Origin of the sequence: Enterococcus sp. DIV1767, assembly GCF_050542585.1 — a bacterium.
Taxonomy (GTDB): Bacteria; Bacillota; Bacilli; order Lactobacillales; family Enterococcaceae; genus Enterococcus_D; species Enterococcus_D innesii.
On record NZ_CP172936.1, the window covers coordinates 3,052,652 to 3,109,752 of the forward strand.

General features: G+C 44.9%; 59 protein-coding genes and 1 other RNA gene (2 of these 60 running past the window's edge). 12 read left to right on the plus strand and 48 right to left on the minus strand.

The window, feature by feature from the left end; genetic code table 11:
* Nucleotides 1-310, minus strand: the 5' portion of a protein-coding gene (locus IGI78_RS14370) for a C39 family peptidase (protein ID WP_005233534.1). 230 nt of this gene lie to the left of the window's left edge; the window shows 310 of its 540 coding nt (coding positions 1-310); its start codon is at nt 308-310; the stop codon falls past the left edge of the window.
* Nucleotides 311-450: 140 nt separating this feature from the next.
* Between IGI78_RS14370 and IGI78_RS14375 the strand changes: the two genes are divergently transcribed.
* Complete coding sequence (locus IGI78_RS14375; protein WP_077452311.1) at nt 451-2,343, plus strand: M13 family metallopeptidase; 1,893 nt, start codon at nt 451-453, stop codon at nt 2,341-2,343.
* Nucleotides 2,344-2,393: 50 nt separating this feature from the next.
* Here IGI78_RS14375 and IGI78_RS14380 read toward each other — a convergent pair whose 3' ends face one another.
* From IGI78_RS14380 to IGI78_RS14390, 3 genes are read right to left on the minus strand one after another with little or no spacing between them, the layout of a single operon-like run.
* Nucleotides 2,394-2,693 carry a hypothetical protein gene (locus IGI78_RS14380; protein ID WP_005227832.1) on the minus strand — a complete coding sequence of 100 codons (300 nt, stop codon included), beginning with the start codon at nt 2,691-2,693 and terminating at the stop codon, nt 2,394-2,396.
* Complete coding sequence (locus IGI78_RS14385; protein ID WP_074934050.1) at nt 2,694-3,257, minus strand: cysteine hydrolase family protein; 564 nt, start codon at nt 3,255-3,257, stop codon at nt 2,694-2,696. It abuts the gene before it with no gap.
* Nucleotides 3,258-3,300: 43 nt separating this feature from the next.
* Complete coding sequence (locus IGI78_RS14390; RefSeq protein ID WP_081117805.1) at nt 3,301-3,996, minus strand: 5'-methylthioadenosine/adenosylhomocysteine nucleosidase; 696 nt, start codon at nt 3,994-3,996, stop codon at nt 3,301-3,303.
* A gap of 151 nt (nt 3,997-4,147) precedes the next feature.
* Here IGI78_RS14390 and IGI78_RS14395 point away from each other — a divergent pair, with 151 nt between their 5' ends.
* Nucleotides 4,148-4,750: a class I SAM-dependent methyltransferase gene (locus IGI78_RS14395; RefSeq protein ID WP_195266233.1), complete on the plus strand. Its 603-nt coding sequence runs from the start codon at nt 4,148-4,150 to the stop codon at nt 4,748-4,750.
* A gap of 57 nt (nt 4,751-4,807) precedes the next feature.
* On the opposite strand, the gene macP is transcribed toward IGI78_RS14395, so the two are convergent.
* The gene (gene macP / locus IGI78_RS14400; RefSeq protein ID WP_005227820.1) at nt 4,808-5,104 is read right to left on the minus strand and encodes a cell wall synthase accessory phosphoprotein MacP; all 297 of its coding nucleotides are present in this window, start codon (nt 5,102-5,104) and stop codon (nt 4,808-4,810) included.
* Nucleotides 5,097-5,675, minus strand: coding sequence for an NUDIX hydrolase (locus IGI78_RS14405; RefSeq protein ID WP_430618107.1), 579 nt, complete (start codon nt 5,673-5,675; stop codon nt 5,097-5,099). The genes macP and IGI78_RS14405 overlap by 8 nt, the downstream gene beginning before the upstream one ends.
* A 218-nt stretch (nt 5,676-5,893) precedes the next feature.
* On the opposite strand from IGI78_RS14405, the gene IGI78_RS14410 reads away from it, so the two are divergent.
* Nucleotides 5,894-6,535: a 5-bromo-4-chloroindolyl phosphate hydrolysis family protein gene (locus tag IGI78_RS14410; protein WP_195266235.1), complete on the plus strand. Its 642-nt coding sequence runs from the start codon at nt 5,894-5,896 to the stop codon at nt 6,533-6,535.
* A 97-nt stretch (nt 6,536-6,632) separates the two neighbouring features.
* Nucleotides 6,633-7,826, plus strand: a complete 1,194-nt coding sequence (locus IGI78_RS14415) for a toxic anion resistance protein (protein ID WP_077452316.1) — start codon at nt 6,633-6,635, stop codon at nt 7,824-7,826.
* 84 nt (nt 7,827-7,910) lie between these two features.
* Here the strand turns inward: IGI78_RS14415 and IGI78_RS14420 are convergent, their stop codons facing one another.
* The 25 genes from IGI78_RS14420 to IGI78_RS14540 form a co-directional block, all read right to left on the minus strand.
* Entirely contained in the window at nt 7,911-9,242 is a 1,332-nt protein-coding gene (locus IGI78_RS14420) for a sensor histidine kinase (protein WP_096741820.1), read from the minus strand.
* Complete coding sequence (locus tag IGI78_RS14425; protein WP_077452321.1) at nt 9,236-9,922, minus strand: response regulator transcription factor; 687 nt, start codon at nt 9,920-9,922, stop codon at nt 9,236-9,238. Before IGI78_RS14425 ends, IGI78_RS14420 begins: the two co-directional genes overlap by 7 nt.
* Before the next feature lie 74 nt (nt 9,923-9,996).
* On the minus strand, nt 9,997-10,155 hold the full coding sequence (locus IGI78_RS14430) for a hypothetical protein (protein ID WP_170920075.1): 159 nt from the start codon (nt 10,153-10,155) through the stop codon (nt 9,997-9,999).
* A 41-nt stretch (nt 10,156-10,196) separates the two neighbouring features.
* Nucleotides 10,197-11,507, minus strand: coding sequence for a PASTA domain-containing protein (locus tag IGI78_RS14435; RefSeq protein ID WP_096741822.1), 1,311 nt, complete (start codon nt 11,505-11,507; stop codon nt 10,197-10,199).
* Nucleotides 11,500-12,174: an ABC transporter ATP-binding protein gene (locus IGI78_RS14440; RefSeq protein WP_008379303.1), complete on the minus strand. Its 675-nt coding sequence runs from the start codon at nt 12,172-12,174 to the stop codon at nt 11,500-11,502. The genes IGI78_RS14435 and IGI78_RS14440 overlap by 8 nt, the downstream gene beginning before the upstream one ends.
* A gap of 12 nt (nt 12,175-12,186) precedes the next feature.
* Complete coding sequence (locus tag IGI78_RS14445) at nt 12,187-13,635, minus strand: ABC transporter permease (RefSeq protein ID WP_195266253.1); 1,449 nt, start codon at nt 13,633-13,635, stop codon at nt 12,187-12,189.
* 273 nt (nt 13,636-13,908) lie between these two features.
* Entirely contained in the window at nt 13,909-15,294 is a 1,386-nt protein-coding gene (locus tag IGI78_RS14450; RefSeq protein ID WP_086291612.1) for an APC family permease, read from the minus strand.
* 23 nt (nt 15,295-15,317) lie between these two features.
* Nucleotides 15,318-16,184 carry a GRP family sugar transporter gene (locus tag IGI78_RS14455; protein ID WP_077452324.1) on the minus strand — a complete coding sequence of 289 codons (867 nt, stop codon included), beginning with the start codon at nt 16,182-16,184 and terminating at the stop codon, nt 15,318-15,320.
* Nucleotides 16,185-16,299: 115 nt separating this feature from the next.
* Nucleotides 16,300-17,337, minus strand: coding sequence for a two-component system sensor histidine kinase SapS (gene sapS / locus IGI78_RS14460; protein WP_144771204.1), 1,038 nt, complete (start codon nt 17,335-17,337; stop codon nt 16,300-16,302).
* Nucleotides 17,334-18,008: a two-component system response regulator SapR gene (sapR, locus tag IGI78_RS14465; RefSeq protein ID WP_005227794.1), complete on the minus strand. Its 675-nt coding sequence runs from the start codon at nt 18,006-18,008 to the stop codon at nt 17,334-17,336. Before sapR ends, sapS begins: the two co-directional genes overlap by 4 nt.
* Before the next feature lie 158 nt (nt 18,009-18,166).
* Nucleotides 18,167-18,370: a hypothetical protein gene (locus tag IGI78_RS14470; RefSeq protein WP_005227790.1), complete on the minus strand. Its 204-nt coding sequence runs from the start codon at nt 18,368-18,370 to the stop codon at nt 18,167-18,169.
* 19 nt (nt 18,371-18,389) lie between these two features.
* A complete protein-coding gene (locus tag IGI78_RS14475; protein WP_195266237.1) occupies nt 18,390-19,895 on the minus strand; it encodes a phosphomannomutase/phosphoglucomutase in 1,506 nt (501 codons plus the stop codon).
* A gap of 103 nt (nt 19,896-19,998) precedes the next feature.
* Nucleotides 19,999-20,493: a methylated-DNA--[protein]-cysteine S-methyltransferase gene (locus IGI78_RS14480; protein ID WP_096741826.1), complete on the minus strand. Its 495-nt coding sequence runs from the start codon at nt 20,491-20,493 to the stop codon at nt 19,999-20,001.
* 201 nt (nt 20,494-20,694) lie between these two features.
* Nucleotides 20,695-22,617: an ABC transporter ATP-binding protein gene (locus IGI78_RS14485; protein WP_229045650.1), complete on the minus strand. Its 1,923-nt coding sequence runs from the start codon at nt 22,615-22,617 to the stop codon at nt 20,695-20,697.
* Nucleotides 22,556-24,295: an ABC transporter ATP-binding protein gene (locus IGI78_RS14490; RefSeq protein WP_077452328.1), complete on the minus strand. Its 1,740-nt coding sequence runs from the start codon at nt 24,293-24,295 to the stop codon at nt 22,556-22,558. The genes IGI78_RS14485 and IGI78_RS14490 overlap by 62 nt, the downstream gene beginning before the upstream one ends.
* Nucleotides 24,296-24,481: 186 nt before the next feature.
* Complete coding sequence (locus tag IGI78_RS14495) at nt 24,482-26,032, minus strand: PASTA domain-containing protein (protein ID WP_077452329.1); 1,551 nt, start codon at nt 26,030-26,032, stop codon at nt 24,482-24,484.
* On the minus strand, nt 26,025-26,699 hold the full coding sequence (locus IGI78_RS14500; RefSeq protein WP_010749041.1) for an ABC transporter ATP-binding protein: 675 nt from the start codon (nt 26,697-26,699) through the stop codon (nt 26,025-26,027). The genes IGI78_RS14495 and IGI78_RS14500 overlap by 8 nt, the downstream gene beginning before the upstream one ends.
* Before the next feature lie 12 nt (nt 26,700-26,711).
* Nucleotides 26,712-28,262 (minus strand): FtsX-like permease family protein, encoded by a 1,551-nt coding sequence (locus IGI78_RS14505; protein ID WP_194195249.1) that lies wholly within the window; start codon nt 28,260-28,262, stop codon nt 26,712-26,714.
* 312 nt (nt 28,263-28,574) lie between these two features.
* Complete coding sequence (gene dtd / locus IGI78_RS14510; protein ID WP_077452331.1) at nt 28,575-29,021, minus strand: D-aminoacyl-tRNA deacylase; 447 nt, start codon at nt 29,019-29,021, stop codon at nt 28,575-28,577.
* Between the two features lie 6 nt (nt 29,022-29,027).
* Nucleotides 29,028-31,238, minus strand: a complete 2,211-nt coding sequence (locus tag IGI78_RS14515) for a RelA/SpoT family protein (RefSeq protein WP_077452332.1) — start codon at nt 31,236-31,238, stop codon at nt 29,028-29,030.
* A 187-nt stretch (nt 31,239-31,425) separates the two neighbouring features.
* On the minus strand, nt 31,426-32,091 hold the full coding sequence (locus tag IGI78_RS14520; RefSeq protein WP_081117817.1) for a deoxyribose-phosphate aldolase: 666 nt from the start codon (nt 32,089-32,091) through the stop codon (nt 31,426-31,428).
* Nucleotides 32,092-32,095: 4 nt separating this feature from the next.
* Nucleotides 32,096-32,851 carry a 16S rRNA (uracil(1498)-N(3))-methyltransferase gene (locus IGI78_RS14525; protein WP_081117818.1) on the minus strand — a complete coding sequence of 252 codons (756 nt, stop codon included), beginning with the start codon at nt 32,849-32,851 and terminating at the stop codon, nt 32,096-32,098.
* Between the two features lies 1 nt (nt 32,852).
* Entirely contained in the window at nt 32,853-33,800 is a 948-nt protein-coding gene (prmA, locus tag IGI78_RS14530) for a 50S ribosomal protein L11 methyltransferase (protein ID WP_142965622.1), read from the minus strand.
* Between the two features lie 11 nt (nt 33,801-33,811).
* Nucleotides 33,812-34,300 carry a DUF3013 family protein gene (locus tag IGI78_RS14535; protein WP_086291600.1) on the minus strand — a complete coding sequence of 163 codons (489 nt, stop codon included), beginning with the start codon at nt 34,298-34,300 and terminating at the stop codon, nt 33,812-33,814.
* A 16-nt stretch (nt 34,301-34,316) separates the two neighbouring features.
* Nucleotides 34,317-34,937, minus strand: a complete 621-nt coding sequence (locus IGI78_RS14540; protein WP_195266241.1) for a DNA-3-methyladenine glycosylase — start codon at nt 34,935-34,937, stop codon at nt 34,317-34,319.
* Nucleotides 34,938-35,153: 216 nt separating this feature from the next.
* On the opposite strand from IGI78_RS14540, the gene IGI78_RS14545 reads away from it, so the two are divergent.
* From IGI78_RS14545 to IGI78_RS14560, 4 genes are all read left to right on the plus strand, one after another.
* Nucleotides 35,154-36,431: a replication-associated recombination protein A gene (locus IGI78_RS14545; RefSeq protein WP_077452338.1), complete on the plus strand. Its 1,278-nt coding sequence runs from the start codon at nt 35,154-35,156 to the stop codon at nt 36,429-36,431.
* A gap of 85 nt (nt 36,432-36,516) precedes the next feature.
* Nucleotides 36,517-36,711, plus strand: a non-coding RNA gene (gene ssrS, locus IGI78_RS14550) — 6S RNA.
* Between the two features lie 168 nt (nt 36,712-36,879).
* Complete coding sequence (locus tag IGI78_RS14555) at nt 36,880-37,170, plus strand: hypothetical protein (protein ID WP_005233435.1); 291 nt, start codon at nt 36,880-36,882, stop codon at nt 37,168-37,170.
* A 64-nt stretch (nt 37,171-37,234) separates the two neighbouring features.
* The gene (locus IGI78_RS14560) at nt 37,235-37,714 is read left to right on the plus strand and encodes a universal stress protein (protein ID WP_010749033.1); all 480 of its coding nucleotides are present in this window, start codon (nt 37,235-37,237) and stop codon (nt 37,712-37,714) included.
* 285 nt (nt 37,715-37,999) lie between these two features.
* On the opposite strand, the gene IGI78_RS14565 is transcribed toward IGI78_RS14560, so the two are convergent.
* Nucleotides 38,000-39,580 (minus strand): ABC transporter, encoded by a 1,581-nt coding sequence (locus tag IGI78_RS14565; protein WP_159160635.1) that lies wholly within the window; start codon nt 39,578-39,580, stop codon nt 38,000-38,002.
* A complete protein-coding gene (locus IGI78_RS14570) occupies nt 39,581-40,336 on the minus strand; it encodes an ABC transporter ATP-binding protein (RefSeq protein ID WP_005227750.1) in 756 nt (251 codons plus the stop codon).
* A gap of 270 nt (nt 40,337-40,606) precedes the next feature.
* On the opposite strand from IGI78_RS14570, the gene IGI78_RS14575 reads away from it, so the two are divergent.
* The 3 genes from IGI78_RS14575 (at nt 40,607) to IGI78_RS14585 (ending at nt 44,504) form a co-directional block, all read left to right on the plus strand.
* Complete coding sequence (locus IGI78_RS14575; protein ID WP_194195256.1) at nt 40,607-42,607, plus strand: KUP/HAK/KT family potassium transporter; 2,001 nt, start codon at nt 40,607-40,609, stop codon at nt 42,605-42,607.
* An 80-nt stretch (nt 42,608-42,687) separates the two neighbouring features.
* Entirely contained in the window at nt 42,688-42,816 is a 129-nt protein-coding gene (locus IGI78_RS14580; protein ID WP_005233423.1) for a hypothetical protein, read from the plus strand.
* Between the two features lie 104 nt (nt 42,817-42,920).
* Entirely contained in the window at nt 42,921-44,504 is a 1,584-nt protein-coding gene (locus tag IGI78_RS14585; protein ID WP_195266243.1) for an ABC-F family ATP-binding cassette domain-containing protein, read from the plus strand.
* Between the two features lie 94 nt (nt 44,505-44,598).
* Here IGI78_RS14585 and IGI78_RS14590 read toward each other — a convergent pair whose 3' ends face one another.
* From IGI78_RS14590 to IGI78_RS14660, 15 genes are all read right to left on the minus strand, one after another.
* On the minus strand, nt 44,599-46,059 hold the full coding sequence (locus IGI78_RS14590) for a peptide MFS transporter (RefSeq protein WP_005227746.1): 1,461 nt from the start codon (nt 46,057-46,059) through the stop codon (nt 44,599-44,601).
* 357 nt (nt 46,060-46,416) lie between these two features.
* The gene (locus IGI78_RS14595; RefSeq protein WP_096741835.1) at nt 46,417-47,601 is read right to left on the minus strand and encodes an acetate/propionate family kinase; all 1,185 of its coding nucleotides are present in this window, start codon (nt 47,599-47,601) and stop codon (nt 46,417-46,419) included.
* A 24-nt stretch (nt 47,602-47,625) separates the two neighbouring features.
* Nucleotides 47,626-48,630 carry a class I SAM-dependent methyltransferase gene (locus tag IGI78_RS14600; RefSeq protein WP_081117827.1) on the minus strand — a complete coding sequence of 335 codons (1,005 nt, stop codon included), beginning with the start codon at nt 48,628-48,630 and terminating at the stop codon, nt 47,626-47,628.
* Nucleotides 48,631-48,806: 176 nt separating this feature from the next.
* Complete coding sequence (gene comGG / locus IGI78_RS14605; RefSeq protein ID WP_229045643.1) at nt 48,807-49,118, minus strand: competence type IV pilus minor pilin ComGG; 312 nt, start codon at nt 49,116-49,118, stop codon at nt 48,807-48,809.
* A gap of 13 nt (nt 49,119-49,131) precedes the next feature.
* On the minus strand, nt 49,132-49,557 hold the full coding sequence (comGF, locus tag IGI78_RS14610) for a competence type IV pilus minor pilin ComGF (RefSeq protein ID WP_195266246.1): 426 nt from the start codon (nt 49,555-49,557) through the stop codon (nt 49,132-49,134).
* Complete coding sequence (locus IGI78_RS14615) at nt 49,547-49,861, minus strand: hypothetical protein (protein ID WP_077452347.1); 315 nt, start codon at nt 49,859-49,861, stop codon at nt 49,547-49,549. Before IGI78_RS14615 ends, comGF begins: the two co-directional genes overlap by 11 nt.
* On the minus strand, nt 49,842-50,333 hold the full coding sequence (gene comGD / locus IGI78_RS14620) for a competence type IV pilus minor pilin ComGD (RefSeq protein ID WP_353934542.1): 492 nt from the start codon (nt 50,331-50,333) through the stop codon (nt 49,842-49,844). The genes IGI78_RS14615 and comGD overlap by 20 nt, the downstream gene beginning before the upstream one ends.
* Nucleotides 50,290-50,595 carry a competence type IV pilus major pilin ComGC gene (gene comGC, locus IGI78_RS14625; RefSeq protein WP_077452349.1) on the minus strand — a complete coding sequence of 102 codons (306 nt, stop codon included), beginning with the start codon at nt 50,593-50,595 and terminating at the stop codon, nt 50,290-50,292. Before comGC ends, comGD begins: the two co-directional genes overlap by 44 nt.
* Nucleotides 50,592-51,620 carry a competence type IV pilus assembly protein ComGB gene (comGB, locus tag IGI78_RS14630; protein ID WP_081117830.1) on the minus strand — a complete coding sequence of 343 codons (1,029 nt, stop codon included), beginning with the start codon at nt 51,618-51,620 and terminating at the stop codon, nt 50,592-50,594. Before comGB ends, comGC begins: the two co-directional genes overlap by 4 nt.
* Entirely contained in the window at nt 51,574-52,536 is a 963-nt protein-coding gene (gene comGA / locus IGI78_RS14635; RefSeq protein WP_081117831.1) for a competence type IV pilus ATPase ComGA, read from the minus strand. The genes comGB and comGA overlap by 47 nt, the downstream gene beginning before the upstream one ends.
* A gap of 87 nt (nt 52,537-52,623) precedes the next feature.
* The gene (trmB, locus tag IGI78_RS14640) at nt 52,624-53,280 is read right to left on the minus strand and encodes a tRNA (guanosine(46)-N7)-methyltransferase TrmB (RefSeq protein WP_077452352.1); all 657 of its coding nucleotides are present in this window, start codon (nt 53,278-53,280) and stop codon (nt 52,624-52,626) included.
* Between the two features lie 57 nt (nt 53,281-53,337).
* Nucleotides 53,338-54,117, minus strand: coding sequence for a phosphotransferase family protein (locus IGI78_RS14645; RefSeq protein WP_077452353.1), 780 nt, complete (start codon nt 54,115-54,117; stop codon nt 53,338-53,340).
* A gap of 104 nt (nt 54,118-54,221) precedes the next feature.
* The gene (locus IGI78_RS14650) at nt 54,222-55,433 is read right to left on the minus strand and encodes an ABC transporter permease (protein ID WP_195266248.1); all 1,212 of its coding nucleotides are present in this window, start codon (nt 55,431-55,433) and stop codon (nt 54,222-54,224) included.
* A complete protein-coding gene (locus IGI78_RS14655; protein WP_077452355.1) occupies nt 55,430-56,164 on the minus strand; it encodes an ABC transporter ATP-binding protein in 735 nt (244 codons plus the stop codon). The genes IGI78_RS14650 and IGI78_RS14655 overlap by 4 nt, the downstream gene beginning before the upstream one ends.
* A gap of 84 nt (nt 56,165-56,248) precedes the next feature.
* On the minus strand, nt 56,249-56,728 hold the full coding sequence (locus IGI78_RS14660; protein ID WP_081117833.1) for a hypothetical protein: 480 nt from the start codon (nt 56,726-56,728) through the stop codon (nt 56,249-56,251).
* A gap of 212 nt (nt 56,729-56,940) precedes the next feature.
* Between IGI78_RS14660 and IGI78_RS14665 the strand changes: the two genes are divergently transcribed.
* Nucleotides 56,941-57,101, plus strand: partial view of an HIT family protein gene (locus IGI78_RS14665; protein ID WP_005227719.1) — the beginning only. 265 nt of this gene lie beyond the right edge of the window; only the first 161 of its 426 coding nucleotides appear in the window; the start codon lies at nt 56,941-56,943; the stop codon falls past the right edge of the window.

Sequence of the window (57,101 nt, forward strand, 5' to 3'; positions counted from 1 at the left end):
TCGCACGTCCGCGGTAAGGCAATTGGAATTGATCGAAAAACCGAGTCAATCCATGACTGACTTGCCAAGCGATCGTCGGCAACCCATGAGGCTGAATCAGCACACGCAGCATTTCCGTCACTACTGTCAGATCCCGCTGTTTTTTTCTGCGAAACGCTTTCGGGATGATCGTTTCATCGATGTAATCTTGATAGTAGGCCAAAAAGACGGCTGCCGCATAGGTGCCGCATAAATACCCTGAAGGAGTGACCCACTGTTTATACGGACGAAACCGCTCTTCGGCGATCCCTTTCCACTCTACTTGTTCCATCTCGTTCACCTGCCTTTTTTCTTATTATACCTTAGATTCTCCTCCTATTTGGATCAAAACCCTTTTTCGTCTAGAAAACTTTTCTTTGCGTCCTTACAGATTTTGTTTCATAATAGTAGAAAGCGAGAGGAGCGAAAGACATGACAACCTTGTTAAAAGATGATTTTTATGACTATGTAAATGGCGAGTGGCTGGAGACCGCTGTTATTCCAGCAGATAAACCCGCTACGGGTGGATTCCAAGATCTCGTTGACGGAATCGATTCCTTAATGATCGCAGAATTTGAAAATATGGCACACGATCCCCATGCTACGCCAAAAGGCCGTATGAAGGATGCTGTGGCTTTTTACCGCTTAGCCAGCGATTTTGCCCAACGAGAGGCAGCGGGCGCTACTGAAGCAAATGCACTATTAGCAAAAATCGAAGCGTTGCGTTCTTATGAGGAATTGAATCAGCAACTGGCAAGTTTCGTTTTAGATGGTATTGCCTTGCCTTTTCAACTAGATGTCGATGCAGACATGAAAAATGCGCAAATGAATACTTTATCGGTCTATCCGCCTGCTACTATTTTGCCGGATAAAACCTATTACACAGAAAATCCCCAAGCAGGCGAAATGCTGCAAGTCTACTTTGAGATGGCCGTCAACGTGTTAGTTGCTTACGGAAAAGACCAAGCAGAAGCGGAATCGTTGGTAGAGCAAGCGATCGCATTTGATAAATTGATCGCCCCTCACGTCCGCAGTGCGGAAGAAAGTGCGGATTATAGCAAAAACTACAATCCTCGCTCCTTGGAGGAATTTGCAAAGCAAGCTAGCAAGATCGATTTTAGACAACTCTTAACGGCCCTTTTACCAGGTACACCGGAAGAGCTGATCGTAACGGAACCCGCTTACTTTGAAGCCTTTGACATTATTGTTTCTGATAGCCATTTTGAACTCTTGAAAGGCTGGATGATCGTCAACCAAAGCTTGCGCTATACTAGCTATCTGAGTGAAGAATTGCGTCAGTTAGGCGGAACCTACAGTCGCTACTTATCAGGGATCGATGAAGCGGCTCCCCAACAAAAAGCGGCTTATTACTTAACGATGGGTCATTTCAGTCAAGTGATCGGTGATTATTATGGACGCAAGTACTTTGGGGAAACAGCGAAAAAAGACGTCAAACATATGGTGGAAACAATGATTGCTGTCTACCAAGAGCGTTTGCGCAACAACACGTGGTTAAGTGAAGAGACCCGCCAAAAAGCGATCATCAAATTGAATCGTTTAGGTATCCATGTCGGGTACCCTGATCAAGTTCCTGTCATTTATGACCAGTTGCATACCGATGAAGAGAAAAGTCTGCTGGCAAATGCCCTGCATTTCAATCGTTTGTTCCGAGAAGATGCCTTCAAAAAATGGCAGCAGCCCGTGGATCGTGAGGAATGGGAAATGTCCGCCGCTACCGTGAATGCCTACTATCACCCATTTAAAAACGTGATCGTTTTCCCAGCGGCAATCTTACAAGCACCCTTTTATAGTTTGGAGCAATCCACCAGCGCAAATTATGGGGGGATCGGCGCGGTCATTGCTCATGAGATTTCCCACGCCTTTGACAACAACGGGGCAAAATTTGATGAATATGGTAATTTAAACAATTGGTGGACAGAGGAAGATTTGACCCACTTTGAACGCTTAGCTCAAGCGATGATCGACGAGTTTGATGGCCTGCCCTTTGCCGGCGGTACCGTCAACGGCACATTGACTGTTTCTGAAAACATCGCCGACGCAGGCGGACTAAGCTGTGCGCTAGAAGCAGCGCAAAAAGAAAGCGATGTTTCTTTAGCAGACTTCTTCACCAATTGGGCAAAGATCTGGCGTACAAAAGCCAAAGAACAATACCAACAGCTCTTACTGTCGATCGATGTCCACGGACCAGCTAAACTACGGGCCAATATCCAAGTTCAAAATATCGATGAATTCTATACAACCTTTGATATCAAACCTGGTGACCCTATGTATCGTGCACCAGAAGATCGTGTGCAGATTTGGTAAACAAAAGCGCAAGCAGATTTTTCTGCTTGCGCTTTTTCTTCGCCAATTGTTTATTTCTGCAAAGCTTTTTTCATCATACTGATCACAGAATCGAATTGGGAATGCTCATTGACGACTTGATCGGCTTTTTGTCGATTGGGGCGGTCTTTTAGAAAGTCGAAGATTTGGTTTTCATTCTGGATGCCTAATTTAGCCATAAACTCATCCAAGTTCTGAAAATCCGTATACTTTTGCAAGAAGTCATTATTCAACAATGCCTTCACATCAAGATCTCCCTTTTGATACGCTTGATAAAGACTAGTCAGTTCACTGAAGCTGAAATTTGCTTTTAATTGATCCATCCATCCCATTTACGCTTCCTCCTTCGCAGAAATGATTTTCGCGCCAAGGGTATTTTCAAAATGGCGCAGTGCCCATTCATGTCCGACCGCGTCAAAGCTGGCAACGGTATCTGCATCGATCACCAGTTGGTAGCCTAAATTATAGGCATCCACTGCTGTATGCAAGACACAGATATCGGTACAAACGCCGGTCAAGTACAATTCCGTGATCCCTCTTTCTCGCAGACGGATGTCCAAGTCGGTACCGCTAAACGCTGAGTAATGGCGCTTGTCGATCCAATAGACATTTGGCGCTTCCTGATAGTTTTCATAAAGCGGGGCTAAACGGCCGTAAAGATGTCGACCTGCACTGCCCGCAAGATTATGGGGTGGGAACAAACGGTTTTCAGGATGATAGTTGTCTGTTTCCTCATGACGATCAATGGCAAAAACGACATACTCACCGGCTTCGATAAAGGCTTGCGTGCGAGCCACTAAGGCAGCTTCAATCGCTTGCCCAGCAGCCCCCGTGGTCAATCGTCCCTCATCTGCAACAAAATCAAACGTATAATCAATCGATAGTAATGCTCTCATGCTTCCTTCCTCCTCTTACGGATCGGCTCTCCTGTTTTTTAAGTTATTTTAATGTTTCAACGAATGCCAAGACCATTTCAGCGGAACGCTTGCCAGCTTCTAAGATAAACTCATCAAAAGAGACAGTCGCTGCATGGTCGGCGGTGTCGCTGATCGCGCGCACGATCAAGAAAGGAATATTGAATTGCTGTGCGGTCTGTGCGATCGCGGCTCCTTCCATCTCACAAGCCAAGGCATCTGGAAAATGTCCTAAAATCTCCTGTACTTTTTGCGGGTCATTGATGAAACTGTCGCCGGTAACGATCAATCCCTTTTTCACGGTATGATGGGTCGCCTCTGCGGCTTTCGTCATCTCACTGATCAAGTAGCGGCTGGCTTCATAATACAAGGGCATCCCGCCAGGCAGCTGGCCATATTCATAACCAAAGCCCGTCACATCGACATCAAAATACGCCACTTTATCTGAGATCACTAAATCCCCTACTTGTAAACCGGCACCAATCCCACCAGCCGATCCAGTATTGATCACCATATTGACCCCATATTGTTGGATCAGTAAGCTAGTGGTGATCGATGCCAGAACCTTGCCGATACCTGAACGAACAACGATCACTTCATGATTGCCGATACTTCCTGAAATAAATAGTGCGCCGCCGCGTTCCCAAGAAAGCGGTGAAATCAACTGTTCCCGCAACGCCTTGATTTCTTCCTCCATTGCACCAATAATACCAATTTTCATGTGTTTGCCTCCTGCTTCTCGTTTATTTTTCATCCTTTGAAATGAAAAACAACAGAAATTCCCACGTATCTACTGACGTGTTTTTCTCCTTTCATGATAAACTAGTTTTGACGAAACGAACAGTTTTTTGTCATTATCAAAGGAGGCACTTATGTCTGAAATTTTCAACGCCATGGCAGCAAAATACGATACCCCTGAGCGAATCGCGTTAGCACACTTGGTCACCCGAACCCTTGACCCTTATTTTAAAGACAACCAGCACCAAACCTTGATCGATATCGGCGGCGGTACCGGCCTGGTAAGTCTGCCCTTAGCAGCTTATGTCCAGCACTTAGCCATCTGGGATACTGCCCCTAACATGATCGAGGTTTCTGAAAAAAAAATCAACCAACTGCAGCTGTCCAATGCTTCTGCAACTGTCCACGATCTGCTGCAAGAATCCTTGCAAGCAAAAGCAGATGCTGTGCTGCTATCCCTCGTCTTGCTGCATATTCCTGACACAGCCGCTATGCTGGAAAAACTATACGCCTTACTGCAGCCAGGAGGAACCCTTTACCTAGTGGATTTCCTCAAGAATCCCGCCGTGTCTCACCCGCTGGTTCATAATGGGTTTGACCCTGCTGCATTGACTCAACTGACAGAGGCGATTGGGTTTACCGACACTTCCTTTACCGTTTTTCATGAAGCGGATCATTTGTTCATGAATCAGCCAGCTGCCATGTTTTTAGCTATTTTGAAAAAGCCGACCGAATAACAAAAAAGCCGCACTTGCAGAAGATGCAGGGGCGGCTTTTTCTTAGTACTAGATGAATCACAACAAAAAGATCGCTAAACCGACGACGACTAACAATAAAGTGACGATCACGATGGCTTTCATTAAAAAGCGATTCAGATCCCGAGATTTTTGGTTCTCGCCCGCACGGGTCTTCGTGATTTCTTTGTTTTTCTTGCGCACTTTTCGGTAGTGGTTATCGATTTGTTTTTCTTTTTGTTTCCATTCTTTCTTGCTTTGTTTTTCTACGATTTGCTGATTGCGTTCAGCTGCCGCTTGTTCTTCTTCGCGTCGGCGTCGAAGCTCACTGCGGGTGATCAATGGTTCTTTAGGCAAGTCCGTTCCTCCGTTTCAATTCCAGCAACTCCCAAAATTGGATTGCAAACACGGTCTTCGCATCACAGATCGTTCCATCAGCGATAGCGGCTTGTGCCTGCTCTAAGTTCAATTCATAGACTTCCAGCACTTCGTCTTCGTCTTGCGGCAATGGATTTGTCACTTTTTCCAGCTCTTTCGCATAATAGACGTGCAAGATTTCATTCGCAAAGCCTGGTGAAAGGTACATAGAAGAAACGTGCTCCAGCGTTTTTGCACGATAGCCAGTCTCTTCTTCTAATTCCCGGGCGCCAGTCAAATCCGGACGAGCACCTTCTCCTGGATCGATTTTTCCTGCTGGTATCTCTAAAATCACTCGCTCTAATGGTTTTCTGAATTGGCGAACGAACAGCATCTTGTTCTCACTCGTCAAGGCGATCACGGCCACACCGCCTGGGTGAAAGACGAGTTCTCGTTTGCTGGTCCCGCCATTTGGCAAGGAGACATTATCAACCACTACATCAATGATTTTGCCATGGAAAATTTCATTTCGTTGGATCGTTTTTTCTTCAAAATCTTTAAATTCTAACATCTATCGACACCTAACTTTCCTCATACGTCTTATCTATCAAACACTTTAGCATAATTTAGAAAAAATATCTTCTTAAGAAATAGCAAGAAAGCTTATGAATTTACTAAATATCGGAAAATCCACCCCAAGTCTGATATTTTTCTTTTAGTGAACATGCTAAAATAAAGATGTCGAATAACCCAATCTACTTGTCCAAGAGATTTTTAGGAGGAGGAAAAATGAAAAAAAACATCTGGCTGATCGTTGGTGCGATCGTCCTCATCAGTATTATTTTTAACGTAGTAGGCGATTCATTTGCGAGCCTATTATTAATCGTCGGTGCGATTTTAGTCTACGTCGGTATCAGAGGACGTAAAGTTCCAGCAGCCGATCCACAAGTTTTGCCTTCTTTAACGAGAGAAAGAGAAGCCCATTACTTGAAAAGCGGGATGACTACTCGTGAGATCGAATTGTTCCGGGAAACGATGAATCAGACGAAACACCAAATCGATAAATACCAAAAAAATATCACTAGCAATAACAAGTTAAAAGCCATTGACTTGCGTCACGATGCTTTGCGTGCCTCAAAAGCTCTTTTCAAAGAACTCGTAAAAGAACCAACCAAACTTCCTTTGGCAAGTCATTTCCTTTATACCCACTTGCCCAATATGGTCGATTTGACCGATAAGTTCATTGAAATCAATAGCCATGAGATCAAAAGTCGTGAGACCTATGATAAAATCGAGGAAAGCACCCAAATCATCGAGCAAATGGCTTCCTTGATCGCCAAAGACTATTCCCAATTTGTAGCAGACGATCTTGATGACATGGATGTTGAGTTATCCATTGCCAAACAAAGCATAAAACGAGATAATGAATAGGGATAGATTCTGATTGGCAACAAGAAAAGAATCTAAAAAAAAATCTAGCCCAGGCTAGATTTTTTTCGAAAGCAGACACTTATTAGGAGGAGTTATTATGAGTGAAACACCAAATCAAGCAAAACCCGTAACGGATACGCTTGACGATTTATTGAACAACCCATTTTCAACCCCTGTCGACACTTTGACCACCACTCAACAAGCGGAGATCAGTCAGCTGAAAGAACAGCAAACAGCACCGCGTTTGATTGACAAATTACCGCCAGAGCGTCAAGCACAGGCCCAAGAATTAGCAAGTAAAATCGATGCCACTGACCAACAAGCGGTCATCACCTATGGTGCAGCTGCCCAAACCAAACTTGGAGAGTTTTCCCAATCCATGTTGAACCATGTCCAAGCAGCTGATATCGGCCCTGTGGGCGACTCATTGACGGAGTTGATGTATCGCTTGCAAGAAGCCAATCCAGACGAACTGCGTGCAGGTGAAGGCAACTTATTCAAGCGGATGTTTGGTAAAGTCAAACAATCCATTTTTGAAATCACCGCTAAATACCAAAAAATCGGTGCCCAAATCGACAAGATCGCCGTCAAATTGGACAAAGAAAAAGACGGTTTGCTAAAAGACAACCTGATGTTGGAACAATTGTATCAAAAGAACAAAGATTACTTCGATGCATTAAACATCTACATTGCCGCTGGCGAGTTGAAGATGCAAGAATTGCAAACCAAAATCATTCCTGAAGCCATGAAAAAAGCAGAAGAAACGAATGATCAAATGGACGTACAGATCGCCAACGATTACACGCAATTCCTAGATCGTTTAGACAAACGGACCCATGACTTGCGCTTGGCCCGCCAAATCACGATCCAGCAGGCACCGCAAATTCGCCTGATCCAAAACACGAACCAAGCGCTAGCAGAAAAAATCCAAGCTTCTGTCAATACAGCGATCCCACTATGGAAAAACCAAGTGGTGATTGCCTTGACTTTATTGCGTCAAAAAGATGCAGTTACGGCACAGCGTCAAGTTTCTGAGACCACCAATGATCTATTGAAGAAAAACTCAGAAATGTTGAAAGTTTCTGCTATTGAAACAGCGAAAGAAAACGAACGCGGCATCGTCGACATCGAAACATTGCAAAAAACACAAAACGACCTTGTGGAAACGATCCAAGAAACATTACGGATCCAAAAAGAAGGAAAAGAAAAACGTCGGGCTGCCGAAGTGGAATTGGGTCATCTAGAAGAAGACTTGAAAGACCGCTTATTGGATTTAACTAGCAACAAGTAAATTTCGCCTATCAAAAGAGGACTTCCATTCATGGAGTCCTCTTTTTTTGAAAAATTTTATTTAAGTGAAGGCAGCGATCCAATCTCAATGAAATGAAACTTCAAAGTGATTGACGCCTTCTTGGTCTACCGTCAAACTGATTTGTGCCTGCAACATTTCTGTGATGGCTTTGGCGATGGCTAAACCTAACCCATAGCCACCGTCTTGATGGTTGCGAGAAGGATCCCCGCGGTAGAAGCGGTCAAAGACATAGGGATTTGTTTCTTCTGGGATCGGACAACCACTGTTGGAGACTTGCAGCACCGTTTTTCGTTGGCGTTCAACGAGTGCCACTGTGACGGTTTCTCCAGCGGGCGTGTATTTCAAGGCATTGTCTACCAATATCATGGTCAATTGCCGCAAGGCTTGCTCATTGCTTTCAAGGCTCACCTGTTTAGCGATCTGTTCCTGATAGTGGATCCCTTTTTCCAGCGCAATGGCCTCCATGCTTTGATAAACACTTTGCACGACTTGAGTGGCATCAATCACCGAACGCACGACTTCTTGCTCGGCACTTTCGAATTTGGTCAATAGCAGTAAGCTATTCACTAGCTCATCCATCCGTTCGGAACCTAACTGAATGTTTTCCAGCCATTTCATTTGGCTTTCCAAGGTTTCTTCTGGACTGCCAGCTAATACTTCGGCATTAACTTGAATGATTGCCAGTGGTGTTTTCAACTCATGGGAAGCGTTAGAAACAAACTCTTTTTGTTTGCGCCAAGCCAGTTCAACTGGTCGCAAGGCTCGATTGGCGACGTAAAAACTAGCGATATAGATACTGGCTAAAGCTAAAACGCCGATGAGCAAAAGCGTGTTTCTTAAGTTGCTTAGACTGGTTTTGTAGTCGGTGACGTCAAAGAACAGCACTTGATAAAATGGCTCGTAATTATTGATACTGGTGGAATATTCCCCCGTCGAATCATGATTAATCGAATAATGATTAAAGGAAGTCACCAAAAAGAGCGCATACCGCCAATTTCGGCCATTCACCTTCACTTCGTTAGGGATCTCCCCTTGTTTCGTCGCTGCATCGACCAATGCTTCATAAAGCTCGTTTTGATCGACGCTCTCATCAATACTTTGAATCACGACATCCATTTGATCCACGTCGACTAGAGCGATTTCTCTGAACTCACTGGTACTATTCGTGATGGTCAACATCATTGGATACTCAGGTTCTGTCAGTGATTTCCGTACTTCCTCCTCATCCATAGGTACCGCAGCTAAGGTGTTTGCTTCTTGCGAGATTAGTGATTGAATCTCATTTTCGATTTGCGTGGCATTCAAAATATAGATAAAGGTAAAGGCACCTAAGACAATAATCGAAGTCAATGCCATATTGAACCATAGCATTTTATTTCGCAATTTTTTTAACATGGCGGCTCCTTGCTCTGCAAAATGTACCCGGCATTGCGGATCGTACGAATGCCGATATCCGCTTCTAGCAGCGTCAGTTTTTTTCGCAGCAAAGATACATAGATCTCAACACGGTTTTCTTCCACATCGGGATCAAAGCCCCAAATCTTATTGATGATGGTTTCTTTTGATAAAATCACTTTAGGTCTGGCTAAAAATAGCTCCATCAGTTTCATTTCTTTTGGTGACAGCACCACTTGATTGGTCTTCGTAGCCAACTGCAGCTCATTACGCGCCAAGACCACATTGCCAAATGCTAACTGGTCTTCTTGATAATCCAAATCTTTTCTTCTGCCTAGCGAACGGATCCGCGCCAGCAGCTCTTTCATTTGAAAAGGCTTCGTCAAATAATCATCGGCTCCTGCATCTAAGCCAAGCACCTTGTCATCGACTTCGCTTTTGGCCGTCAACATAATGATCGGCGTCCGGATGTTTTGCTTGCGTAACGTCTTTAGCAATGTGATTCCATCGATTTTAGGCAGCATGATATCCAAAACGAGAATGTCATATACACCACTCGTAGCATAATCTAATCCGGTTTCGCCGTCAAAGGCCAAATCAACGGAATAATGGTGTTTCTTCAATAAGCTGGCAACCGCTTCTGCGATCGATGGCTCATCTTCTACGAATAAGATCCGCATCGGTCAGTCCCCCTTTTACACTCATCATTTCTTTTTTCAATCACTTTTCGGTAAGCACAATCATTCCTGTAGGATCATTCCAATTGTTCTCCAATAAAACGTTCTGTTGAAACGATCCGCATGTGTACACTTGATTGATGAATCCACATGTGTAGCAACAATGCTACCATACCGCTTAGTAAAAAGACAAACAGCTTTTTCCTAAGTTCTTGAAAATTCTCTTGATGACGCATGGGTTTCCTCCTTTTGCAGGTTGACTAAAAAAAGAAAGCGACTATTCAGGATCAGGGGCCGCTGGGGCTGTCTGATTGCCTAAACTGATATCAAAGGTGATCGTATCTTCTAACGGCAGAAACTGATTGAACTTGCTCATCCCCACGATCGTTCCGTAGGGTTCTGCTGAGTTGACGTAACGGACTTGATAGCTGATGTTCGCCCCTTTTGAACGGAATTCATCAAAGAAAAGCTTTTGCAGATCTCCTTCAAGGTATTCTCCTCGACGATAATCTCTGATATACGGTTGACCTGCGGAGTAGACGACGTCAATCCCTTGGTCATCTTTGCTAGTCAGGACTGTCCCGGCGGACTCGCTTTGGGAGATCAGCTGTCCGTAAGCCAGACTCTGAGTAAACTGCATCCGTACCCGTACATTGACGCCCTCAACAGCGTCCTGGGCATCATCTGGTAAAATCGTTGAAAAGTCCGGTACGGTGACTCCTTTTCCTAGGGAAATCGTTACTTGAAACGCATCCCGTTTCGCGATTTTTTCTTTTGGTGCCACGCTTTGTTCAATGACTTTGCCTTCTTCCACAGTGTCTGAAGCCTGTTCTTTGACTTCTAGGTCCAGCTCATGGACTTTCCCCCATGTTTCTACCTCTGAACGGGTTTTATCCTTAAAGTCAGGTACCTCAATATCTTTTTCAAAGGTTTCTTCGCCTTTTGAATAAAAGACTCGTCCGACATCTCGACGATGATAGTTTTCTCGCGAGACTTCCTTATTGGTAAATTCTACTCGAATCGGTGCTTTTTCCTCGATCTCATCGTGGTATTCATCGACGATCGTCAAATTGCTGGCTTGATTTTTTTCGATCCACTCTGCTGCCTCGTCCCTGGTCATTTCCATAAAGTCTGGCAACGCCAATTTCTCTTCTGGATCTGGTCCTTGGCTAACCGTTAGATGCAACGTGCTTCTTTTTCTGACTCGGCTTCTGGCAGCTTCTTCTTGGGCAATCACTTGATTGGCTGGGGCTTCATTATAGGCTGGTGTGACAGCAACCGCAAGATCATGTTCCGCCGCCCATTCCCTGACCTCTGAGATCTCTTTGTCCACAAAGTTATCCAACCGGACATACGCCAACTGGAAAAATAAAAAGCCGCTGAGTATAAGTAGTCCGAGCAGGGCAGCTAGCCCCAGCAGCCTTTTTTTCCGCCGCTTCTTTTTGAAGGAGGGATCGTGTTCGATCCCCTCTTCTCCAGCAGCTGCCGTCTTTTCTTTTCGTGACGAACGAGAAGAAGGTTCTACAACTGTTTCCGCATTCTTTTCCGACTCTTTTGCTTCTTCAAACTTTGATAAAAAATCACTCATAGGCTGTCAACGCACCTTTTTTTAAGTAAAATGTCTGATCTGACTGCTTGGCAATCTCAGTCGAATGGGTCACTACGATGATGCACTTGTTGTGGATCGCCGCTAGTTCTTTAAAAATATCCACGATTTCTTGTTCCATGCCTTCATCTAAGTTCCCGGTAGGTTCATCGGCTAAAATGATATCAACATTGGTCGCTAAGGCACGAGCGATGGCGACCCGCTGCTGTTCCCCACCGGAAAGCTGATTGACGAAACGATCGGCTTTCGTGGAATTGATGCCGATATAGTCCAGCAAACGATACGCAATTTGATCGTGCTGATCTGGTAGTTTGTTGTCTGAAATCGCCATTGAAACAAGGACGTTTTCTAAAGCCGTCAAATAAGGGATCAAGTTGTAACTTTGAAAAATCAAACTGATCTTGTTGCGGCGATATTCTTCATAACCGATCGTTTTGATATTTTTTTCTTCAAAAAACACTTCCCCATCGGTTGGCTGATCCAATGCACTGATCAAGGAAAGAAAAGTGGTCTTTCCTGAGCCTGATTTTCCTAAGATCGTGTAAAATTTACCTTTTTCAAAGGAGATATTGGTTTTATCTAAAATTTTCCGGCGATTCTCGCCATCTTGGTAGTAATACGTCATGTCTTTTGTTTCTAAAATTGCCATGTTCATCGCTCCTTACAGCATGATTTTTTTCGGATTCAACCGTAAAATATACAACAGCGGCACCACTGCCGAAAGCAAGATCGTCACGATCCCAGTCGCTAAAAAGGCGATCACATAAGATAAGGTATATTGAACGCGAAACGCCTCGTTGATCGTCGCTTGGTCGATTTTCGGTGCACCCACAAAGAATTGTTCCATCCCTGTTTGGTTTGCCTCTAGCATACTGCTGGCTAACAAAGATTCAGAAACCATCTTGCCCAGCATGTTGCCGGTGACTAAGGAAATCAACATCGCACTGATACCAATCAGCAGGAGTTCGATCACGATTTGTGCAAACACGTATTTCCGGCGTTCTCCTAACGAAAGGTAGATGCCTAATTCATATTTACGATCTCGGGTAAACAACACAATAATTAAGGAGATAATAATCAAGGAAGCAATCACCGCAATCACTACGACATACGAGGAAATTTGTGATAAGCGATTCATACTGGTTCCCACACGGTCATACTCATCCGTAGAAGCATTGACCTTATAGCCATTTGGCAAAAGTGGTGTCACCTCTTGTTTGAATTGTTCTGCATCTTCTGGTTGATTCAAAATAAATTGCGGGGTAAAGAAATCCTCGTCAGAACCGGGGTCTGTCGCTGGAAACGCCGCTTGTCGCCCCACACGTTCCTCTTCAACAATCGTTTTCACAGCATCATTTGGCATATAGATCCGATTGAAGGGACTATCATCAAAAAAGGACGAACTCGAATTATCATTTTTTTCATTCGCTTTTTCTAAATTTGTGTTTTTAAAGATCCCGACGATTTCAATTGGGTAATCATTGCCTTTTTGTTTCTCTGGCTCCTCACCAGATGAATAGTCGATAAACTGTCCATCTAAGACCATGGTGTCACCAACGACTAAGCCGTTTTCCTGAGCCAACTCTTCAGAAATCAACCCCACACGTTTTCCGGTACGCTGTTCCTCTTCAGTGAAGAAGCGTCCCTGTGTTAAATTCACCGTGCCTTCTTCAAAGTCTAGCGGCTTTAAGAGATTGGTTCCTGCTAAATGGATCAAGGAAAGCATGCCCCCAACGATCATGACATTGTCATCATCTTCTTGAGGACTAAAACGATAAGGTTTGAAGTTTTCAACAGCAATCGATGCTTCTCGCAAATAGTCATACTGTTTGACTTCCGAGCGCTCGCCAATTTGTTTGATCAGCTCCTCCGGCAGCGGCTGAATCTCCTCCATACTTGCGCCGCCCTCACTATTTGCCATCAAGGCTTCATAGTCGATATCGATCGTTGCGAGGGAACCTAATTGGTTTTTGATCTGCTTTTCGACATTTTGAGTCGACTGATTGACCGCAATTGCGCCAGCGATCACATTTCCTAAAATTAGAATAACAGCAAACAATATTGCAGATTTTCCTCGCTTTCTCGTCACACTCAGCCATGCCCGTTTCATATAATTCAATTGCCAACATCCTCTCTTTTTTTCTCTAACAAAAGCATACTGGATGAACCTTTAGTGAATCTGTCATTTGGAAAATTTCTCAAAAAAAGCAGATTCATAGAGGACGTTTGATCAAGAAAGACTGTCGTTGCAATGAGCAGCACCAGAAATGGCCACTATTTGAATAACAAAAAAAGCCTCCTAAAACGCTGCTTATAGGAAGCTCGGCTATATTTACACAAAAAAAGACAAAGACCGCATCCGGGTCTTTGCCTTTTCACAATCCTATTCGTCAATGTTCTCATTTAATTCGCTGTTACGATAGCCATATACAAAATAGATCGCGATTCCGATCACTAAGGAGATCCCAAAAACGATCCAAGTCGCCGTTTTCAGGCGTGTCATCAAGAAGAGACAGCTGGCAACGGACAACAAAGGCAATAACGGTACCAGTGGTACTTTGAATTCGCCTTTAGCAGGGGGGCCCATCATCTTCCGCAGCTTGATGATCCCTAAGGACATCAAGATCATATACGACAATGCCGCAATGTTGGTCAATTCTGCTAAGATATTCAATGGGAAAGCTGCTGCAAAGAAGAAAGCAAAAACACCGGCGATATAGGTCGCTTTCTTTGGTGTTTGATGTTTTGGATCGATGGCTTGCATGGCTTTTGGCAATAACCCATCTTTACTGATGGCATATAACAGACGCGCCAAGGAGTACATCATAGCGATCGTCACTGTTAATAAGGTCAAGATCGCCCCTACGGAAATGATTGATCCGACAACCCCATGACCGACATAACGCATAGCAAAAGCCACCGGATCATTGACTCCTAATTCAGCAAACGGCACGATCCCTGTCATGATCAGGGTAACAACGATGTACAGTACCGTTGCGATCGCAATCGAACCAATGATCCCCCGAGGGACATTTTTCTTGGCATCTTCGACTTCTTCCGCCGCCATTGCGACAGCATCGAAGCCAAGAAAAGCAAAGAAGACTAACGCTGCACCATTAAAGACGCCTGAAAAACCAAAGGGCATAAAAGGCTGCCAGTTGTCTGGTTCCACGAAAAAAGCACCAAAGACGATAAACAAGACGATCACGCCGAATTTCACCCATACCATGGCATTGTTCAAACGTAACGCTTTTTTCGCTTCTTGGCTAACCCATAAGGTTACAAAAATAATGACTAAACCCGCGATCAAATCAATGTAGGTCCCCTTACTTGGGTCATAACCGCCAGTCAAAGCGGTTGGTAAATGGATATCCGCACTGGCCAAAAAGCCTTGTACATAGCCTGACCAGCCAGATGCCACTGAAGAAACAGCCAATAAGAACTCGCAAATCAAAAACCAGCCCGCCAGCCACGCGGTAAATTCACCAAAAACGACATATAAATACGAGTAGGCGCCCCCTAAAACAGGGATCCGAGAAGCAAATTCCGCAAAAGAAAGCCCTGATAACACAACAACGATACCAGCTACAACAAAGGAAAGAATCAATGCCGGTCCGGCATACTCAGCAGAAGCAGTCCCTGTAACAACAAAGATACCTGTGCCGATAATGGCGCCGATCCCCAACATAATCAAATCTTTTAACTTCAACTCTTTTTTTAAATTCGTCACACTTTCCCGTTGTATGACTTTTTTTCGAAATAAATCCATAACTCCTCCTCAAACATATACGTTTATGTTGCTTTCATATACCCTAGCAAAACACCGCCGATAATCACCAGCAGACAACCAATCACCACATACCGCAGTTCTTTCTTGGTTTTCTTTTCGCCGAGAATAAAAATCCCGCCTAGCGTTGAAATGATGATCCCCATCTGTGACAATGAGAAGCCCACCGCTAATCCGACTTGCTGAACCGTGATCAGCATGCAGACATTGCCGATGCCCCATAACAACCCTGACAAAGTATTTTTTCCTACAAAACGATCGACCTTCGTCTTTCTTAAAGCAAACAGACTAGCTCCGATCAGCATTCCGATACTTTGCGGCAAAATGATCGCTAGCGGATCCAATCCTGCCCAAGTAATCAAAATCGTATAGGCGCCGTAACCGATCGTTGATGAGATCAAGGCCCGAAATCCTTTAGGAAAATCAAGCATCTTGCTGCCGGCTTCTACCGGACTTTCGCCATCTTGGCGAGCGGTCAGATACGCCCCGATCACCAACAAGATCAATGCGCTAACACCTAATGCATAATCGCGGGTCTGGGTCCATTCCGCAAAAAACAATGCACCGGCGACCGTATTTAAAATTAGCTGCATGCCGGTTGAAAGCGGCAGTCCAACAGACACACCTAAATATTTCATACCATGGAATTGACCGTTTTGACCGACGGACCAAAAGAGACCAGACAAAAGACCGATCAAAATCACCTTTCCATCAATCACTGGCATCGTCACAAAAAATACGACCAGAGAAAAGAAAAAGGCACCAATCGTCATTCCTAGCGTTTGCTGGTTCGCATCCCCGCCAAGTTTGGCACTTACCAAACCAATGCTGCCCCAAGCAAACATTGGTACTAATGCAACGAGTATCTCCATTTCATTCATCCTTACCATTCAATTTTAAACACAGGCTTTAGTGTATCAGTGAAAACGTTCTAGGGACAAGTGATTTTTGTCAATAAACACAAAAAGATACTCGAAAAAAAGCAGATTAGCGTTTTTCCTCATAATAACTTAGTAACGGGAAGAACAGCGTCATGGTGGTTCCTTTTCCAACCGTCGACGAAGCCGTTAGCTCGATGCCTAGTTCCTTCGCTAAACTTTTCGCTAAAAAGAGCCCCAATCCCGTCGAGTGGGTGTCCGTTTGGCGCCCATTTTCGCCCGTAAAGCCTTTATCAAAGATGCGCCGCATATCTTCTTTAGGAATGCCGATCCCACTATCTTGCAAGTGGAGATAGGTCCCTTGGGCATCTTTTTCGATCCGAATCGTCAGCTGTCCATTTTGTGGTGTGTACTTCACGGCATTACTGACCAGTTGTCGAAAGATAAAGCCGAGCCATTTTTCATCGGTCAACACTTGCTGGTCCTCGCCTTCAACAGCATAATGCAAGTTCTTTTGGATAAAATAGTTGGCCTGACTGCGCAAAACCGGCTGAACGACGGCTTTCAATGAAATTTCTTGGACCAGATAATCTTTTGAAAAGCTATCCAAACGGGCGACGTACAAGACTTGCTCGACGTATTCATTCATACGGTTCAATTCATTTTCTAGTAAGATAAATTTTTCATCAGGAATATCAAATTCGATCGAATGCAAAAGCAATCGTGATGCGGCTAAAGGTACTTTGATTTCATGGACCCACGAATCGATGTATTCCTTTTGCTCTTCTTGATTGCTGACCACTTGCTGCATCAATTCTTGGTGCTCTCGGATCAACTGATTGATGTAGGATTCGATCCGTTCTTCTTCCGCCGAGCGTGCTCCTTGCAAGTAGTTTTGCAGCAAGCTGTCCCCGGGCTTGGGAGTGATTTTTTGCCAAAAACGCCGCTTGGATAAGTAGCTGACTGCTAAAAAGAACACCATCAAGACACTTTGCATCAAAAAGAGATAGCCGACTGTGCCCCAATCCATCGGGGAATGAGGAGTCAGCCAAAAAACTAAGACCGTCAACACGAAAAAGACTAGCCAACCGATAAACAGCAGCCAACGATCTTTCAAAAAACTGCGCAAAACTCGCCACTTTGTCATGGTACGATATACCCTTGACCAACCTTGGTCTCAATGTAGCCGTTCATCCCCGCTTGTTCGATTTTTCGTCGCAAACGATTGATATTGACCGTCAAGGTATTGTCATCTACAAAACGCTCGTCATCCCATAAGGCCCGCAAGAGTTTTTCCCGACTTAAAATCTTGCCGTGATTTTTCATCAAAATATACAGCAGGCGGTATTCGTTTTTGCTAAGATCGATGCTTTCGCCATTGATATACATGCTGCTGTTGTCGATATTGAGGGTCAAACCGTTATGCACTAATGTTTCGCTGCTGCTTTCTACATAGTTGTAGGAACGGCGCAATAAGGCATTGATTTTTGCAATCAGAACGTCGATCTCAAAAGGTTTTGTCACAAAATCGTCCGCTCCCATATTCATGGCCATGATCATATCCATATTGGTGTTGCGGCTAGAAATAAAAATGATTGGTACTTTGGAAGCTTCGCGGATTTTTTGACACCAATAGTAGCCATCAAAAACCGGCAAGTTGATATCCAGTAAAATCAGTTGGGGCTCTTGTTCTTCAAAGTCAGTCAACACTTGATGGAAATCCGTGGTGCCAAAGGTCTCAAACTGCCATTTTTCTAGTTCTTCGATAATTAGTTGGCGAATCACCGCTTCATCTTCTACTACCATTATTTTTGCCATATCCGTGAATTCCCTCACTTTGCGTAATTTTCTCCTCTTTACTTTATCAAATATCAAAAACGAATGCGAACATTAATCGCCGTTTTTAGCAAACCCTAAAAAACCTCGCCACTGACGGTAGAAGCCAGTGGCGAGGCAAAGCAAAAACGTCTATTGGGTTATTCGATGATCTCTACCGTCTCGATCAGTAATTTACCGATAAACAATAAGATCCCATCGAAAAAAAGCACACTCATGTTGACACCTAATAACATCGATAACCGTTCAACGACATCGATTTTTGGTCGTTTGTTCAAGTAACGAAACAAGAAAAAATTCACACCATATGTCACTGCCATGATCAGCAGCATCAAAATCACCATTTTAGTTCCCTGCTTTTCTTCAAATTTTTGGTTGCTGTGCTAAAAACTGTGTCAGCTTGCTTTGATCGATGGCTTCATACTGCGATAGGAAGCGACCGATCGCTTGAACGACTGCCGGTAGATGACCCGCTTCATCATTTTCAATCTGCAGCACGAGCAATGGTTCGTGCAGGCTCATTCGCAGCAAGAACCAGCCTTGACCATAGGGACCCGTTAGATTAATACGAATGCCTTCCTCATTTTCTGGATCAATCTGCCAGCCTGGCAGCAAATGATCGGCTAAATCCGCGATCACTTGGCGACCATAGTCTTGATAATTACTTTGCCGGATGGTAAAGCGCAATTCTTGGGTCTCAGCGGGTTGTTGCAATGCTGCGATCAGTTCATCCAGCGTCGTGCCTTGCTCTTGCAGTTGTGGCAGCATCATCAAGAGCTTGGCGATCACGTACGCCCCGTCATCTAAAAAGAAATTTTCTTTAAACGCGGCATGCCCGCTGGTTTCGATGGCTAACTGTGTGTCCAGTCCTGCTTCATTCAATTCGATCGCTTTGTTGATCACATTACGATAGCCAGAAATATAGCGTACTTGCTGTCCCCCCAGTGCTTCAATAAAGATTTTTAAATGATTGGAGGTTGGCGAATTGGTGACGATGCGTGTGCCAGGGTGTTCCGCTAGGATGATCTTGCTTAATACAGCGATCATATTGTTGCGGTTCAATGGCTCTCCGCTTTTGGTCACGACAGCCGAGCGGTCGACATCGGTATCGAAAATAATGCCTAGATCGGCTTGTTCTCGTAAGACGGCTTCACGGATACTCGCCATCGCCTCTTTATTGTCTGGATTAGGGATATGATTGGGAAAATGCCCATCCGGTTCCAAAAATTGCGAGCCATTCGTATCTGCCCCTAGCGGCAGCAACACCTTTTCAGCAAAAAAGCCGCCGGCACCATTGCCTGCATCAACAATGATCTTTAATCCAGCCAAAGGTTTTTCGGTATTGGTGCCCATCCCTTGGCGGATTTTTTGCAGCAGGTCTTGGGCATAAGGCGTTAGCAGGTCTTTTTGCTGATAGCTTCCTTTTTCCGCTGCCTCATGAACGGTAGTGTGGGTCAAAATATAGTGGATATCCGTTTTTTCGGCACCGCCTTGGCGGCTGAAAATTTTTATTCCATTAAAGTAATAAGGCAAATGACTCGCTGTCAGCATCACACCAGCATCACAGTCGAAATCCGCAAACTGTGTGCTCATAAACATGGCTGGTGTCGTTGCCAAGCCACAATCGATCACTGCCACGCCTTCTTGCTGCAGCTGTGCCATCAACACTTCTTGCAGTGCTTCGCCACTCAAGCGACTGTCACGACCGACTGCCACGCGAAAAGGTCCGCTGCCCTTTGTTGCCAACCAGTTGCGCAAGCCCGAAGCAACTTGCCGAACCGCTTGCTCCGTCAGCGTCACCTGTTCTTTTTCTGTTGCGATCGCAATCCCTCGAATATCAGAACCATTTTGCAAATCAACGATGTTCATTTCCTCCACCCCTTCTTGTAACCGGAATCAATTTTATTATACCAGAGAAAAAAGGAAATGAAATTGCTTTTTAGTATTTTTTACTATAAATAGTTTACTTTCCTTATTCTTTAAACGGAATCCCTTCCAGTTGCAGTAGTCGGCGTTTGGTTGCTAACCCGCCCCGATACCCCGTCAAGCGGCCGTTTTTTCCTAACACACGATGACAAGGAACCACGATCATCATTGGGTTACGCCCCACTGCATTGGCGACAGCTCGAACAGCGGTCGGACGTTGGATGCGCAGCGCCAAGTCACTGTACGTAGTCGTTTGTCCATAAGGAATTTGGGTCAGTGCTTGCCAAACGGTTTGTTGAAACGGCGTCCCGACAAAATCAAACGCAAAAGTAAACGTAACTGGTTCACCTGCGAAATAAGCTTGTAGTTGCGCTTCAATTACTGGATCGAGGTCAACTGTGCTGCTGATTTCAGCTAGCGGAAAGAATTTGAGTAACTCATGATGATCCTGCTGTCGACCAAAATAAACCATTCCTTTTTCCGATTGGACCACCTCATACCATTCTTCTTCTAAAACGATCTTTGCCAATGCTAATTTCATGTTTTCACCTCATGGAATCCATTTTTCGCAGCACAACTGCTTACGTGCAGCCGCCGTTGTGCAGCTGTCTCAGTGACAGTATACCATTTTTTCGAGCTGCGCAAAAAAACCGATTGGCTTATTGCCAATCGGTCGTTGCAAATAGTGGGAAAATAGGTTGCTCTCCAGCTGCTCCAACTTTGAGCCATAGCACTGGCAGGATCAATCCAATTCGATTTTTCCAGTATATAGCTGATAATAGGTGCCTTTTTCAGCTAATAGCGTTTCATGGGTCCCCCGCTCAATGATGCGGCCATGATCCATTACCATGATGACATCGGAGTTTTGGATCGTTGACAATCGGTGGGCGATCACAAACACGGTCCGTCCAGACATCAAACGGTCCATCCCTGATTGGACGATCCGCTCTGTACGGGTGTCGATACTTGAGGTGGCTTCGTCTAAGATCATCACTGGTGGATCAGCGATCGCTGCGCGAGCAATGGCCAACAGCTGCCGTTGCCCTTGGGAAAGTCCTTCGCCATCCCCCGTGATCACGGTATCGTATTTTTCTGGCAAATGGTTGATAAACATGTCGGCATTGGCTAATTTCGCAGCTGCCAGCACTTCTTCATCACTAGCATCTAGTTTCCCAAAGCGAATATTTTCGCGAATCGTTCCGGTAAACAAATGGGTGTCTTGCAAAACGATCCCTAAGGAGCGGCGCAGGGATTCCAGATGGATTTTTTCAATGTTGATACCATCATAGCGAATCTTCCCATCTTGGATATTGTAGAATCGATTGATCAGATTGGTGATCGTTGTCTTGCCAGCACCTGTGGCACCGACAAAGGCAACTTTTTGTCCGGGTTCTGCATAAAGATTGATATCATGTAAGACCAGTTGATTGTCGACATAACCAAAATCAACGTCTTCAAACCGCACGTCTCCCGTCACTTCCGTATAGGTAATGGTTCCATCCTCGTGGGGATGTTTCCACGCCCACGTGCCGGTTCGTTCTTTGGTTTCAACTAGCTGACCTTGGGACCATTTGGCATTGACCAGTGTGACGTAGCCATGATCGATTTCTGGCGTTTCATCTAATAGGTTGAAAATTCGCTCAGCACCGGCTAACGCCATGATCACAAAGTTGATTTGTTGTGACACTTGGCTGATAGGACCATTCAATGAACGGCTCAGTTGCAAGAAAGAAGCGATCATCCCGACCGTTAGTCCAGAAACACCATTGATGGCAAACAGGCCACCAATGATGGCGATCAAGACATATTGGACATTCAGTAAGTTCATCATGATCGGCATCAAGGTATTGGCGTTGACATTGGCTTTAGTGGCACTTTCTTGTAGTTGGTCATTTAAGGCATCAAATTCTTCCATGACGATCTTTTCATGATTGAAGATCTTGACGACCTTTTGCCCGTGCATCATTTCTTCGATATACCCGTTGACAGCGCCTAAATCTCGTTGCTGGGCGCCAAAGAAGCGGCCGCTGCGGCGAGAAATGATACGGATCACATTTAGCATCAAAATAACCGACAGCATCACGAACAGAGTCAATGGGACACTGATGGAGAACATGGCGATAAAGACGGAACAAAAGGTTACTGCCGCCATCATCAAGTTCGGAATACTTTGAGAGATCATTTGACGCAACGTATCCGTATCATTAGTAAAATGGCTCATGATGTCGCCATCTGAGCGGGCATCAAAGTAGCCGACGGGCAGAGACTGCATATGCGTGAACATTTGGTCCCGGATTTTTTTCTGTGTCCCTTCACTGATTTTGACCATCATAAAGTTATAGGTCAGTGCGGCCAAGATTCCAATCAGGTAGATGATCGCCATTTGAACGATCGCCCGAAACAAGCCGCCAAAATCAGGATTGGCTTGCCCTAAGAGGGGTGTGATATGATCGTCGATCACGACTTGTAAAAACAACGAACCGCGTACGTTGGCAAAGGCACTTAACAAGATCATGACCACGACGAACAGGAGTTGTCCTTTGTAGTCGCCAAACATCGTTCGCAATAAACGTTTCAATGTGCGCTTGGGATTTGCTGCTTGTCTATTCTTCACCTTCACCAAATCCTTTCTGCTGCGAATGGTACACTTCTTGATAGATGGCATTGTTTGCCAACAATTCTTCGTGGGTACCGATGCCGTTGATTTTTCCATCATCCATTACGATGATCCGGTCGGCGTCTTCGATCGAGTTGATCCGTTGAGAAATAATGATCGTCGTCGTTCCCGGAATTTCTCGTTTCAAGCCTTCGCGGATACTGCGATCGGTTTTGGTGTCGACGGCACTGGTAGAATCATCGAGGATCAAGATTTTCGGTTTCTTCAACAAGGCACGAGCAATCGTCAACCGTTGTTTTTGCCCACCGGAAACATTGTTTCCTCCTTGCGAAATCTGTGTTTCATACTTGTCAGGAAACTCTTGAATAAAGGGATCGGCTTGTGCGATCGTTGCCACGCGCTGGATCTCTTCATCCGATGCCTCTTCATTGCCCCAACGCAAATTGTCGTTGATAGTGCCGCTAAAGAGTACGTTGTTTTGCAAGACCATACTTACTTGATCCCGCAATGCTTCTAAATCATAGTCGCGAACATCATGACCGCCGACGATGACACGCCCTTCAATCACATCATATAAGCGCGGGATTAGCTGGACGAGGGTGGATTTCCCACTCCCGGTTCCACCAATGATTCCAATGACTTCACCGGATTCGATGCGTAGATTCGCATCCGTCAGCGCCAACTTGTTTTTGTCATTGGCGTAACTAAAGCCAACATTTTCAAAAACGATGGAGCCGTCTTTGATCTCTTTGACTGGATCGGCGGGATTTTTCAAGTCACTTTCTTCATCTAATACTTCCACGACCCGTTCTGCCGACGTTCGTGCGATCAAAATTTGCACAAAGGCCATCGACATCATCATCAAGCTCATCAAAATCTGCATCGTGTAGTTGAACATGCTGACTAATTCACCCGTCGTCAGGCTACTTTGTTCCACGATCAACTGGGCACCAAACCATGACAAGAGTAGCATACATGTATAGACTGCAAATTGCATCAATGGCATATTAAAGGAAACGATCCGTTGCGCCAGCGTGAAATTCCGATAAACGTCGGTGGACACTTCGCCAAACAGTTCTTCTTGCTGTTCTTCCCGAACATACGATTTCACGACACGAACCCCTTGTAAATTCTCTTGCACCACATTATTCAAGCGGTCATAAATGCGGAATACTTTTAGAAACAGTGGGTGGGCAAAACGAATCACTAAGGCAAGGCCAATCGCTAAGATCGGTAAAACAACTAAGTAGATCGTCATAAGTTCTGGGCTGATGGTGCTAACCATTGCAAGTGAGAAAATCAGAACTAACGGGCTGCGGACCAGAATACGAATAATCATTTGATACGCATTTTGGACGTTGGTCACGTCAGTGGTCAAGCGGGTGATCAAACTGGAGGAAGAAAAGCGGTCAATGTTTGAAAAGGAAAAATCTTGGATTCGGCGAAACAGATTGTGCCGCAGGTTGCGGGCAAAACCAGCCGAAGCGATCGCTGCGGTTCGTCCGCCAAGCGTTCCTAAAAGTAATGCGATCAAGGAACATAAAAAAAGCAAGCCGCCATCTCTTAGAATCACACCGGCGTCTCCTTTTTCGATCCCTTGGTCGATCATCATGGCCATGATCAGGGGCATAATGACATCTAAGGCAACCTCTCCTGCTACATACACAGGGGTCAGCAAGCTGTCCTTCTTATAGCTGCCAACATTCGCGAGTAATTTTTTTATCATTTGTTTCGTCCCTTCTATAGATGGCACTGCGGAGCCATTTTTTATCGTTACCATCAAGTTTACTTTATCGATCCAGCGATTTCAAGCGGCTCGCTCGTGTTTTTTTTACAATTAGTAAGTAAAAACACCCTTCCAAGGAAGGGTGCTTACCTTTTGATACTGTGTGAAAAAGTGTTGGTTGCGAGATTATTCGGCAGCAGATGAACCAGCGGTACTGACCGGTTCATCGGTATCGTCACCGCCATCATCTGCCGGCGGTGTTTGGGTACTGCCTTGAAGATTGCCACGACTGATCCCGATAGTGATCCACGTTTCTAAGGGAATAAACTCGCCGTAGCGGCTCATTTCAACGACGGTTCCTTTCGGTTCCGCCGAATCGACATAGTAGATTTCGTAATAGACATTGGCGCCTTTTGATTTGTATTCATCAAAGAATAGTTTTGGCAAGTCGCCTTCCGTTGCTTGGAAACGGATGTCTTTCAAATACGGTCTGCCTAATGAGTAGACGACTTTGACAGTTGGCAAAGTATCGCTTTCGCTGTATTCTTTGCCCGCTTCCTCTGACTGACTCAAGAAACTACCATACGCCACTTGATCGGAATAGACCGTGCTGACTTGCAGCGGGATCTTCGATTCTAGACCTTGGGCTTCTTCGATCGTGTATTGTGAAAAATCTGGAACGGTCAAAGCCTGGCCTTTTGAGACCTTCACCACAAATTCTTCTTTTTTCGCAAGTTTGCTGCCTTTGACTGGTTCTTGTGAAACCACCAGGTCTAGGGCGACACTGTCAGAAAAGACGGTTTCTTCTTTGTATTTCAAGTCATTCTTTTTCGCCCATTCGGAAGCTTCACTTTTGGCTTTGCCTGTAAAATCAGGTACTTCAATATTTTTTTCAAAGACTTCTTTGCCCTTTGAATAATAGACACTCAAACGGTCTTTGCGTTTGTATTCGGCTAAATCAAGCTCTTTGTTGGCCGCCTCTTGTTTAATAAAAGCTTCTGCTGCTACGTTGTCGTCAAATTGTTCGATCAAAGAGAGGTTCTCGGCTTTATTGCTGGCGATCCATTCTTTTGCTTCGGTCACTTGCATTGCTGAAAAATCTGGCAGCTCTAAGCGTTCTTCAGGATCAGGCCCGAGACTCGCCGTCAGTGTCAGTGTGGCACCTTTCTTGATCTTTTTGTCAGGGTCAACACTTTGGTCGATCACTTGGTTGACGTCTTTGTCAAAGTCATATTCTTGCTCCACTTTGATAGCGACGCCTTCTTCCATGCCCCACGTCCGCGCTTCTGACAGATCTTGGGCAGTGAAATCCGGCACCTTCACATGTGTCATCTGATAATAGACGATCCCGATCACGGTAACCGCCAAGGCGGTCAGCAGGGCAATCAGCAAGATTTTTTTCTGCCGACGCTTTTTGTAGGTCGGATCAAATTCCGTTTCTTCTTTCCCAAAACGGCTGACTGGTTCCTTTGACGCTATCTTCTCCGTCGAAGAACTCGCTGCTTTTGCTTCAGTCGTCTGTGTTTGTTGACGGGCTGCCGAGCGACTCATCGGCTCACTAGCTGTCGGCTCTTCTGATTGGTGAACCGTCGTTGGCTCCGCTGGTTTGCTCGCTTGCTCAGCGCCGCTTGCATTTTGATCTCCGACAGGTTCGCTAGTTTTTTTCTCGCTATTGCCAGCAGGCTTCTTTTTGCCATCATAGTTGTCCGGGCTGAAATTTGATAAAAAATCACTCATGCTTACTCAACACACCTTTACGTAAATACAAGACTTCATCTGCTTGTTGGGCGATCTCATTGGCGTGGGTCACGACGATCACACATTTGTTGTGGACGTGAGCCAGCTCTTTAAAGATATCGATGATCTCTTGCTCCATTTCTTCATCCAAATTTCCGGTTGGTTCATCCGCTAAAATGATATCGACATTGGTGGCTAATGCCCGCGCGATCGCTACCCGTTGTTGTTCACCACCAGATAATTGATTGACGAGCCGATCAGCTTTTTCCTTGGTGATGCCAATATAATCCAGCAAATTGTACGCCACTTCTCGTTGATTGTCCGGCAACTGATTTTTCGTGATTGCCATCGGCACTAAGACATTCTCGACTGCACTCAAATAAGGAATCAGATTATAGCTTTGGAAAATAATACTGATGTCGTCGCGGCGGTAATTCTCATGCCCGATTTTTTCGATATCGGTGCCTTCATAAAGTACTTGTCCACTTTTCGGACTATCCAGTGCACTGATCAAGGACAAAAACGTCGTTTTTCCCGAACCAGATTGACCTAAGATGGCATAAAATCGGCCTTTTTCAAAAGAAACAGAAGTCTCTTTCAGTATATAGCGACGCTGATCGCCGTCTTGGTAATAGTAATCGACTGCTTTGGTTTCTAATAAAGTCATCGTTGGTTCCTCCTACATCATGATTTTCTTTGGATTCAAGCGTAAAATATACAATAGCGGTAAAATCGCTGAGAGTAAGACAGTTCCTAGACCTAATAGCAGATACGTGATGATGTAGCCTGCTGAGAAGGACACTTGATAGGCATTCTTGATATCCATGTAATCAATATTAGCTGCCATCAAACCGCCAGAATAAACACCGCCCATATCATTTTGATTGCTCATCCAATCGTTTTGCATCAAGGTATTTGAAACGGCCCCACCTAATAAGTTCCCGGTCACTAAGGACAATAGCAGTGCGGCTAAACTAACCAGCAAGACTTCAATCACGATCTGACCAATGACTTTCCCACGGCTTTCCCCTAAGGAGAGATAGATGCCTAATTCTTGTTTCCGATCTCGTAAGAAAAGTAGGACCACTAAGGAAATGATAAAGATGGTTGCGATCGATGCAATGATCACGATGTAATTTGCGATCACTCCTAAACGAGTAAAACCACCGGCGATCTGCTCGTATTGATCCGTATTGGCAACGACGCGGTAATATTGGGGCAATAAGGCACCGGCTTCTTGTTTAAAGGCTTCGACGTCATCCGTTGAATTTAGGACAAAGATCGGCTGATAATAGGCGTCTGACTCTTCTTCGATCACTTCTTGACCCCAAAGCTTTTCAGACTGCAATTTGTTAAAATCCTGCACTAAATTATTGCTAGCATAAAAGGTGTTGATTTGATCCATCACTTGCCATATCTGATCACTATTTTGAGAATTGCTTTGCTCTGATGAATTGCCTTGATTGCTTTGATCCTTTTTAACGACAGAAAAGATCCCTGCAATGGTCACGGGATAATCAAAGGTTGCGACACGATTGCCACTTTCAGCTGTTTCGTCCGTCGCATCCTCACTATCGTCACTCACTGCTTCGCTTGAGCCTTCTTCCATCATGACTTCTGCCCGTGTATCCCACACCAATTGATCACCGACACTCAGGTTATTCAATTCTGCGATCTCTTTACTGATCAATACCGCGTTCGTCAACTCACTGACATCTTTTTCTGTCAATCCCTCGCCTTCCTCCAAGCGAATCAAGCCTTCTTGCATGTCTAATGGCTCAACCAAATTTCCACCCTTCAAGGTGAAATAGTTGCCACCCATGCCGACCGAGCCATCCTCTGGCGTATAGGCTTTCAATTTTGTTGTTTCTAACCACGCTTGATTTTGATAATCAAAGTATTTCACATAGCTTAACTGACCGATTTGCTCATAAACATCCAATGCTGGTGGTTTCGGATAAAAATCCTCTCGAGACCGCTCTTCATCCGAAACATCTGCGTTGTCTTTTTCAAAACCTTCCCAATCCATTTCCACCGTAGCTACGTTCCCCATTTTGCGTTTCGTCTCTCGCTCCACGTTGGCAGTGGATTGTTGAATTGCTACAGCACCAGCGATCACATTGCCTAAAATAAATAGAACTAAAAATAAAATAAATGATTTCCCTTTTCTTCTGGTGATACTTTTTAATGCACGCTGCCAAAAGTTCATTGTTATTTCCTCCAGTGACATTATTTTTTAACAATTATTCCATACTTCTCCCTTAAGAACAATCGCAATAAAGGATCGTTTTTCGAATTTGAAATATTAAAAAACGAGCGCAAACGATATTTTCATTTAAAAACCCTTATAAAAGAACAAGAAAAAGATGTTAAATAACAAATAAAAGAATGGAATTTTTGCTAACAGTTTTGTAAGATTTCCCGATTTCAACTTAGATTTCACATAGAGTCCATCAAAAATGCTTGGCGCTTTCGAGAGGATAAAAAAACGAAGGAATTCTCTCACTATTTCCCAGCGAGAAAATCCTTCGTTTTGTATCACTTATTTTTCTTTCGTATCGATCACGATCGTCACCGGGCCATCATTGACCAAGGCGACTTGCATATCTGCGCCAAATTTCCCGGTAGCAACAGTGATCCCTTCGGCCTTTAAGCCTTCATTAAAGGCTTCGTAAAGCGGGATCGCAATACTTGGCGGTGCCGCTTGAATGAAGCTGGGGCGATTGCCTTTCTTCGTCTCCCCATAGAGGGTAAACTGTGAAATACTCAAGACGGAACCGTTTATGCTTTCCAGTGACCGATTCATTTTGCCCTCTTCGTCTTCAAAAACCCGTAAATTCTTGATTTTTCTTACGAGATAAGCCACATCGTCACCTGTATCCTCATGGGTGATCCCCAACAAAACCATGAATCCCTGTTGGATCGCACCGACGACATTGTCCTCAATCGACACGCTTGCTTGACTGACTCGCTGGATCACTGCCCGCATTCTTTCTCATCCCTTCGTACGTCTGACGCTGTAAACATCTGGAATCTGTTTGATCTTATCAACGATCGATTTCAAATGAGTCAAATTCTGAATCGCCACCGTGATGCGGATCGTTGCCATTTTGTCTTTGTTGGTTTTGGCTTCAACACTTACCAAACGCTTGGTGACGCTATTGACTGTCTGTAAGACATCGTTGAGTAAACCAGAACGATCATAGCCATAGATCTCAAGATCGGCATCGTATTCCTTGTTGATGTCGGTGGCATCTTCCCACTCAACGTCGATCAAACGGTTGGCGGCGTCTTTGTTTTGAACATTGGGACAATCGCTGCGGTGGATCGAGATTCCCCGCCCTTTAGTAATATAGCCGACGATCGAATCCCCAGGAACCGGATTGCAGCATCGGGAGATGCGGATCAACAAGTTATCGACCCCTTCAATGACAATACCGCCTTCGTGACGAACCTTCATTTTTTCTGGTTCTTTTTTCGCCGGTTGATTGATCATCTCTTGGACTTGCTGCTTTTGCTTCTCGATTTGTTTCTCCCGCCGTTCTTCTTCGGTCAAACGGTTGGCTAAGGTCGTGGGACTGACTTCCCCATAGCCGACAGAGGCAAACAAGTCATCTTCTGTTTGGTAGTTGAACCGTTCGCAAGCTTCCGCCATTTTGCTTTTCGTCAAGAATTCTTTTGGCACAAAGCCCATATCTTGTAAAGTACGAACCACTGCCTCATGCCCTTTGATGATGTTTTCATCACGATCTTGGGCTTTGAAGAATCGTTTGATTTTGTTCTTCGCTTTGCTGGTAGCCACTAGTTTGACCCAGTCGCGGCTTGGCCCAAAGGAATTTGGTGAGGTCAAGATCTCGATAATGTCCCCATTTTTTAGCTTGTAGTCCAATTGGACCATTTTGCCGTTGACCTTGGCGCCGGTGGTTTTGTTGCCGATGTCGGTATGGATGCTATAGGCAAAATCCAGTGGACTGGAGCCTTGAGGCAACTCCGTCACATCACCTTTTGGCGTAAATACATAGACTTTGTCGCTGAAAATATCGCCTTTGACACCTTCCATAAATTCAGAAGCATCATAGCTTTCGTCTTGTAGTTCCAAGATTTCGCGGAACCAGCCAACTTGTTGGGTCATCTTGTCGGCTTTGACTTTTTCCGTCTTGCCTTCTTTATAGGCCCAGTGCGCAGCAACCCCAAATTCAGCGATCTCATGCATTTCATGGGTCCGAATTTGGATCTCGACAGGATTGCCTTTGGGACCAATAACCGTCGTATGCAGTGATTGGTACATGTTGGCTTTTGGCATCGCGATATAGTCCTTGAACCGCCCTGGCATTGGTTTCCATTTTGTATGGATCGTTCCCAAAACCGCGTAACAATCTTTGATGGAGTCAACGATCACTCGGATCGCCAACAAATCATAAATTTCATTGAACTGTTTCTTTTGGTCTTTCATTTTGCGATAGATCGAGTAAATATGCTTTGGTCGACCATAGATCTCAGCATAGATATCTAGTTCTTCCGTAGCGATCCGAATCTCTTCCACGGTTTCGGAAACGTAGGATTCCCGTTCTTCTCGTTTGGTCTGCATCAAATGCACGATTCGGTAATATTGCTGTGGATTCAAGTAACGCAAAGAAATATCTTCTAATTCCCATTTGATGCGGCTGATCCCTAAACGATGAGCCAATGGGGCATAGATTTCCATCGTTTCTTGGGCGATACGGCGTTGTTTGTCTTCCCGCAAATGTTTCAACGTACGCATATTATGTAAACGGTCAGCCAGTTTGACCATGATGACCCGTAAATCTTGCGCCATGGCGATCAACATTTTTCGATGATTTTCTGCTAATTGTTCTTCATGAGATTTGTACTTGATCTTACCCAGCTTGGTCACGCCATCCACTAGCATCGCTACATCGGCACCGAATTCTTCTTTTAGATCGGCTAGCGTCACATCAGTATCTTCGACGACATCATGCAAAAAACCTGTTGCAACAGTATGTGGGTCCATCTGCAATTCTGCCAAGATCCCCGCAACTTGGATTGGATGAATAATGTACGGCTCGCCGGATTTACGGAATTGTTCTTTGTGGGCTTCTGTCGCATAGTCTAATGCTTTTTGGACAAAGGCAACGTGTTCTTCACTCATATAATGAGCGACCAATTTGATGACATTGGGCCCGGTCAATATAACTTCTTTTGCCATTCATTCCGCCTCCTGCTCTTCTTTTTTGTGCTATCAAAAAGGCAGACAGAAGTCACTGTTAACGTCTCGTCACGCACCCAAAGCCTTGCGGACAAACGTTCTAAGCATGGGACTCCTGTCTAACCTGCAGTTCTTATTTAGTAGTATTATTATACAAATTTTTCAGCTATTTTTCAATCGCTGTTGTTCAAAGCATATCGGGTGCTGGCTGGTCCTTAAGCAATTCTTCAAAAATATGATACGAGAGCCCGATTTTCTCGGCGCCGGCAGCCTGTAATGATTCCAGAGCTTGTTCATCGACCGTATCGGGATTGATCTGGATCGACAGTTGGCTGCCACCATCTAAGGAAAACAAGCTCACGTCATGCAATGCTTCTGCTAGTGGTTGTTTTTGCCCTAAAACGATCTTTGGCCAAGCTTCTTCTTTCAAGCGCTGTGCCACTTGGATCTTCGTCAATTCATTCATGATTTCGGTCTGTACAGCTAAGCGGATCTCTCCTCCTGTCAAGGTCAAGGAGCGGATCGTTTCGGTCAACTCCGCAAAGCCACGATCATTTTCCATGAAGGAAGAAGCTGGCAGCCAGACTTCCAAAAAATCGGCACCTTCCATAAACGCCCGACCAATTTCAAACGCTACCTTTGCCAGTGTTCCTTGGGCAAGGGGGTAATCGATCACTGCGCCGATTTGTAGGGAAGAGCCTTGTGCCAAGATTTTCGCCCGCCGAATGGCACTAGGCAAAACGACGACTTCCTTTAAGGTCGTCTTATATTGATTGATAAAATCCTTCAAGACCCAGTCGGTCAGATCGGCCGTCAACAAACGGACACTGATTGCTTCTTGGTTCTTATTCATCAACTCACATCCTCTTTAATTCCGTTAGCACACTGACAGCACTTAAAAAATAAAACGGTGCTGTTTCTGTTCGTAAAATCCGAGGGCCTAACCCGCATAATTTGGCGTTGTTTTGCTGGGCTTCTTCGATTTCGGAGGGGGTCAGACCGCCTTCTGGGCCAAAGATCGCTAAAACTTTGCTACCAACGGGCAATGCGGTGATCACTTGCAGCAGCATCGCTGCTTCTCCTTGCTTGGCTGATTCTTCATAAGCCACTAGGACCGCATCATACTGACTGAGGCTTTGCCAAAATGCTTTGGCGTTATCCAGCAGTGTGATGGCTGGTGCGATCTGCCGTTGGGATTGCTCCGCCGCTTCTTGGGCGATTTTTTGCAGCCGCTGCTGCTTTTTCTGTAATTTCTTTTGATCCCATTTCACGACCGAAGTTTGCGCAGGAAAACCGATAAAGGCTGCCGCCCCCAGTTCCGTGCCTTTTTGAACGATCAAGTCCAACTTGTCGCCTTTCGGGTAGCCGCTAGCGATCGTGACCTGCAGCGGCAATTCCTTGTCCTGCTGTTCTTTTTCGACTTCCTCTAAGTAAACCGTTTCTTCATCCGCCTCTTTGATCTTGGCGATGATCGCCAAATGATCCTCAAAGACTAAACCGACTTTCGTGCCGGGCGTCATGCGCATCACTCGGATCATATGGTGGAAAGGTTCTCCCGAAACGGCAAACACCGCTTTTGCTTCATAAGGCTCCTTTAAAAAATATCGCTGCATCTTACTCTACCTCTGTTTTTTTAAAGGCGATCGCATACCAGTCTTTTTGATTGAACAATTGATCGATCTCAAAGCCTTGTGCGATCATAGCATCGATCACTAATTGTTTTTTCGTCTCAATAATCCCAGAAACGATCAAGGTGCCTTCTTGCTTCAATAGACGCCACGCATCAGGGATCATTAATAAAATGATGTCCGCTAAAATATTGGCAACGATAAGATCAGCAGGGACTGTCACTCCTTGCAAAAGGTCATTGGCTTGGACAGTCACATCGTGAGCAATAGGGTTCATCGCCATATTTTCTTGGGCGGACCTCACAGCGACTTCATCTAGATCATAAGCGAACACGTCTTTGGCACCTAAATATTTACTGGCGATACTCAACACGCCTGAGCCCGTCCCGACATCTAAGACGGTTTCACCGCCTCGCAAGTAGACTTCTAGGGCTTGTAATGTCAACCGTGTTGTAGGATGTGTGCCGGTCCCAAAAGCCATTCCCGGATCAAGGGTGATGATCTTTTCCTCTTCTTGCAGCGGTTGATAGTTTTCCCAGCTCGGCACGATCGTCAGATAGCGGGAGATACGGACTGGATGGTAATATTTTTTCCAGGCCGTTGCCCATGCTTCTTCCACGACCTCGCTCGTTGTGATGGTGTTTTTGCCGATCGCCAAACCATACTCTGGCAGACGGTCAATGGCTGCTTTGATCGTCGGCAGCACTTCTGGTAAAAAGATCGTCTCTGGGAAATAGGCACTGACTTGGGCGCCTTCTTCTAAGGTTGTATAGGTTTCTTTATCCAAAATTTCGCCATATGCATCGCTTTTAAAATTTTCGATATCTAAAACGTCCTCGATCGCTACCCCACTTGCTCCGTGTTCCATTAAAATATTGGCGACTGCTTCCACTGCTTCGCTAGCTGTCGCTACGGTTACTTCATTCCACTTCATGTTCGTTCTCCTTAGTAACTAGGGTACGGGATCATGGTTTCCCCAGCCCCGGCTTGATAGTTCGTCATTTTCTCCACAAATGCTTCTTCGTTGAATCGCAATTCAAAGATCGCTTCTTCACTGTCATCGTTCAAGAAATCAAGCAGATCGCTTTGGCCTTCCTCTAAAATTTCTTGAATGTAATCAACCAATCCGTCTAACAACGCTTTTTGAATCCCTTTTTTCCCTGCATAAGGGATCGTTGCTAAATAATCTTCTTCATCAAACGTTGATTTTTGTGGATCATACAGCAAAATCCCATCTTCAAATTCAATGATCGCTTCTTCTGATGCTACACCTTGTGCATCGTCGATCTGCACGTGGTGAGGATTTTCGGCAAACAAGCGCAGCACCAATTCGATGGTATGATTTTTAGCATCCCAATCGATCGCCACATCATAGTCGGTGATTTTTTTCGTTAATCGCTGATCTAAGTAAGTCAATATCGTTTCTTTCGCCATCACTATTCCTTCTTTCTTAACACCATCCATGGTCTTGCTGAACAGCGGTTTTTCGTATATTTGTCAAATACGGATTGCCAGCCACCGCAAAACGAAGCGGCATCTGGGTCCATTCCCCTTTATTTGGGATACCGATCCGAGGCAATGCCAAAATTTCTTTTGGGGTACGTCGGCGCTCAGGAACCAAATGCAGTGGGCTTGTAAAAATCGATTCGCCATAAAGCTCAGCGGGGATCTGCAGTGCCTGTACCAGTTTCCCGGGGCCGTTGGCTACATCCGGTCCTGTTTTTTGTCGTTGTTGTTCCATCAAGGCGATCCCATCCACCGGTTCTAGCCCGCGAATCATGATTCCTTGCGGGATGCCTTTTGGCTGCGTAATAAAGTTGACGATTCGATGCGTATGCATCGTATATAAATAAATCGTACCTGGTTCCTGATACATCGCCCGAACCCTTGGTGTGTTTCGCATGCCCACACTATGAGCCGCCAAATCATCGGGACCTAGATACGCTTCACAATCCACGATATACCCACCTAATGTTCCTACTGGGGTCTCATGTTCCAAATACATCCCTAATAAGGCACGTGCGATGGTCGTTGTCGGCTGTGTCGCAAAAAGTGCCATTAATTCATCCATTCTCATCACCCTCTTTATTCTACACAATTCTCGGCGAACTTACTATCTTTGACTACAGAGTTACGACGATCTCAACGATTTCTTTTCAACGATCCTGATTTTTGCTGACTGAGTGGAAAATAAGGGCCCTTTTGTTTCCGTAAGGGCGCAAATCAGCTTGTTTATGAGAATGTACGTTCTTATGTTATACTTACAGGAAAAGGAGAGGATCGTTTTATGCAGCAGCCACTTGCTTATCGAATGCGGCCACGGAACTTAGATGAAGTCGTCGGACAGCAGCATTTGGTTGGCCCGGGGAAAATCATTCGCCGAATGGTCGAAGCCAAAATGCTTTCTTCGATGATCCTATACGGACCGCCGGGAACCGGAAAAACCAGCATTGCCAGTGCGATCGCCGGCTCGACACGCTATGCGTTTCGCATGCTGAACGCCGCCACAGATACAAAAAAAGACCTGCAAATCGTGGCAGAGGAAGCCAAAATGAGCGGTACTGTCATTTTATTGCTGGATGAAGTCCATCGACTAGACAAGACAAAACAAGACTTTTTACTGCCCCATTTAGAAAGCGGCAAGATCATTATGATCGGTGCCACGACGGAAAATCCCTACATTACGATCAATCCAGCGATTCGCAGTCGGACACAGATTTTTGAAGTCAAACCGCTCCAAGAAGAAGATATTTTGACCGCCATTGATCAAGCCTTAGCAGATGAAACTCGCGGACTTGGATCAGAAACCATCGTATTGACCGATGATGCCCGCTTGCATCTCTCGCGAGCGACCAACGGTGATTTACGAAGTGCGCTAAATGGCTTAGAACTCGCTGCCCGTTCCACACCGAAAGGACCAGACGGCATTATTCATTTGACCTTAGAAATCATCGAAGAGTGCGTACAGCGTAAAGCATTGACCCACGATAAAGATGGGGATGCGCACTATGATGTGATCTCTGCTTTTCAAAAATCGATTCGTGGCAGTGATGTGGATGGTGCGCTGCATTACTTAGGTCGTTTAGTAGAGGCAGGCGATCTGGCGATCATTTGTCGGCGCTTGATGGTCATCGGCTATGAAGACATCGGTTTAGCTAACCCAGCAGCCGCTGCTCGAACCGTCAATGCTGTGTTAGCCGCTGAACGTTTGGGCTTACCGGAAGCTCGGATTCCGTTAGCCGATACAGTGGTTGATCTATGTCTGTCACCCAAATCCAACTCTGCCTACATGGCATTGGATGCAGCGATCGCAGATATTCGCAGCGGCAAAGCTGGCGATGTCCCGGATCATTTACGAGACAGTCATTATAAAGGTGCCGAAAGCTTGAATCGGGGTGTTGGCTATCAATACCCGCATAATTTTGATGATGCCTGGGTCGATCAGCAATACTTACCTGATAAGCTGAAAAATACTCATTATTACCAACCAAAAGCCACCGGTAAATATGAGCAAGCACTAGGCCAACGGTACCAACAATTGCAGCAGCGAAAGAAAAAAAACTAGGTGCTTAGAAAAAATAGTGACTTTTTGGTATCGTTTTCAAACAACTTTATTGCACCTTCGTCATTCCTATGCTACTATAAGGGTGGGAATTCTGTGATGTACGAGTTGTCCCTTTTGTGTGTTGACCGAACATTTTTATTGATATCTTGGGATCCGTCTTGTGTCAATGCTGGTAACATGCCTTTTCCTTTGGTAGTTCGAAGCTTAGACCGTGGAACCCACCTGCTAGAATTTGCGGGATCAATACTATGGGAAAAAGAACGGCATCAACGGATATTACCCATTCTTTTTAGAATGTGCCATCTGTTTTTAACAGATGGCTTTTTTGCGTTTTCTAGCCGTTAGAAACCGTACAACGTCCTTCATCTGATATCAAAGTAAGGGTGGCTTTTGCTATTCTTTCTAGGGTTCGCTATACTAAACCTATCAACTTAGGACAGGATGGCGTATGTTTATGATTCTTCTATTATTTACGATCGTGGCACTCGTATTATTCGGCACCAGTTATTTGCTTTATGCCAAACAAGCGATTTTTTTCACTTTGATCCCTACCACCGAGGCGAATAAGGTCTTCTTAAAAACCTATAGCCTCATTCATTTCCTTTTAGGCGTGGTGGCATTGGTTGTGGGCTTTGTCGATAGGGAGCTGATTGCCTTGTTTTATTTGGCTTTGCTGCTGCTCTCTTCCGCATCTTTCAGCATCTTGCTGGCACAAAAAATGAAAAAAAAGGAAGATTAGGTTTTCTTTTTCCAGAAAAAAGCATTACAATAAAAGTAGAAGATAACAGATGGGAGTGTTTCTTATGTTACAACAATATCAACGAATCATGGTAGCCGTCGATGGGTCCAGCGAGTCCGAATTAGCCTTCAAAAAAGCCGTGAACGTGGCACAGCGGAATGATTCTGAATTAGTTTTAGCACATGTGATCGACACTCGGGCCTTTCAAACCGTTTCTTCTTTTGACGGCATGCTTGCTGAGCAAGCAACCGAAATGGCCAAACAAACCTTGAAAGACTATGAGGATTATGCCCGCAAGCATCAAGTAACTGCGGTCAAAACGGTGATCGAATACGGCTCGCCAAAACCGATCATTGCCAAACAATTGCCAGAAGATCACGACATCGATTTGATTATGATCGGTGCCACTGGTTTAAATGCCGTGGAACGAATCTTTATCGGTTCCGTTTCTGAGTATGTCATTCGCCATGCCGGCTGTGATGTGTTAGTTGTACGGACAGACCTAGAAAACAAAGTCCCAGCAAAAGACCACACGAAAGCTTAATAGTGAGACGACCTGCCGCTGCTTGGCAGGTTTTTTTTTTACAAAAAAAACCGTGACAAAAGCAAAAGAGGCAACGAGCGCTCAGGTCTCATTGGTCTTTTTGACTTTGGTCACAGCTCTTTGACAAGTCGGTTATCCAAACTTGTACAGCAAAAAATGAAAGCAAAGTAATAGGTACTCCTATCTAACCATGTTTCCGCTTGATTGTAAATAGTTTTTCTGAATTTTCTGAATAAATAGTTAATTTACCCATCCTTAAATAAAAAAAGCAAAGCGTCGCTTCCCTTAGGAAAAACGACGCCAAAATCTATGGTGATAATGGGCTATCCAAAGGACGCTGGTCAAGAGGATCACAAAGAAAACCGGACCATTCAATAACCAAAAATCAACCGAAGTCGCAGCAAAGCCGTAAAGGATGATAACAATGATGGAAAGAAACAGCGTTGCGATCGTTCCAATGGCTAACCCAAGACTCCCCGCCCCTCTCGTAAACAATTGACTGATGTTGGTCCAATCCAAAAGCAGCAGCCGATAATCACGAGCAAAATATTTCAAGCACAAAAGAAAACTGCTCCAAAGTGCCCCGATTAAAAAAGAGACAGCCAAAATCAGCGGCATTTTGAACAGAAGGACTGCTGCCAGCACGATGACTGCCGTTAAGCTCAGCTGCAAAACGACGCCAAAGCGGAATTTTTCCCGCAAGTAGCGCTTCATCGATAGCGGCAAGGAGCGGACAAACAAGAAATTCTCCTGATCCAGTGAGATCAAATTACTGATAAAAGAAGTCGGGTTGACCATCAATGCTGCCAAGGCGATCCCTGCCACAAAAACGACACCGATAAACCGCTCATCCAATTCACTTAACTGAATCGCTCCTGTAAACACAAAGGACACTAAGAAAATAATGGGCATCAGCAACGAAGAAGAAAAGACTTGCATGATCAAATTCGGATCTCGGATCAACTGCGAATTGTAATTAAACAACAGCTGGCCCAAGCCTTGATTGGGTTTATGCTTCCGACGAACACTCCCTTGGTTGGGCGCCGCGGCTGCCACTTGCTCATAAAACTTCGGCAAGATCAATCGATAGAGGGCAAAAAGCAACACGCCTGCTGTGGCGATGATCCCTAGCAAGCTAAGCAAACCAGTCGTTTGAAACGGTGCCACCATCACATAATAAAAGGGCAATAAAAAGCTGATCGCTCCCCGATCTACCACGTCTGTCTCATAAGTATTCACCTGATTCATCATTAAGACCCCGATCACAACAACCAGCATCGTCACGCCTAGCAATAAACTAGTGACCAATTTTTTATGCTTCAAGAAAAACTTGGTGCGGGTCAGGCTGAAGACGATCAAGCTGCAAATGCTGAAGATCAAGACTAAAAACAAGCCGAACAGCAAGAACGCCCATAAGATCGTCAGCAAGAAAAAGACATTTGCCCGAATCCCTGTCAGGAGAAATAAGACCAACAGAGGAAAAATAAACGGCGCAACGGTGAGAAATACCACCACGATCTTTGCCAAAAAAATTTCACTCTGTCGAAAGGGCAGCGGCAAATACGCTGGCAGATCTTGACTCTCGAAAAAGACATTGTAAATGGACGAAATCCCTTGGGAAAAGCCTAAGATCCCGAACAAAGCGACATAAGCGGTAAAAAAGCCTGGCATCTGACTAAAATCCAATGTGATCATCGTCAACCCATAGACTAGCAGAAACACTACCCCAGAAAGCGCATATTGAAACAACAAATAACTGGTCAAGGTCGAACCAGCCTTGCCTTTTTTGCGGGCTTTGTCTGTCAATTGGGGATTGGCATACCGCAAATTAACGGAGGTCAGCGTCAGAAATTGTTGTTTTCGCATCTACGCTTCCTCCGCTTCTGCAAGAATCGCTTCTTCTTGACTTCTCCCAGTCATTTGCAGATAGATCGTTTCCAAAGAAAGCGACGGATGCTGTGCCAGCAAATCTGCCACTGAGCCATTGTACAGCAGCTCGCCTTTTTTCAAAATCGCCAATTGATCACACAACTGCTGGGCGGTGTCTAAGACGTGGGTGGAAAAAATCACGGTCTTGCCCTTGGCAGCATGCTGTTTCATCATTTCTTTTAAATCATACGCCGCTTGGGGATCTAAGCCTTGTAACGGTTCATCCAAGATCCAAATGTCAGGATCGGGGATCAATGCCCCAATCAGCAGCGTTTTTTGCCGCATTCCATGGGAAAAGCTGGCGATGGTCTCTTCTTCATGAGACAGCATATCAAACAAGCGCCCTAATTTTTGCAAACGCTCGGCCTTTTCCGCTGCTGGCACCTCATACGCGGCGGCAATCAAGTCCCAATACTCCCCTGCCGTTAGCTGTAAAAACAAATCTGGCGTGTCCGGTACATAAGCAATTTGTTTTTTTATCGCTTCGCGATGTTCCACGAGGGATTGGCCATCAAAATAGATTTCTCCACTTGTTGGCTGCAAAATACTCACTAAGCTTTTGATCGTGGTGGACTTCCCTGCTCCGTTGTGTCCCAGAAAGCCAAAGATCTCCCCTTGACGGATCGTCAGGGAAAGATCAGACAACGCTTTTTTTGGTCCATATTGTTTCGTCAGATTCTTGATCTCAATCATTTTCCTGCCTCCTTATTCCATACCTATTGTTATCTTACGCTGAAAAGCAGGAAATGAAAAATGTTTATTGCCATTTTTAACAAATCAATTGACAGGAGCTGCAAAAACAAAGATAATAAGAGCACTTTAGGGGAGTAGCACATGGATCGTTCCATGATCTTAGATCAACAGCAAGCGGGAATCCGCTGGTTTAAGATGTTTCTTGCAAGACCTAAGTGGCAAGGGGCCGCTTAGGTCTTTTTGCAGTTTAAAATGGAGGGAAAACAGTCAATGAGTTCAAGCAAAATGAAAAAAGTGACCGCCGGCGGACTTTTAGTCGCCATGGGGGTGGTCTACGGTGATATTGGTACGAGCCCGCTTTACGTAATGAAAGCCTTGGTGGAGGACAATGGCGGACTACGCACCTTAACACCCGATTTTATCTTAGGCAGCGTCTCGCTCGTCTTTTGGACGCTAACGCTGTTAACGACGATCAAGTACGTCTTGATCGCATTAAACGCGGATAATCATGGAGAAGGCGGGATATTCTCCCTTTATACCCTAGTTCGTAAAAACAGCCGCTATTTGATTATTCCAGCAATCATCGGGGGCGCAGCCCTGCTAGCAGATGGCGTGTTGACGCCAGCCGTGACGGTGACCACTGCCATCGAAGGATTACGGGGGATTCCAGTCTTTTTTGATCGCTTCGGCAATGATCAATCGATCATCGTCGGCATCACCTTAGCAATCTTATTGGTCCTCTTTGCCCTGCAGCGTTTTGGGACTGAGTTTGTCGGCAAAGCCTTCGGACCGATCATGCTAGGCTGGTTCACCTTCTTAGGCATCGTCGGTGTGATGAACTTTGCTGGTGACCTTTCAGTGATTCGCGCCCTTGATCCCCGTTATGCAATCAAATTGCTCTTTAGTCCCGATAACAGCGCCGGTCTCTTTATTCTCGGCAATATCTTTTTGGCAACGACTGGTGCGGAAGCCCTCTACTCAGACTTAGGTCACGTGGGCAAGAAAAACATTTATGCCAGCTGGCCCTATATCAAAATCTGCTTGATGCTGAATTACTTTGGTCAAGCTGCGTGGTTGCTGCAAGTCTATCAAAACCCGACTTATCAAGAAATCGAAAACTTGAATCCATTCTTCCAAGCGTTGCCGCAAGGGTGGACAGTCTTTGGCGTCAGCTTTGCCACCCTCGCTGCCATCATTGCTTCGCAAGCCCTGCTGTCTGGCTCCTTTACCTTGGTTTCTGAAGCCATCAAGTTGAAACTATTGCCGCGGATGCAAATCATCTATCCGGGGGCGTCTATCGGGCAAATGTACATTCCTGCCTTGAACACCTTGCTGTGGATCGCCTGTTCTGGCGTGGTCTTGTTCTTCCAGACCTCTACTCGGATGGAAGCTGCTTATGGATTGGCCATTACGGTAACGATGTTGATGACCACTATTTTGCTGTATTTCTACTTGCATCAAAACAAGAAGACCCGTTTCTTGGCACCGTTCATCACGCTCTTTTTTGCAGCGATCGAGGGGATTTTCTTTATCTCCAGTGCGACAAAATTTTTCCATGGCGGTTACGTTGCCATCTTGTTAGCCAGCGTGATCATCGGCGTGATGCTGATTTGGGAATGGGGCAATCGTATTCAAGAAAATGCTGCCGAAGAAGTTGCACTTTCTACCTACATCCCTCAATTGAAACAGTTGCGGGAAGATGATTCTTTGCCATTATCTCAGACGAATGTCGTCTTCATGGTTCCTAAACTGCAAGACGATCAGATCGGTCAGCAGTTCATCTATTCCATTTTAGACAAACGGCCGAAGCGTGCCAAAGTGTATTGGTTCGTCAATGTGGAAGTCACCGATGAACCCTATACGAAAAAATATGAAGTTTCGATGGCAGATACCGATTTTATCGTTAAACTAAAGCTTTATCTCGGCTTTCGGGTGCCGCAAGAAGTCAATCTCTACATTCGCCAAATCATTCAAGAATTGATGAAAGATGGTCGCTTGCCGCTGCAGCCGCAACGCTACTCCTTAACGCCTGGACGCAATGTGGGTGATTTCCAATTCGTGATGATCGAAGAAGAGCTGTCGAATGCAACGGCATTAAGCAAATGGCAGAAGCAAGTCATGCAGACGAAGCTTTTTATCAAACGCCATACGATTTCACCGGAACGCTGGTTCGGCTTAGAATATAGTGATGTGGTTCATGAGACCGTTCCATTGGTCATCGGTCAGATGAAAGAAAGCTCTCTGACAGAATTACGCATCGAGGAACGCTAAGAAACCGCCAGTCCTGGTTGAACTTTCTGATACTTTCAGGTACACTGAAAAGACAAAGACACAAAGGAGGGAAAACGACCATGATGCGCATGACTAAAATAACAAGTAATGAAAATTACCAACGATACCATATCGCATTTAGCCATGCAATTGGTTTTACAGTTGCTGTTGACGGGACGAGTCTGTCCAAAACAGTGAAATTTACGTAAAATCAATGGCCATCTCAAGGTATTTTTCTCGAAAGAATCTGAGTTTAAATAACACTGGCCATGGATATCCATGGCCTTTTTGAGTGGTCTCAAGGAGAGAGATCATGATCATACAAGCAATTGCTATTAAAAAAACCATCGGCGGGAATCCGTTATTTGAGGAGTTATCCTGCCAAATCGAAGCTAGGGAAAAAATTGCCCTAGTCGGCATCAACGGAACGGGCAAATCAACCTTTTTACAAATCTTGACTGGCGCTGAAGGCGTCGATAGTGGCGTTATTAGCCGCCAAAAAGGCTTGAGGATCGGGACGGTCGAGCAAGAGCTGACCGTTTCTGAAGCAACCGTTATCCACTACCTGCTCCATTCTGCTGCTAACATTCAAGAACTCAAACAACAAATGAGTCATTACGAAGCCTTGATGGCAGAACCCAATACTGATTTAGAGAAGTGTCTGATCCGTTATGGCGAGTTGCAGCAGCGCTTTGAAGAGTTGGGCGGTTATGGATTAGAAGACCGAATTTCCGCGATCTTACAAGGCTTAGGAATTCCCCATCGACAGGACGCACGGCTAACAGAGCTTAGCGGTGGTGAACGGGTCAAAGTCGCTTTAGCCAAAGTGCTAGTTGCCGATGCTGACTTGCTGTTACTGGATGAACCAACCAATCACTTGGATCTTTCAAGTATCCGCTGGTTGGAAAATTATTTACAGAATACGAAAAAAGCGATCCTAGTCGTTTCTCACGATCGGCACTTTCTTGATCAAGTCACCACCAAGACCTGGGAACTGGAAGAAGGCGCCTTGATTGAGTATCCCGGGAACTACAGCCGGTTTCGTGTCTTGAAAGAAGCTCGCTTGGCGGAGCTGACCAAAAACTACGAACTGCAGCAAAAAGAGGTCCAGCGACTGAAAGTCATGATTCGGCGATTTCGTCAGTGGGCCAATGAAGGAGACAATGAGGCCTTCTTCAAAAAAGCCAAAGAATTGGAGCGCCGCCTAGCGAAACTAACCCTGGTCAAACTGCCAGCGCCCCCGAAAAATCGGCTGCATGGCTTGGCAAATGGCGGAAAATCGGGCAAAGAGGTGTTCATCGTTCGCGACTTGCACCAGCAATATGCCGATCAGCTCCTATTCAAAGACAGCAGTTTTGCGGTCTACCGTGGGGAGCATCTAGCGATCATCGGCGACAATGGTACCGGAAAATCAACCTTACTCAAGTTACTCCTCGGTGAGGAAATTCCCAGTGGCGGCACCATCAAGCGCGGCAGCAGCTTACAAATCGGCTATTTGCCCCAGCAACTGCAGTTTGCCGCCCCCGAGAGCCGTTTGTTGGCCTACGTACAGACGTTGACAGGAAACGAAGAAACGGCTCGCCGACAGTTAGCTAAAAGCGGTTTTTATCAAAGTGATGTGGCCAAACGAATCAAAGATTTATCTGGTGGTGAAAAAATCCGTTTGGCGTTACTGAAACTCTTTTTAGAAAAAATCAACGTCCTGATTTTGGATGAACCAACCAATCACCTCGACAGCTATGCCCGAGAAGAAATTGAAGAAATGTTGCAAGAATATCAAGGGACCCTGCTGGCAGTCAGCCATGACCGCTACTTTTTACAGCAGCACTTCCAAGAAGCCTTAGTTATTGAACAGCAGCAGATCACGCGCCAATCTCTGAGTCCCTTGATTGACTAAGACATTGATTCACAACAAAAAACTTGATTTTCCGCCTATGCATTGATTGAACAACCAATGCATACGGTAGGAAAATCAAGTTTTTATTTTTTGATCAATGAATGTTGCCGATCAAGTTGCGGATCGGTTTTCTAGCTAAATACAAGATGATGCCGACAACAACGGCTACTCCGCCGACGATGCCATAGTACATCCCTTCTGTTTGCGGTGTATAGAACCGAGCGATTTGCGCATTGATGGCTTGTGAAGACGCGTCTGCTAGCAGCCAAATCGCCAAGGTTTGTGCTTCAAAGGCTTTTGGCGCTAGTTTGGTCGTCACCGACAAGCCCACCGGTGAAAGACACATTTCCCCAGCAATCATAATGAAGAAGCTCAATACTAACCATAATGGGCTGACCCGTTCTTCTACTCCAAACAAAAGGCTTGGCAGCATCAATAAGAGAAAAGACAAACCGGCTAAGACTAAACCGATGGCAAACTTCACTTCTGTCCGCGGTTGACGAGAACCTAGTTTGGTCCACAACCAAACAAAGACAGGTGTCAGTAAGACAACAAAAAGTGGATTTAAGGTTTGATATAAACTTGCTGGAATATTGATGCCGAATAACGTTGATTGCGTACGGTCAGCGGCAAACAATGCCAAGATCGATGAGCCTTGTTCTTCTAAAGACCAAAAGACGATCGCTGACAAAAACAGCGGAATGTAGGCCAATACTTTTTTCTTTTCATCTGGTGTAACATCTTTCGAACGCAGCATTTTGGTAAAGTAGTAGATCGGCAAGAAAATACCTAGAACACTGATAAAGTTGATAAAGAAATCAACCGTCAGATGCCCCGTTGCAGCTGCTGCGCCAAACAACACTGCCAATGCGAGAAGAACCAGAACGACTGCTCGGAAGAAGGTTTTCTTTTCGGCTGCCGATAAAGGATTCGTTGGCGCGATCGCTACACTTTTCAACGTGGTTTTTCCTTGAACATAATACTGCACCAAACCGATAAACATCCCGATAGCAGCAATCGAAAAGCCTAAGTGGTAGTTAACTTCTTGTCCTAAGATCCCAACGATGATCGGTGCTAACAAGCCGCCGATATTGATCCCCATATAGAAAATCGAGAAACCAGCATCCCGACGGATATCGTCTTTGCTGTACAAATGCCCCACCATACCCGATACGTTGGATTTCAATAGTCCGGTTCCGATGACGATCAGCATCATGGACACAAACAACGCTGGAATCCCTAAAGGTGTTGCCAAAACGATGTGTCCTAACATGATCAAGATCCCACCATAAAAGACGGATTTATTTGATCCTAAAAGACGGTCCGAGATCCAGCCGCCAACAATGCTTGACATATACACTAAGGAACCGTAAATCGACATGATCGCTACAGCCGTTCCTTTTGGCAACCCTAAGCCGCCGTTGGCAACTGCATCGTACATGAAGTACACCAAAATCGCCCGCATACCATAATAACTGAATCGTTCCCACATTTCCGTGAAGAATAAAGTCGACAGCCCTCGCGGCTGACCTAAGAATGTTTTTTCTTTTTCCATATGTAATGGCCCCTTATAAAAATTAGTGAAAATAAAATAGCGGAATTTTTCTGAAAATTCACAAATGCCAGTTTATTCCCATTTGGCGACTTTTACAAGGGTATTTCCCTGAGAACATCCTGCAAAAAAGGAGGGAAATTTAAATTCAAATGAAAACATGATGAGAAACGTTCCAAATAAGTCTAGTATAAAACAATTCCTATATTTATAATTATTAAATATTTTGTTATAAAAATTAGAAAATGGTCTTCACCAATTTTTACCTCTGACACCATTTTTGGGATTTTCCTACAAAAAAACACATGCAAGCATTTCTCTTGCATGTGTTTCAGCTTCTATTCTAAGGAAGGTTTTCGCTTAGCCGCGTAAACGTTCCACATCGCGAGCGATCATTAATTCTTCATCTGTTGGGATCAAAAGCACTTTGACTTTTGACTCTTCAGTTGAGATCACTAATTCTTCGCCGCGTTTTGCATTTTTATCGGCATCTAATTCGCAACCAAACCAAGTCATGCCTTTGATGACTTCGCTACGGACGTGGGCATCATTTTCACCGATACCAGCAGTAAAGACGATCGCGTCAACGCCATTCATGGTTGTGACATAGCCACCGATATATTTACGGATCCGGTCAGTAAAGACATCATAAGCAACTTTGACTTCTTCTTTGTCGTAGTTTGCTTCTAGATCCCGCATGTCACTTGAAATACCAGTTAAGCCTAATAGACCAGATTTTTTATTCAAAACATCCACCATTTCATCGATGTTCAAATCTAATTTTTCCATTAAATATGGTAAAACAGCAGGATCGATGTCACCTGAACGTGTGCCCATCGTTACACCAGCTAATGGCGTGAAGCCCATTGAGGTATCCACTGATTTTCCGCCGTCAACCGCAGTGATCGACGCACCGTTCCCTAGATGGCAAGTGATGATTTTTAATTCTTCGATTGGTTTGCCTAACATTTCTGCTGCACGCTCAGAAACATAACGGTGGCTTGTACCGTGGAAGCCGTATTTACGTACTTTAAACTCGTTATAGTACTCTAATGGCAAGCTGTATAGGTAATTGTGTTTTGGCATCGTTGCATGAAAAGAAGTATCAAAAACAGCGACACTAATGATTTCTGGCAAGATTTTTTTGAAAGCAGTGATCCCCATCAAGTTTGCTGGGTTGTGTAATGGCGCAAATTCAGCCAATGCTTGGATGCGTTCCATCACTTCGTCTGTAATCACAACAGAATCAGGGAAATCTTCTCCGCCGTGAACGACACGATGGCCGACACCAGTGATTTCATCATAGGCACCTAAAATGTTTAATTCGATCAGTTGATCCAATAACATTTTTACCGCTACTTCGTGATCGTTGATGTCGATGATTTGTTCGAATTTTTGATCTTCCCCATATTTGATGGTAAAGATAGAATCTTTCAAACCGATTCGTTCAACGATTCCTTTAGCGACAACTGTTTCCTCTGGCATTTGATATAATTGCCATTTTAAACTTGAACTTCCAGCATTGATTGCGATTGTTTTTGACATGATGATCTCCTTATCCGAATTATATTACAGATTTGCTGCTTTCCAAGCCGCAAATTGTTCAAAAAGTTTTGTGATGTTCTTTGGTTCTTTCAGTGAGGCTAGCTTGACCAGCAAGACTTCGTCTGCTTGTTTGCTTGTCCCTCCATGGTTTTGTAAAAGCAAAATACTTTTACGTGAATGTTCATTTTTAAAGAGTTCTTCAGGAAGCTGAATCATTCCTTGCAAATAAACCTTTTCTTTCAGCCATTTTTTCAAAAATTCACTCTGTTCTGTTTCCAAGAAGTTGCTTGGTACTAAGAACAAACCGTACCCACCTGCTTTGACATAGTTCATCGCTTGTTCCATCAGCAAATGATGGGCGTAACTGTGTCCTTCAGGAGCCGCTGTAATGAAACTTTGGGCTTTTTCATCTTGTGGGTAATAGCCCACCGGTAGATCGCTGATTGCCAGATCCATTGGTTCGATCAATAGCTCTTGTAAGCCATCTTGATGGAACAAATGCAAAGGCGCTTTGGTCCATTCCCCCGTTGCAGCTGCGATCGCCAACAAGGTTTCGTCAATATCCACACCGGTTCCTTCTACTGGCCGCTTGGCTAATTGTAGATTCAGCAAGACTGTCAATAAGAGATTCCCCATGCCTACCGATAAATCCAGAAGTTTCACTGGTTGATCGGCACTGCTTAGTTGCTCGATCAGATAAACGAATAAAAACCCAAGACTATCTGGTGTCAGTTGGTGATTGGCCTGCAAGCGCTCCGTTTGGCTGCCTTTGAGCAAAACCAACTGCGCAAGCTTGCGTTTTTCTTCTGCCGATAGTTCCATTGCTCGAATTTCTTGATAGATGGTTTCTAAACGAGTAGCAGTTGCTTCATCAGGTACCCCATCGATCACACGAACTTGGTATTGATCAACAAAATTTTCGATCGTCTCTACGTAAGCATCAAAAAAAGACGTTTCCAATGCGTTTTGAAGCAATTGGATCGCTTCAACGGTCAAATGAAAAGACGTTTCCATTTTTTCTGCGGACATCTTGCACCTCTTTTCAAAACTATAACAACATATATACCTGTTTAATTTTAGCCGATTCATCCAAAATAATCAATCGCTTTCGTTTAGAATAATTTGTGAAGCTGTAAACATTCTTTTTCTATTTCTGTATGAAAAAGGATGGTCGAAACAACCATCCTTTCCCTGTACTATTCCTCTTAGTCTTCTGTGTCTATTTCAGGCTGTTCTTCGGGTAACAAAAAGGTAAATGTAAAGCGGCGGCTTTTGACATGGCACTCGATCTGTAAGACCTGTCCTTGCCGTTCATAGGTCAACTTTCCCACATTATAAAGACGTGACCCTTGATCAGCCATTTCGTTTTGCAAGAATTCCGCATGGAACAGTTCACTCATGATGCGAGCTTCATAAGTTTCAATGGTTTTTGTATAAAAAAATGCCGTTGTCCGACTATTTTCTAACACCAGTAATAGCATCAAACTCATCAGCTGTACAAACAATAGTGCTGTCAATAAAATACCGCCCTTATGCCGCCTCTTGTGTGTGTATTTTCCATTGCCCAATTTTTTGCTCTCCATTCTCAAAGGAAACGGTAAAGCGGATCGCTGCGCCAATTTTCTCAAAAGACACATCCGCTACTTCTGTCAATAGTGGTTGATAGCCATTGTTGTCCCGTTTCCGCAGCACGCGATTGATGCGATCGATCGTTACCGAATTGTTTTGACTGCTTCGCAAATATAGCGTCGTCTCGCTGACTGATAGATAGGTACAGGTACTTAATTCCCGTTCCAGCTGAAGCAAAAACACATGCCACTCTTGATCTTTGCGAGCCATGATCTGCTGATTGACCGGTGCCAGGTGCTTGACGATCCCACTGATCATCAATAAGCAGATCGCCAATATCCATAAAGACAACAGGCACTCCCACAAAGTAAAGCCTTTACTCTTCATACAAAATCTCCCAGAGCTGTTCGCCACTTTGGATGCGTGCCTGTTGATGCTGCGCTGCTTGCCAAAAGCGAACTTGATAGACCGCCTGACGCTGCGTCGTGTAGGTGATGGCTGAAGAATCAAAGGAATGGTTCTGGACTTCTTCATACAGCACCCTCATCATCTGGGCTTTTTCCTGCAATGCCGCACTTTGAGCAAGTACAGCAGCCTGCATCACTAAAAACAATAAGATACACGTTGCTAACACCCCAAACCCCATCAGGCTTTCGGCCAAGATATACCCGCTATTCAACGATTTTTTCATAACGGCCACTCCCAAATAAAAACTTATAGCTGATGGTTTGCTTTTTCTCCTGCCAATAAAAAACGATCTTTCGCAGACTGCTATTGTTGCCAGATTGACTACTGAACAGGATGTCGGGAAACGCCTGCACCTCTAGCTGTGAAGGAACTTCAATCTTCGTTACCGGCTCAGTTGCAGCGCCATAAAATGAAACAGTTGGCGTTGGCTCTGCTTGATAGACGGCCCGGGTTTGTGTGTTGTCGATGATGGCCGTTTGCTGTAAAGTGTAGAGCCCTTTTTCTAAGCGAGCACAAAAGCCTAAGACTTCGGCAGATTGCTGATAGTATTCAATGGCCACAATAGGAAAAAAGAGAAACATACTACTGACAAGAAGGACCAAAAGGCTTTCTATTAAGGTAAACCCAGCAAAAGAGCGCCATTGACAATCCTCAGTTCCCCTGCTCATAAATCGCATATTGTTCCTCAGATACATACCCTTCAGCAATCAATTCTTCTCTCGAAGGCTCCCGATTTTCATTCAGACGGAAGAGTTCGATCTGGGTTTCCACTACTTTCACGATCGCCGCATTTCCTTTCTCATCAATGATTCCTCTTTGACTGGCAAGATTTGGGACAAACAATAAAACCAAAATACTAATCACTAATAAAACGACTAGCATTTCAACCAATGTAAAGCCTTTTTTGACACGCCAAATCCCCTGCTTGCGAGGAGATGCTACTTTCTTTTCTATCATTCGATCACTCCTTGGATATTTCCATAGATTGGTAAAAACATAGCGGCATAGATCCCAACGATCATCAAAGCAACTAGTAAAAAAATCAAGGGCTGAATCCAGTGGATGGCTTTTTCAATCCGCTGAAACAAGCGTTCCATCAATAATTGGCTGTATAGAAAAAGCTCTTCTCCTAACTTTCCTCGTACTTCTCCTTGAAAGACGATCAAAGAAAATTCTGGTGTGAGAAACGAAAAACGCCGAAGTTTTTCTGGGAGTTCTCCCCCAAGTGTCAAGGTCACTCGCAGCTCTCGTGCTAATTCTTGGATCAAGGTAGCTTTATTGGTGTGCTCCATACACTCAATGATCTGTTGGATATCTAACCCTTGCTGAAACAACTTGCCCCATTCCAATGCGAAAAAACTCGTGTGATAACTCGTGTACAATGCTCCGAACAATGGCAGGCGGCTGAAAAACACAGCTTTTTGCAAGGCAGTGCGGCGGGCAAACACCCAGCGGCTGATCACAAAAAGCAGCCCACTGAACAACAAGAAGAGGATAAGTACTGCGGGTGCCCAAGTGATGGCGCGAATGCCCCAATGACCTTCGTCGATCATGCCAGAGGCTAACAATTGGGGCAATAAAAAGCGGTGCATCCCAAAAAGCGCAGCTAGTAAAAAGACCAGCAACAAAAGCGGATAGGCAGCTACTTTGTACAGCAGCTGTTTTTGCTTGTTGACCAATGTGTGGTAGTCGACCATCCGCCGCAAGGTCGCCGTGAGATCCCCATGCCTTTCTGCTAAATGAAGCTGACTTTTTTCAGTAGCTGATAACGATAACGGCGCTACCGCTGCTGCAAAGCTTTGCCCTTGGGCAAGATGGACAATCAGCTGTTCGATCACAGGTTCAGAAAACTGGCGGCTGCGCAGCAGCACTTGGAGGCTTTCTTGTAGGGAAAAGCCACTCTCCAATAACACCGTGAAGGTGACTAAGAGTGCTTCAGTTGCACGGCGTGGTAGCTGGGGCTTCTTTTTCATAAACTTCATCGCTGATCCACCCACTTTCTTTCACTCGGTTTAGTACGTGTTGCCACTGTTTTTCCACTTGCCCCTCATAAAAGTGATACGCCAGCAATCCATGAGGTTCATTCGCTTCATTTGGCAGCAATCGCTGATAAATGATCCCTTGCAGCGCATGTGCCAGACGATCGTCTGTCCCGAGCAATTCCAGCAGCCGCGTCTTGGTTTCTGCTACACCTCGGGCATGGATCGTGGCAAATACTCGGTGACCTGTCAGAGCGGCTCGAACAGCGGCTTGCGCCGTTTCTTTGTTACGGATCTCGCCGATCAAAAGCAGGTCCGGACGATGCCGCAAAGACAAGCGAATCAATTCATCATAATCTTGCCCGATCTTCAAATTAGTTTGTAGCTGCAAAAAGCGCGGCTCTTCGATCTCGACGGGATCTTCAATGGTAATAACTTGCCCCTTGGTTGCCCGTGCTAACTGATACATGAGGGTCGACTTTCCTGAGCCAGTGGGGCCTGAAAACAAATACAGCCCTCTTTGTTTGGTCCCCTGTTGGATCTGCTGGACATCTTCTGCAAAGAAATAGCGCAGATGCTCCTGAGTCAAGGGATAAAGAAACCGCATCACGAGACTTTCACGCCCTTGGTAGTCACCGACTGTGGAGATGCGCAGCCGCTGCAGCTGATCATCTATCGGATAACTGACTGCGCCTAACTGAGCTTTACGCCGCTCTCCCACCTCCATTCCTCCTAAAAATTTGAAGCGAGTGATCAGCTGCTGGGCTTCTTCGTTGGTCAGTACTTGATAGGTCTTTCTGAGATAGCTTTTACTGAAAGTCACCTCCATCTGTGAACCGCTAGGCAAAATGGCCAGATCCTGCATGCGTTCTTGTCTTCCATAAAGAATCAACTCGTCTGAGAATGCTTGAATATCCACGACTTATCCCTCCTAAAAAGAAATACGCAAACGCTTTGAGAATAGAAAAAAAGATGAAGCAAATTTGCTTCATCTTTCATCATTCGTTTATTTCTGTGGTTCTTTTGCCACAAATTGGGCTTCCACCCGATAGATTCGCTGACCGCGGCTGGAGAATTTTTCTTCATATTCCGTCATGATATTGTTCTCAAAGGTACTGTTATGCAGGTCCAACCAAACTTGTTTGATGATCATGCCATATTGAGAAAAGCTCGCTAAGGAATACTCAAACAATCCTTGGTTGTCCGTTTTGAAATGGATCTCGCCATTAGGTCGTAAAATTTGCTCGTCCACTGCTAAAAAGGCTTTAGAAGTCAAACGGCGCTTCTCATGCTTCTTCTTAGGCCAGGGATCAGAAAAATTCAAGTAGATCTGGTCTACTTCATTGTCCGCAAAATAGTTGGTCAAAGCCGAACCATCCACATGCAGCAGTTGCAAGTTTGGGATCTCCTGCTCGATCATTTTATCCAATGCGATTGAAACGACACTGATCTGCATCTCTACCCCAATATAATTGATCTCGGGATGAGCTTTCGCCATTTCTGTAATAAATTGGCCTTTTCCCATGCCGATTTCGATGTGTAGCGGATGATCATTGCCAAAGCGTTCATGCCAACGCCCTTTCCATTCGGTAGGCTCTGCAACGACGTATTGTGGATGAGCTTCAATCAGCTCTTTTGCACCTGCACGTTTTCTTACTCTCATGTTTCTTCCTTTCCGAAAAAACAAGATGGAACCAAATTGCCTCGCTCCATCTTCTCTTCATTCACTATAAATTCGTTTTAATTGTAAAATCTCTGCATTCATGGCTTTGTAATCGCCCCGCAGATAATATTTTTTGACCTCTTGCAGCATACTCAACAATGCATACCAATAAATCTTTTCGATCACTTCGCTGCTGCTATGGATACCATAGCGCACCAGCCAATGAGACCAGCTGGATAGCGGCACATAGTGACCTAAAATAGTCCCGATATCGATTGCTGGATCTGCAAACATCACGGAATCCCAATCGACTAAATATAAATAATTTTGACAAACTAGCCAATTTCGATAATTGACATCGCCATGGACGACCGCGGCTTTTTGCTCGTCAAAAGCTGGAATATTAGCTTTTAAATACTCGGTGACCAAATGAATAAAACCGTTTTGGGCGACCGCAGAAGGTAGTTGATCCTGATAATCCATCAGCATCTGTTCAGGCGATCTGACTTGTCCCCCTATTTTACTTAGCATCTGTGCCAGTGTTTTTGAATGATGCAAGTGATACAACACATCAATGACGTCATTTCTTTGGCCGATTTCATCGGGATCTAAGACCCGTCCATCCAGCCATTCTTGTGCGGAGAGCGTATCGCCATTTCCCGTCCGTTTCGTCCAGACGAGTTTGGGTGCAATGCCCTCTTTAGAGAGTGCCGCAAGCATCGGGGTCGTATTTCGTTTGATAAAGACTTTGTCGTTGTCCTTGAGCCCGATATAGGCTTTCCCGGTGTCGCCTTTGATCGGCCGCATACGCCAATCTTGATCCAAGCGAATATCCATCCTAGCTTCTCTCCTTATTTCGCAGTACCTCTTATTCTAGCTTCCTAAAGGGTCGCCGTCAAGCGCATATGCGTTCGCTTTTTGTAAGAGAAGCCACTTGTGGATCAAGCATGCATTTTCTTTAATCGCCCTGGTAAATAGCTGCCTAAAAAGAGACCCGCAAACCCTAAGAAGCCAAGAAACGCGATACCGCCTTGCCAAACAAAAGGCAAGCGCAAGCAACAGATCACGCCGAAAAGAACTGCGGTCACCAGTAAAAGTGCCCCAAGAATTTTTTTGATCGCTGCGGCTTTTTGTTTTTCTGGCACGGGATACAGATGGGTCAAAACCATGTATTGAAATTCATTGATCAAAGGAATCAATTGGAAACCGATCAGATAAAGAAACAAGCAGCCGATCAGCAGACTGATCCAAAGCTCATCGACAAAGAATAAGACGAACCCACCAATCAAGGATAAACGGACATAAAGGCCACCGTATTGTCCACCACGAATCACTCGGCGCAAGTAAAGATAGAGGTACGTATTGCTGTGCACTGGCTTGATCTTTGCCAGCAACCAGTCGAGGTATTTGCGCCGTTTGGCTTCCGTCGTGATTTGGGGAACATCTGTAAATAAGTTGATAAACCGATAGATCCGCATTAAGCGCGACTGTTCGGCTTGGATCATATAGTCCCAATCTAAAAGCTGGCTATCGGCTTTCAGTCCAAAGAGGAACCAGATTGCTTGGAGGATGCTGATCACCAACCCTAACCAAGGTACTACATAAATACTAGCAAGTGCAGCAACTAGCGCACTGACCATCCAGATGCCTCGCTGCTGTTTGACTTGCTGCTGGGTTTCTTGATACAAACGGATCCGTTGTAGTGAAAGATCCCCCAGTTTTAAGAGCCACATCATCCCTAAAAAGTATGGGAATGAGGCAAAGGTGCTGTTTGCTGTGACCACGACCAAAGGCATCGTTGCCCCTACGGTTAAAAATAAAACCCCAAAGGGCAGCCAGAGGGAATAACGTAACGCTTGGCTGAGGTAACTTGTCATTTGTCCTTCCTTGGCTAAAAGAAAAATCAAGTCTGCCGGTTTTGTCAATGTCGCTAAGCGTCCTAACGGTAAAACAAATAACCAAACAGCCACCACGATGACGCCGCCTAAGGGAAACGGCCGCGGCAATGTTTTTAATAACTCCGAATAGTAAAGACCGAGGCCTCCGACTAAAAAGGTGCTGATCAAAGCAAAATGATCATTGAAGACATAGCGCAAATAGCGTGTCATCTGTTTTTGATGCCGCTGTAAGCGTTGCGAGAAAAACTGCTTCATGCTTGACTCTCCTTTGTCAGTGCGAGGTACAGATCATCAAGGGAGGCTTCCGGTGCTTGAAATTGGCTTCTTAGTTGCGCCAAGGTCCCTTGTGCGCGGATCTCACCGTTATGCAGTAGAATGAATTTATCACAATACTTCTCTGCGGTTGCTAAAATGTGGGTGGACATCAAAATCGATGCTCCAGTTTGTTTCATCTCATTCATCAGTTCCAATAATGCATTGATCGCTAAAGGATCCAATCCTAAGAAGGGTTCGTCGATGATGTAAACGCTTGGTTCAATCAAAAAGGCACAGAGCACCATGACTTTTTGTTTCATTCCTTTTGAAAAATTTGCTGGGAACCAATCGAGTTTGTTTTCTAAACGAAACGTTTTTAACAAGCGTTCTGCTCGCTTCATGGCTTCTCCTTGCGGAAGATCGTAGGCCATCGCCGTCACTTCGATGTGCTCTCTTAAGGTCAATTCTTCATATAAAGAAGGGGTTTCAGGGATATACCCGATTTGTTTGCGGTATTGCTCTGGGTTTTCTTTCAGGGTCAGGCCATCGATCGTGATGGTGCCGCTGTGAGGTTGCAGTAACCCGATGATCTCTTTGATCGTCGTACTCTTTCCTGCCCCGTTCAAGCCGATCAAGCCGACGAGTTCCCCATCGCCGATCGTAAAATCAATATTTTTTAAGACTGGCAGTTGATTATAGCCGCCTGTCACGTTTGCTACTTGTAAAGTCATTTTCTTCCTCCGATTCACCTAATTACGACACTTTTTCAACGTAGGCTCTTTTTGTTCAATTCAGTCAGCTGGCAAAACAGTTATTTATTTTTCTTTATTCGTAACTTGCAAGATAAATTCGTTTTCTCCCACTGTAATGGGGTCTTGCGGCAGTTCTTGGCTGCCAAAGCGCTCTTGCCACGTTTGTGCTTCGCTGGCTGGAAAGACGACCATTTGGATCGCACCAGCAGCAAGACGGGTGGTAAATGCTTGGACAGCAGCTGGTTCAGCATAAGAAACCAGACTGATCCTCAGCTCTTCTTTTTGATACCCTTGGTCAATCGCCCATGCTTCAACGGCTGCTTCCAATTCACTTTGCACCGCAGGGTCCATTGCTGTTTCAGTGACAATGGCGGCATTGACTACTTCTTCTTGCGGACGTGTCAGAGAATAAGTGATTGAACCAGCAAACACCACAAACAGCGTGATCGCGATCAACCACTCTTTATAGGCATAGGCTAAGTAGCGAAGCTTCGCTGAAGTCGTTGTTTTTTTCTGTAAGGTTTCTCTAATGATCGGTTTCATAGGTTCCTTCTTTCCAAATGATTTCTGATATTAAGTCTAGGGTTGTTGGAATCTAAATGCAAGCGTTTCTCGCTCGCTTTTCGCATTTCTTTAAAAAAGCGCCTTTGTTGAAGGAACAGTTGCCTTGTTCCGACTTTTTCAAAGAGGAAACCAGACGAAAAAAAGCAAAATATGGTAAAGTAGAGGTACTAGATCAAGGAGGTTTTTTTACAATGGAAAATTGTATTTTTTGTAAAATCAACAATCGTGAGATTCCTAGCTACAAAGTCTACGAGGATGAGCAAGTCTATGCCTTTTTAGATATTTCCCAAGTCACCCCGGGTCATACATTGGTGATCCCCAAAACGCATGTGACGGATATTTTTGAGTACGA

Excerpts from the sequence above, each read along its gene's own strand:
- IGI78_RS14375 (WP_077452311.1), top strand. The coding sequence starts at position 451 with ATGACAACCTTGTTAAAAGATGATTTTTATGACTATGTAAATGGCGAG.
- IGI78_RS14380 (WP_005227832.1), bottom strand. The coding sequence starts at position 2,693 with ATGGGATGGATGGATCAATTAAAAGCAAATTTCAGCTTCAGTGAACTG.
- IGI78_RS14385 (WP_074934050.1), bottom strand. The coding sequence starts at position 3,257 with ATGAGAGCATTACTATCGATTGATTATACGTTTGATTTTGTTGCAGAT.
- IGI78_RS14390 (WP_081117805.1), bottom strand. The coding sequence starts at position 3,996 with ATGAAAATTGGTATTATTGGTGCAATGGAGGAAGAAATCAAGGCGTTG.
- IGI78_RS14395 (WP_195266233.1), top strand. The coding sequence starts at position 4,148 with ATGTCTGAAATTTTCAACGCCATGGCAGCAAAATACGATACCCCTGAG.
- IGI78_RS14405 (WP_430618107.1), bottom strand. The coding sequence starts at position 5,675 with ATGTTAGAATTTAAAGATTTTGAAGAAAAAACGATCCAACGAAATGAA.
- IGI78_RS14410 (WP_195266235.1), top strand. The coding sequence starts at position 5,894 with ATGAAAAAAAACATCTGGCTGATCGTTGGTGCGATCGTCCTCATCAGT.
- IGI78_RS14415 (WP_077452316.1), top strand. The coding sequence starts at position 6,633 with ATGAGTGAAACACCAAATCAAGCAAAACCCGTAACGGATACGCTTGAC.
- IGI78_RS14420 (WP_096741820.1), bottom strand. The coding sequence starts at position 9,242 with ATGTTAAAAAAATTGCGAAATAAAATGCTATGGTTCAATATGGCATTG.
- IGI78_RS14425 (WP_077452321.1), bottom strand. The coding sequence starts at position 9,922 with ATGCGGATCTTATTCGTAGAAGATGAGCCATCGATCGCAGAAGCGGTT.
- IGI78_RS14430 (WP_170920075.1), bottom strand. The coding sequence starts at position 10,155 with ATGCGTCATCAAGAGAATTTTCAAGAACTTAGGAAAAAGCTGTTTGTC.
- IGI78_RS14435 (WP_096741822.1), bottom strand. The coding sequence starts at position 11,507 with ATGAGTGATTTTTTATCAAAGTTTGAAGAAGCAAAAGAGTCGGAAAAG.
- IGI78_RS14440 (WP_008379303.1), bottom strand. The coding sequence starts at position 12,174 with ATGGCAATTTTAGAAACAAAAGACATGACGTATTACTACCAAGATGGC.
- IGI78_RS14445 (WP_195266253.1), bottom strand. The coding sequence starts at position 13,635 with ATGAAACGGGCATGGCTGAGTGTGACGAGAAAGCGAGGAAAATCTGCA.
- IGI78_RS14450 (WP_086291612.1), bottom strand. The coding sequence starts at position 15,294 with ATGGATTTATTTCGAAAAAAAGTCATACAACGGGAAAGTGTGACGAAT.
- IGI78_RS14455 (WP_077452324.1), bottom strand. The coding sequence starts at position 16,184 with ATGGAGATACTCGTTGCATTAGTACCAATGTTTGCTTGGGGCAGCATT.
- sapS (WP_144771204.1), bottom strand. The coding sequence starts at position 17,337 with ATGACAAAGTGGCGAGTTTTGCGCAGTTTTTTGAAAGATCGTTGGCTG.
- sapR (WP_005227794.1), bottom strand. The coding sequence starts at position 18,008 with ATGGCAAAAATAATGGTAGTAGAAGATGAAGCGGTGATTCGCCAACTA.
- IGI78_RS14470 (WP_005227790.1), bottom strand. The coding sequence starts at position 18,370 with ATGGTGATTTTGATGCTGCTGATCATGGCAGTGACATATGGTGTGAAT.
- IGI78_RS14475 (WP_195266237.1), bottom strand. The coding sequence starts at position 19,895 with ATGAACATCGTTGATTTGCAAAATGGTTCTGATATTCGAGGGATTGCG.
- IGI78_RS14480 (WP_096741826.1), bottom strand. The coding sequence starts at position 20,493 with ATGAAATTAGCATTGGCAAAGATCGTTTTAGAAGAAGAATGGTATGAG.
- IGI78_RS14485 (WP_229045650.1), bottom strand. The coding sequence starts at position 22,617 with ATGCCATCTATCAAGAAGTGTACCATTCGCAGCAGAAAGGATTTGGTG.
- IGI78_RS14490 (WP_077452328.1), bottom strand. The coding sequence starts at position 24,295 with ATGATAAAAAAATTACTCGCGAATGTTGGCAGCTATAAGAAGGACAGC.
- IGI78_RS14495 (WP_077452329.1), bottom strand. The coding sequence starts at position 26,032 with ATGAGTGATTTTTTATCAAATTTCAGCCCGGACAACTATGATGGCAAA.
- IGI78_RS14500 (WP_010749041.1), bottom strand. The coding sequence starts at position 26,699 with ATGACTTTATTAGAAACCAAAGCAGTCGATTACTATTACCAAGACGGC.
- IGI78_RS14505 (WP_194195249.1), bottom strand. The coding sequence starts at position 28,262 with ATGTCACTGGAGGAAATAACAATGAACTTTTGGCAGCGTGCATTAAAA.
- dtd (WP_077452331.1), bottom strand. The coding sequence starts at position 29,021 with ATGCGGGCAGTGATCCAGCGAGTCAGTCAAGCAAGCGTGTCGATTGAG.
- IGI78_RS14515 (WP_077452332.1), bottom strand. The coding sequence starts at position 31,238 with ATGGCAAAAGAAGTTATATTGACCGGGCCCAATGTCATCAAATTGGTC.
- IGI78_RS14520 (WP_081117817.1), bottom strand. The coding sequence starts at position 32,091 with ATGAATAAGAACCAAGAAGCAATCAGTGTCCGTTTGTTGACGGCCGAT.
- IGI78_RS14525 (WP_081117818.1), bottom strand. The coding sequence starts at position 32,851 with ATGCAGCGATATTTTTTAAAGGAGCCTTATGAAGCAAAAGCGGTGTTT.
- prmA (WP_142965622.1), bottom strand. The coding sequence starts at position 33,800 with ATGAAGTGGAATGAAGTAACCGTAGCGACAGCTAGCGAAGCAGTGGAA.
- IGI78_RS14535 (WP_086291600.1), bottom strand. The coding sequence starts at position 34,300 with ATGGCGAAAGAAACGATATTGACTTACTTAGATCAGCGATTAACGAAA.
- IGI78_RS14540 (WP_195266241.1), bottom strand. The coding sequence starts at position 34,937 with ATGGATGAATTAATGGCACTTTTTGCGACACAGCCGACAACGACCATC.
- IGI78_RS14545 (WP_077452338.1), top strand. The coding sequence starts at position 35,154 with ATGCAGCAGCCACTTGCTTATCGAATGCGGCCACGGAACTTAGATGAA.
- IGI78_RS14555 (WP_005233435.1), top strand. The coding sequence starts at position 36,880 with ATGTTTATGATTCTTCTATTATTTACGATCGTGGCACTCGTATTATTC.
- IGI78_RS14560 (WP_010749033.1), top strand. The coding sequence starts at position 37,235 with ATGTTACAACAATATCAACGAATCATGGTAGCCGTCGATGGGTCCAGC.
- IGI78_RS14565 (WP_159160635.1), bottom strand. The coding sequence starts at position 39,580 with ATGCGAAAACAACAATTTCTGACGCTGACCTCCGTTAATTTGCGGTAT.
- IGI78_RS14570 (WP_005227750.1), bottom strand. The coding sequence starts at position 40,336 with ATGATTGAGATCAAGAATCTGACGAAACAATATGGACCAAAAAAAGCG.
- IGI78_RS14575 (WP_194195256.1), top strand. The coding sequence starts at position 40,607 with ATGAGTTCAAGCAAAATGAAAAAAGTGACCGCCGGCGGACTTTTAGTC.
- IGI78_RS14580 (WP_005233423.1), top strand. The coding sequence starts at position 42,688 with ATGATGCGCATGACTAAAATAACAAGTAATGAAAATTACCAACGATAC.
- IGI78_RS14585 (WP_195266243.1), top strand. The coding sequence starts at position 42,921 with ATGATCATACAAGCAATTGCTATTAAAAAAACCATCGGCGGGAATCCG.
- IGI78_RS14590 (WP_005227746.1), bottom strand. The coding sequence starts at position 46,059 with ATGGAAAAAGAAAAAACATTCTTAGGTCAGCCGCGAGGGCTGTCGACT.
- IGI78_RS14595 (WP_096741835.1), bottom strand. The coding sequence starts at position 47,601 with ATGTCAAAAACAATCGCAATCAATGCTGGAAGTTCAAGTTTAAAATGG.
- IGI78_RS14600 (WP_081117827.1), bottom strand. The coding sequence starts at position 48,630 with ATGTCCGCAGAAAAAATGGAAACGTCTTTTCATTTGACCGTTGAAGCG.
- comGF (WP_195266246.1), bottom strand. The coding sequence starts at position 49,557 with ATGAAGAGTAAAGGCTTTACTTTGTGGGAGTGCCTGTTGTCTTTATGG.
- IGI78_RS14615 (WP_077452347.1), bottom strand. The coding sequence starts at position 49,861 with ATGAAAAAATCGTTGAATAGCGGGTATATCTTGGCCGAAAGCCTGATG.
- comGD (WP_353934542.1), bottom strand. The coding sequence starts at position 50,333 with ATGTATCTGAGGAACAATATGCGATTTATGAGCAGGGGAACTGAGGAT.
- comGC (WP_077452349.1), bottom strand. The coding sequence starts at position 50,595 with ATGATAGAAAAGAAAGTAGCATCTCCTCGCAAGCAGGGGATTTGGCGT.
- comGB (WP_081117830.1), bottom strand. The coding sequence starts at position 51,620 with ATGAAGTTTATGAAAAAGAAGCCCCAGCTACCACGCCGTGCAACTGAA.
- trmB (WP_077452352.1), bottom strand. The coding sequence starts at position 53,280 with ATGAGAGTAAGAAAACGTGCAGGTGCAAAAGAGCTGATTGAAGCTCAT.
- IGI78_RS14645 (WP_077452353.1), bottom strand. The coding sequence starts at position 54,117 with ATGGATATTCGCTTGGATCAAGATTGGCGTATGCGGCCGATCAAAGGC.
- IGI78_RS14650 (WP_195266248.1), bottom strand. The coding sequence starts at position 55,433 with ATGAAGCAGTTTTTCTCGCAACGCTTACAGCGGCATCAAAAACAGATG.
- IGI78_RS14655 (WP_077452355.1), bottom strand. The coding sequence starts at position 56,164 with ATGACTTTACAAGTAGCAAACGTGACAGGCGGCTATAATCAACTGCCA.
- IGI78_RS14660 (WP_081117833.1), bottom strand. The coding sequence starts at position 56,728 with ATGAAACCGATCATTAGAGAAACCTTACAGAAAAAAACAACGACTTCA.